Annotated in this window: 55 protein-coding genes and 1 other RNA gene (2 of these 56 running past the window's edge); 39 read left to right on the top strand and 17 right to left on the bottom strand. The window is 54.0% G+C overall.

Going from position 1 to position 57,671, the window contains the following annotated elements; translation table 11 throughout:
* From racE to NST04_RS25570, 14 genes are all read left to right on the top strand, one after another.
* Nucleotides 1-412, top strand: the 3' portion of a protein-coding gene (racE, locus tag NST04_RS25635; RefSeq protein WP_341186725.1) for a glutamate racemase. 395 nt of this gene lie to the left of the window's left edge; the window shows 412 of its 807 coding nt (coding positions 396-807); the start codon falls outside the window, past its left edge; it ends in the stop codon at nt 410-412.
* A gap of 214 nt (nt 413-626) precedes the next feature.
* The gene (locus tag NST04_RS25630) at nt 627-1,835 is read left to right on the top strand and encodes a M14 family zinc carboxypeptidase (protein WP_341186724.1); all 1,209 of its coding nucleotides are present in this window, start codon (nt 627-629) and stop codon (nt 1,833-1,835) included.
* Nucleotides 1,836-2,250: 415 nt separating this feature from the next.
* Nucleotides 2,251-3,627: an FAD-dependent oxidoreductase gene (locus NST04_RS25625; protein WP_341186723.1), complete on the top strand. Its 1,377-nt coding sequence runs from the start codon at nt 2,251-2,253 to the stop codon at nt 3,625-3,627.
* Entirely contained in the window at nt 3,624-4,562 is a 939-nt protein-coding gene (locus NST04_RS25620; RefSeq protein ID WP_036702264.1) for a carbohydrate ABC transporter permease, read from the top strand. The genes NST04_RS25625 and NST04_RS25620 overlap by 4 nt, the downstream gene beginning before the upstream one ends.
* 25 nt (nt 4,563-4,587) lie before the next feature.
* Nucleotides 4,588-5,424, top strand: a complete 837-nt coding sequence (locus tag NST04_RS25615) for a carbohydrate ABC transporter permease (RefSeq protein WP_036702263.1) — start codon at nt 4,588-4,590, stop codon at nt 5,422-5,424.
* 102 nt (nt 5,425-5,526) lie between these two features.
* The gene (locus NST04_RS25610; protein WP_341186722.1) at nt 5,527-6,906 is read left to right on the top strand and encodes an ABC transporter substrate-binding protein; all 1,380 of its coding nucleotides are present in this window, start codon (nt 5,527-5,529) and stop codon (nt 6,904-6,906) included.
* 82 nt (nt 6,907-6,988) lie between these two features.
* Entirely contained in the window at nt 6,989-8,737 is a 1,749-nt protein-coding gene (locus tag NST04_RS25605) for a sensor histidine kinase (protein WP_341186721.1), read from the top strand.
* Complete coding sequence (locus tag NST04_RS25600; RefSeq protein WP_341186842.1) at nt 8,718-10,322, top strand: helix-turn-helix domain-containing protein; 1,605 nt, start codon at nt 8,718-8,720, stop codon at nt 10,320-10,322. The genes NST04_RS25605 and NST04_RS25600 overlap by 20 nt, the downstream gene beginning before the upstream one ends.
* Before the next feature lie 154 nt (nt 10,323-10,476).
* Nucleotides 10,477-11,829, top strand: a complete 1,353-nt coding sequence (locus tag NST04_RS25595) for an FAD-dependent oxidoreductase (protein WP_341186720.1) — start codon at nt 10,477-10,479, stop codon at nt 11,827-11,829.
* Nucleotides 11,830-11,923: 94 nt separating this feature from the next.
* Nucleotides 11,924-14,065 carry a family 16 glycoside hydrolase gene (locus NST04_RS25590; RefSeq protein WP_341186719.1) on the top strand — a complete coding sequence of 714 codons (2,142 nt, stop codon included), beginning with the start codon at nt 11,924-11,926 and terminating at the stop codon, nt 14,063-14,065.
* A gap of 151 nt (nt 14,066-14,216) precedes the next feature.
* Nucleotides 14,217-14,468 (top strand): hypothetical protein, encoded by a 252-nt coding sequence (locus tag NST04_RS25585; RefSeq protein WP_036702253.1) that lies wholly within the window; start codon nt 14,217-14,219, stop codon nt 14,466-14,468.
* Between the two features lie 125 nt (nt 14,469-14,593).
* Complete coding sequence (locus NST04_RS25580; protein ID WP_036702251.1) at nt 14,594-14,896, top strand: HesB/IscA family protein; 303 nt, start codon at nt 14,594-14,596, stop codon at nt 14,894-14,896.
* 42 nt (nt 14,897-14,938) lie between these two features.
* Nucleotides 14,939-15,178 carry a DUF1450 domain-containing protein gene (locus tag NST04_RS25575; RefSeq protein WP_036725257.1) on the top strand — a complete coding sequence of 80 codons (240 nt, stop codon included), beginning with the start codon at nt 14,939-14,941 and terminating at the stop codon, nt 15,176-15,178.
* A 492-nt stretch (nt 15,179-15,670) separates the two neighbouring features.
* On the top strand, nt 15,671-16,801 hold the full coding sequence (locus NST04_RS25570; protein WP_341182832.1) for an IS4 family transposase: 1,131 nt from the start codon (nt 15,671-15,673) through the stop codon (nt 16,799-16,801).
* Nucleotides 16,802-17,154: 353 nt separating this feature from the next.
* Here NST04_RS25570 and NST04_RS25565 read toward each other — a convergent pair whose 3' ends face one another.
* Entirely contained in the window at nt 17,155-18,288 is a 1,134-nt protein-coding gene (locus tag NST04_RS25565; protein WP_341186718.1) for a THUMP domain-containing class I SAM-dependent RNA methyltransferase, read from the bottom strand.
* Between the two features lie 170 nt (nt 18,289-18,458).
* Between NST04_RS25565 and NST04_RS25560 the strand changes: the two genes are divergently transcribed.
* Complete coding sequence (locus NST04_RS25560; protein WP_341186717.1) at nt 18,459-19,088, top strand: O-methyltransferase; 630 nt, start codon at nt 18,459-18,461, stop codon at nt 19,086-19,088.
* 42 nt (nt 19,089-19,130) lie between these two features.
* Here NST04_RS25560 and NST04_RS25555 read toward each other — a convergent pair whose 3' ends face one another.
* The gene (locus tag NST04_RS25555; protein ID WP_341186716.1) at nt 19,131-20,351 is read right to left on the bottom strand and encodes an MFS transporter; all 1,221 of its coding nucleotides are present in this window, start codon (nt 20,349-20,351) and stop codon (nt 19,131-19,133) included.
* Between the two features lie 228 nt (nt 20,352-20,579).
* Here NST04_RS25555 and hemE point away from each other — a divergent pair, with 228 nt between their 5' ends.
* The 11 genes from hemE (at nt 20,580) to NST04_RS25500 (ending at nt 31,403) form a co-directional block, all read left to right on the top strand.
* On the top strand, nt 20,580-21,647 hold the full coding sequence (gene hemE / locus NST04_RS25550) for a uroporphyrinogen decarboxylase (protein WP_341186715.1): 1,068 nt from the start codon (nt 20,580-20,582) through the stop codon (nt 21,645-21,647).
* Nucleotides 21,648-21,734: 87 nt separating this feature from the next.
* Entirely contained in the window at nt 21,735-22,679 is a 945-nt protein-coding gene (gene hemH, locus NST04_RS25545; RefSeq protein ID WP_341186714.1) for a ferrochelatase, read from the top strand.
* Nucleotides 22,676-24,136 carry a protoporphyrinogen oxidase gene (gene hemG / locus NST04_RS25540; protein WP_341186713.1) on the top strand — a complete coding sequence of 487 codons (1,461 nt, stop codon included), beginning with the start codon at nt 22,676-22,678 and terminating at the stop codon, nt 24,134-24,136. The genes hemH and hemG overlap by 4 nt, the downstream gene beginning before the upstream one ends.
* A 197-nt stretch (nt 24,137-24,333) precedes the next feature.
* Nucleotides 24,334-25,749, top strand: coding sequence for a CapA family protein (locus NST04_RS25535; RefSeq protein ID WP_341186712.1), 1,416 nt, complete (start codon nt 24,334-24,336; stop codon nt 25,747-25,749).
* Nucleotides 25,750-25,767: 18 nt separating this feature from the next.
* A complete protein-coding gene (locus NST04_RS25530) occupies nt 25,768-26,499 on the top strand; it encodes a glycerophosphodiester phosphodiesterase (RefSeq protein WP_341186841.1) in 732 nt (243 codons plus the stop codon).
* 51 nt (nt 26,500-26,550) lie between these two features.
* A complete protein-coding gene (locus NST04_RS25525; RefSeq protein WP_341186711.1) occupies nt 26,551-27,174 on the top strand; it encodes a fumarylacetoacetate hydrolase family protein in 624 nt (207 codons plus the stop codon).
* A 25-nt stretch (nt 27,175-27,199) separates the two neighbouring features.
* On the top strand, nt 27,200-28,012 hold the full coding sequence (locus tag NST04_RS25520) for a DUF92 domain-containing protein (protein ID WP_341186840.1): 813 nt from the start codon (nt 27,200-27,202) through the stop codon (nt 28,010-28,012).
* Nucleotides 28,013-28,088: 76 nt separating this feature from the next.
* Nucleotides 28,089-28,700 (top strand): TetR/AcrR family transcriptional regulator, encoded by a 612-nt coding sequence (locus NST04_RS25515; protein WP_341186710.1) that lies wholly within the window; start codon nt 28,089-28,091, stop codon nt 28,698-28,700.
* Between the two features lie 52 nt (nt 28,701-28,752).
* Nucleotides 28,753-30,705, top strand: coding sequence for an ABC-F family ATP-binding cassette domain-containing protein (locus tag NST04_RS25510; RefSeq protein WP_341186709.1), 1,953 nt, complete (start codon nt 28,753-28,755; stop codon nt 30,703-30,705).
* Between the two features lie 58 nt (nt 30,706-30,763).
* Nucleotides 30,764-30,886, top strand: coding sequence for a hypothetical protein (locus NST04_RS25505; RefSeq protein WP_341186708.1), 123 nt, complete (start codon nt 30,764-30,766; stop codon nt 30,884-30,886).
* Between the two features lie 28 nt (nt 30,887-30,914).
* Entirely contained in the window at nt 30,915-31,403 is a 489-nt protein-coding gene (locus NST04_RS25500; RefSeq protein WP_341186707.1) for a tetratricopeptide repeat protein, read from the top strand.
* Between the two features lie 471 nt (nt 31,404-31,874).
* Here the strand turns inward: NST04_RS25500 and NST04_RS25495 are convergent, their stop codons facing one another.
* The 6 genes from NST04_RS25495 to NST04_RS25470 all read right to left on the bottom strand — a co-directional run bounded on the left by NST04_RS25495 (nt 31,875) and on the right by NST04_RS25470 (nt 36,554).
* Complete coding sequence (locus NST04_RS25495; RefSeq protein ID WP_341186706.1) at nt 31,875-32,678, bottom strand: hypothetical protein; 804 nt, start codon at nt 32,676-32,678, stop codon at nt 31,875-31,877.
* Nucleotides 32,662-33,705, bottom strand: a complete 1,044-nt coding sequence (locus NST04_RS25490; protein ID WP_341186705.1) for a M42 family metallopeptidase — start codon at nt 33,703-33,705, stop codon at nt 32,662-32,664. Before NST04_RS25490 ends, NST04_RS25495 begins: the two co-directional genes overlap by 17 nt.
* 27 nt (nt 33,706-33,732) lie before the next feature.
* Nucleotides 33,733-34,056: a LapA family protein gene (locus NST04_RS25485; protein ID WP_051494120.1), complete on the bottom strand. Its 324-nt coding sequence runs from the start codon at nt 34,054-34,056 to the stop codon at nt 33,733-33,735.
* Nucleotides 34,057-34,140: 84 nt separating this feature from the next.
* The gene (gene pepF / locus NST04_RS25480; RefSeq protein WP_341186704.1) at nt 34,141-35,931 is read right to left on the bottom strand and encodes an oligoendopeptidase F; all 1,791 of its coding nucleotides are present in this window, start codon (nt 35,929-35,931) and stop codon (nt 34,141-34,143) included.
* 212 nt (nt 35,932-36,143) lie between these two features.
* Nucleotides 36,144-36,314 carry a hypothetical protein gene (locus NST04_RS25475; protein WP_341186703.1) on the bottom strand — a complete coding sequence of 57 codons (171 nt, stop codon included), beginning with the start codon at nt 36,312-36,314 and terminating at the stop codon, nt 36,144-36,146.
* Nucleotides 36,315-36,320: 6 nt separating this feature from the next.
* Nucleotides 36,321-36,554 carry a hypothetical protein gene (locus NST04_RS25470; RefSeq protein WP_036702226.1) on the bottom strand — a complete coding sequence of 78 codons (234 nt, stop codon included), beginning with the start codon at nt 36,552-36,554 and terminating at the stop codon, nt 36,321-36,323.
* Between the two features lie 172 nt (nt 36,555-36,726).
* Here NST04_RS25470 and NST04_RS25465 point away from each other — a divergent pair, with 172 nt between their 5' ends.
* Nucleotides 36,727-36,924 carry a cold shock domain-containing protein gene (locus NST04_RS25465; RefSeq protein ID WP_036725228.1) on the top strand — a complete coding sequence of 66 codons (198 nt, stop codon included), beginning with the start codon at nt 36,727-36,729 and terminating at the stop codon, nt 36,922-36,924.
* A gap of 293 nt (nt 36,925-37,217) precedes the next feature.
* On the opposite strand, the gene NST04_RS25460 is transcribed toward NST04_RS25465, so the two are convergent.
* The gene (locus NST04_RS25460) at nt 37,218-38,462 is read right to left on the bottom strand and encodes an MFS transporter (protein ID WP_341186702.1); all 1,245 of its coding nucleotides are present in this window, start codon (nt 38,460-38,462) and stop codon (nt 37,218-37,220) included.
* Between the two features lie 193 nt (nt 38,463-38,655).
* Between NST04_RS25460 and NST04_RS25455 the strand changes: the two genes are divergently transcribed.
* The 4 genes from NST04_RS25455 (at nt 38,656) to NST04_RS25440 (ending at nt 43,688) form a co-directional block, all read left to right on the top strand.
* Nucleotides 38,656-39,738: a tetraprenyl-beta-curcumene synthase family protein gene (locus tag NST04_RS25455; protein WP_341186701.1), complete on the top strand. Its 1,083-nt coding sequence runs from the start codon at nt 38,656-38,658 to the stop codon at nt 39,736-39,738.
* A gap of 64 nt (nt 39,739-39,802) precedes the next feature.
* A complete protein-coding gene (gene pfkA, locus NST04_RS25450; RefSeq protein ID WP_036702222.1) occupies nt 39,803-40,774 on the top strand; it encodes a 6-phosphofructokinase in 972 nt (323 codons plus the stop codon).
* Nucleotides 40,775-40,924: 150 nt separating this feature from the next.
* Entirely contained in the window at nt 40,925-43,411 is a 2,487-nt protein-coding gene (locus tag NST04_RS25445; RefSeq protein WP_341186700.1) for a CoA-disulfide reductase, read from the top strand.
* Between the two features lie 16 nt (nt 43,412-43,427).
* On the top strand, nt 43,428-43,688 hold the full coding sequence (locus NST04_RS25440) for a metal-sensitive transcriptional regulator (RefSeq protein WP_341186699.1): 261 nt from the start codon (nt 43,428-43,430) through the stop codon (nt 43,686-43,688).
* A 93-nt stretch (nt 43,689-43,781) separates the two neighbouring features.
* Here the strand turns inward: NST04_RS25440 and NST04_RS25435 are convergent, their stop codons facing one another.
* The 4 genes from NST04_RS25435 to NST04_RS25420 all read right to left on the bottom strand — a co-directional run bounded on the left by NST04_RS25435 (nt 43,782) and on the right by NST04_RS25420 (nt 47,915).
* Nucleotides 43,782-45,137: an MATE family efflux transporter gene (locus NST04_RS25435; RefSeq protein WP_341186698.1), complete on the bottom strand. Its 1,356-nt coding sequence runs from the start codon at nt 45,135-45,137 to the stop codon at nt 43,782-43,784.
* Between the two features lie 118 nt (nt 45,138-45,255).
* Nucleotides 45,256-46,482: a putative glycoside hydrolase gene (locus tag NST04_RS25430; protein ID WP_341186697.1), complete on the bottom strand. Its 1,227-nt coding sequence runs from the start codon at nt 46,480-46,482 to the stop codon at nt 45,256-45,258.
* A 241-nt stretch (nt 46,483-46,723) separates the two neighbouring features.
* Nucleotides 46,724-46,912 carry a hypothetical protein gene (locus tag NST04_RS25425; RefSeq protein ID WP_171718441.1) on the bottom strand — a complete coding sequence of 63 codons (189 nt, stop codon included), beginning with the start codon at nt 46,910-46,912 and terminating at the stop codon, nt 46,724-46,726.
* A 175-nt stretch (nt 46,913-47,087) separates the two neighbouring features.
* Nucleotides 47,088-47,915, bottom strand: a complete 828-nt coding sequence (locus tag NST04_RS25420) for a YitT family protein (protein ID WP_341186696.1) — start codon at nt 47,913-47,915, stop codon at nt 47,088-47,090.
* A gap of 326 nt (nt 47,916-48,241) precedes the next feature.
* Here NST04_RS25420 and NST04_RS25415 point away from each other — a divergent pair, with 326 nt between their 5' ends.
* Entirely contained in the window at nt 48,242-49,909 is a 1,668-nt protein-coding gene (locus NST04_RS25415) for a DEAD/DEAH box helicase (protein WP_341186695.1), read from the top strand.
* A gap of 74 nt (nt 49,910-49,983) precedes the next feature.
* Here the strand turns inward: NST04_RS25415 and NST04_RS25410 are convergent, their stop codons facing one another.
* Nucleotides 49,984-50,079 (bottom strand): hypothetical protein, encoded by a 96-nt coding sequence (locus NST04_RS25410; protein ID WP_036702210.1) that lies wholly within the window; start codon nt 50,077-50,079, stop codon nt 49,984-49,986.
* 179 nt (nt 50,080-50,258) lie between these two features.
* On the opposite strand from NST04_RS25410, the gene NST04_RS25405 reads away from it, so the two are divergent.
* The 3 genes from NST04_RS25405 to NST04_RS25395 all read left to right on the top strand — a co-directional run bounded on the left by NST04_RS25405 (nt 50,259) and on the right by NST04_RS25395 (nt 51,947).
* Nucleotides 50,259-51,113, top strand: coding sequence for a YesL family protein (locus NST04_RS25405; protein WP_341186694.1), 855 nt, complete (start codon nt 50,259-50,261; stop codon nt 51,111-51,113).
* A gap of 104 nt (nt 51,114-51,217) precedes the next feature.
* Nucleotides 51,218-51,409: non-coding RNA, 6S RNA (ssrS, locus tag NST04_RS25400), on the top strand.
* 148 nt (nt 51,410-51,557) lie between these two features.
* Nucleotides 51,558-51,947, top strand: a complete 390-nt coding sequence (locus tag NST04_RS25395) for a DUF1499 domain-containing protein (RefSeq protein WP_036725209.1) — start codon at nt 51,558-51,560, stop codon at nt 51,945-51,947.
* Nucleotides 51,948-52,144: 197 nt separating this feature from the next.
* On the opposite strand, the gene tpx is transcribed toward NST04_RS25395, so the two are convergent.
* Nucleotides 52,145-52,663, bottom strand: a complete 519-nt coding sequence (tpx, locus tag NST04_RS25390) for a thiol peroxidase (protein WP_341186693.1) — start codon at nt 52,661-52,663, stop codon at nt 52,145-52,147.
* 113 nt (nt 52,664-52,776) lie between these two features.
* Between tpx and NST04_RS25385 the strand changes: the two genes are divergently transcribed.
* Together NST04_RS25385 and NST04_RS25380 are read left to right on the top strand one after the other, a co-directional pair.
* Nucleotides 52,777-53,403, top strand: a complete 627-nt coding sequence (locus NST04_RS25385; protein WP_341186692.1) for a rhomboid family intramembrane serine protease — start codon at nt 52,777-52,779, stop codon at nt 53,401-53,403.
* A 14-nt stretch (nt 53,404-53,417) separates the two neighbouring features.
* Nucleotides 53,418-54,335, top strand: a complete 918-nt coding sequence (locus NST04_RS25380; RefSeq protein WP_341186691.1) for a LysR family transcriptional regulator — start codon at nt 53,418-53,420, stop codon at nt 54,333-54,335.
* 35 nt (nt 54,336-54,370) lie between these two features.
* On the opposite strand, the gene NST04_RS25375 is transcribed toward NST04_RS25380, so the two are convergent.
* Together NST04_RS25375 and NST04_RS25370 are read right to left on the bottom strand one after the other, a co-directional pair.
* Nucleotides 54,371-55,048 (bottom strand): zinc metallopeptidase, encoded by a 678-nt coding sequence (locus tag NST04_RS25375; RefSeq protein ID WP_445667944.1) that lies wholly within the window; start codon nt 55,046-55,048, stop codon nt 54,371-54,373.
* A 34-nt stretch (nt 55,049-55,082) separates the two neighbouring features.
* Complete coding sequence (locus tag NST04_RS25370) at nt 55,083-55,514, bottom strand: MerR family transcriptional regulator (RefSeq protein WP_036702199.1); 432 nt, start codon at nt 55,512-55,514, stop codon at nt 55,083-55,085.
* Nucleotides 55,515-56,073: 559 nt separating this feature from the next.
* Here NST04_RS25370 and NST04_RS25365 point away from each other — a divergent pair.
* Nucleotides 56,074-57,468 (top strand): ammonium transporter, encoded by a 1,395-nt coding sequence (locus NST04_RS25365; RefSeq protein WP_076078435.1) that lies wholly within the window; start codon nt 56,074-56,076, stop codon nt 57,466-57,468.
* Nucleotides 57,469-57,507: 39 nt separating this feature from the next.
* Nucleotides 57,508-57,671, top strand: the 5' end (the start) of a protein-coding gene (locus NST04_RS25360; protein WP_341186839.1) for a DUF294 nucleotidyltransferase-like domain-containing protein. Its footprint extends 910 nt past the window's final position; the window shows 164 of its 1,074 coding nt (coding positions 1-164); its start codon is at nt 57,508-57,510; its stop codon lies off the right edge, out of view.

Genomic DNA, 57,671 nt, shown 5'->3' with positions numbered 1-57,671 from the left:
GTCTCCCTTTGTTCAGGTGGTCAGCCAGGCTTGCCCGGCGCTTGTGCCCTTCGTGGAGCAGGGGTTATTCCGCTCGGAGGAGAGCCATCTGGCGGTGGCTGAATCACTGAACGGCATCAAATACGAGCCGATTGACACACTGATTCTAGGCTGCACTCATTATCCTTTCCTGGTCGAGCCGATCGGCAAGGTGATGGGACCCGGCGTCAAGCTGATCAGCTCGGCGGATGAGACGGCGCGGGAAATCAGCACTATCCTTTACGATAAAGGCCAGCTGGCACGCGGGGATGAGAGTCCGATTCACCAGTTCTTCTGCAGCGGAGATGCGGAGATCTTCCAGCGGATCGCCCGGGACTGGCTGGGCGAGCAGATCAGCCGGACGCCCGTTGTATGGCAAGTATCCACTCTGTAGGATGAGAGCATTACAGCGGCGAACTGAATAGGGACAAACCCCTTGCAGGGAATGTCCGGAAGATGAGACCGGGAGGGCTTCCCGGTCTTTTGCTGTTACATTTCCACATGACCCGCTGCTGCTGCTCATATACTAGGCGTGAGGGCCGGGTCTCGTATATCTTCACTGAGGATGTAAAGGACGCCGGCACAAGAGGGCCGGGAGGATGAGACCTATGCAGCAATACATTGCCCGCAGGGGAGACACCGTAAGCCGTATCGCCGCAAGACACGGATTGACACCGGAGCATGTCATTCAAGGAAATCCATGGGCTGGAAGCCAGCCCTACTTATATCCGGGCCAGGTGCTGTTTCTGCCGTCTGCACCGCGCAAGCGGTATGCGGTGCAGACGGGGGACGATGCGCAGAGCATCGCGTCCTTGTTCGGGGTGGGCGCAGATGAGCTGGAGATGCTGAATCCCGGGGTAAGCTCGGGACGTATCTGTCTGCCGGGTAAGGTGCTGGTGATTCCGGCGCTCACACGGGGGACGGAGGTCTATCTGCGCGGAGAATACGGACCGGCTGAGATAGAAGCGGATGCTGCAAGGCTTGCGGTCCGCTATTCTTGTGTCAGCAGCGAAGTTATAGGCCACAGTGTACTCGGCAAGCCGCTCCGCCTGCTGCGGATCGGCAGCGGCCCGCGCCACCTGCATGTGAATGCCGCGCTGCATGCCAACGAATGGCTGACGGCCCCATGTCTGATGCGCTTCATAGAAGAATATGCTGCCGCATATGAATCAGGCAAGGACTGGCACGGACGTCAGCCTGCGGACTGGCACCGGGACTGGACGCTCTGGGCCGTGCCGATGGCAAATCCCGACGGCGTCGAACTGGTGCAGGAAGGGGCGATGCCGGACCATCCTCATTATGCGCAGCTGATGAGGTGGAACTGCGGCAGGCGCAGCTTCCGGCACTGGAAGGCGAACATCCGCGGCGTCGATCTGGGGGACCAATTCCCCGCACACTGGGAGGAGGAACGTGCCCGGCGGCAGGTGCCCGGCCCGGCTCCGCGCGATTACAGTGGCCTTGCACCGCTTAGTGAGCCGGAGGCGGCGGCGCTGGCGGCGCTGGCTGAGCGTGTTCCGGGCGATGCGGCCGTCTCGCTGCACAGCCAGGGGGCTGAGATCTACTGGAACTACCGGGGCTATGAGCCGCCGGAGAGTAAGGATTGGTCAGTTAAGCTGGCAGCGGCCAGCGGCTACCGGGCGGTGGAATTGACCGGCAGCGACGCCGGATACAAGGACTGGTTCATCGAGCGCTTCCGCAAGCCGGGCTTCACCGTCGAGCTGGGAGTGGGGAAGAATCCGCTGCCCCTGGCTGATTTTGAGGATATGGCGCTGGACACAGGCCTAATTCTCAGTGCGATTCTGTCAAATTTGAAATAAAAATGAAACAATCTCTGCAAATTTGCGTAAGATAACAGCAAAGGGCACGGCCGCAATCCTGACCAACTGATGCTTTGCGGCTGTATCCTTTTTTTGCGTGGGAATAAAGAGCACAAATGCTCCTGATTTCAGCAAAAGTGGGCTAGGTAAGCAAATGAAGTGTATAAATCCCTTTGAATTCCTCAAAAGTGAGCTAGGCGAGCAAATGAAGTGTATAAATCCCTCTGAATCGGCTGATCATCCAACCCAGCCCCATCAGCCCGCCCACATCACACCCAAAGAGTCAAAATAATACACATCAACCCGTATGAAAGCTATACCGTACTCACAAAAGTCTCTTGCTAAAATTAGTACATAGAAGAGTGGCAGACGGCTTCAGCACAAGAGGGATGTCTGCCGGGAAAGTGAGGGCCTTATGGAGAACGGAACATATACACTTAAAAGTAAACCCATCCCGCTGAATACCGCCTACGACGTCATTGTTGTCGGAGGCGGTCCGGCGGGCTGTACCGCCGCAGCGGCGGCGGCAAGAGAAGGGGCGCGGACCCTGCTGGTTGAAGCGACCGGCAGCCTGGGCGGAATGGGAACCTCAGGCCTGGTACCGGCCTGGTGCCCCTTCTCAGATAAAGAGAAGATGGTCTACCGGGGTCTGGCGGCCAAGGTGTTCAATAATCTGAAAGCACAAATGCCGCACGTGCCGGAGGAAGCGATGGACTGGGTGCCGATCGAGCCGGAGAAGCTCAAGCGGGTCTATGACGATCTCGTAACGGAGTCCGGTGCGCATATCCTGTTCCTGACCACCCTTGCGGATGTGGACAGAGACGACAACGGCAACATCACCACCCTCCTCCTCCTGAACAAAGGAGGTCTGCAGGCCTTCCGTGCGGCTGTCTATGTCGATTGCACGGGGGACGGTGATGTCGCCGCATGGGCCGGAGCCGAGTACCAGATGGGGGACGAAGCGACCGGCGAGCTTCAGCCGGCGACCCACTGCTTCATCCTTGGCAACGTGGATGATTACGCTTATCAGAATGGGCCGAAGCTGCATGCGGAGAACCCGCACAGCCCGATCCATGAGGCTGTCCGGTCGGGGGAATATCCGGCAATTCCGGACACCCATTTGTGCAACAACCTGGTTGCTCCGCGTGCCGTAGGCTTCAATGCCGGGCATCTCTGGGGAGTCGATAATACGAATCCCTTCTCCGTATCCGGGGCACTGGTAGAGGGGCGTAAGCTGGCAGCTGCCTACCGGGATATGCTGGCCGCTGTGCACCCCGCAGCCTTCAGCAATGCGGTTGTCATGAGCACGGGTACACTGATCGGAACACGGGAATCCCGGCGGATTACTGGCGATTACGTTCTGACGGCGGAGGATTACATCTCCCGCCGGAGCTTTGAAGATGAGATCTGCCGTAACAGCTACTTCATCGATGTGCACGGCACACAGAAGGAGCAGCAGAGCGGCGTCGGGTCGAGCCAAGCCATTACGCTCTACGGGCCCGGAGAATCACACGGCATACCGTACCGTTGCCTTACGCCGCGCGGGCTGCGCAATGTGCTGGTCGCCGGCCGCTCGATCTCCTGCGACCGCAGGGTGCTCGGCAGCGTCCGGGTGATGCCAGTCTGTCTGGCGATGGGCGAAGCTGCCGGACTCGCTGCAGCCCTGGCTGCCGCTCATGGCGGCGGCGATGTGCATGCCGTGGATGTCTCCCGGCTGCGCAGCCGTCTGAGGGAAGAGGGCGGCTATCTGCCGGATATGGAAGCAGAAACTGCAGGGGAGAGAATACGATGAGTGAATCTGCGGTTACGCGAAAAACGGCCAAGCCCGCAGCCGGCACGTATTGGACGCGCAAGAGACGGGAGCAGCTCGCCGGATGGCTGTTCATTGCGCCGGAGGTCATCGGGATGCTGGTCATCGCGGTGTTCCCGCTGCTGTTCAGCCTGTTCCTCAGTCTGACGGAGTGGAATCTGGTCGGCGGGTTGTCGGCAATCAACTTTGTGGGCCTCGATAACTTTATCGAGCTGTTCAGAGACAACCGCTTCCTGCTGGCCCTGAAGAATAACGTACTGTTTACCGTGGGCACCGTGCCGGTCACGATGCTGTTGGGTGTAGTGCTCTCAGCGCTGATTCATAAGAAGCTGTATGCCAAGACGTTTTTCAAGGTCGCTTTTTTTGTACCATATATCTGTTCCACGGTAGCCATCGCCGCAGTCTGGCAGGCACTCTACCATCCGTCCAAAGGGCCGGTCAATCAGATTCTGATGCAGCTTGGGGTCTCCGAACCGCCGCGCTGGCTGGTCGATACCAGCTTCTCGCTGATTGCTATTATGATTATCTATGTCTGGCAGCTGCTGGGCTATCAGATGATTATTTTCCTGGCGGGAATGACGAATATTCCCGAGGAACTGTATGAGGCGGCGACAATTGACGGGGCCAGCGGGATCGGACAGTTCCGGCGGATTACGCTGCCGCTGCTGGGGCCGACTACCTTTTTCCTGGCGATCACGAGCACGATCTCTTCCTTCAAAATCTTCGATATGATCAAGTTCCTGACCAGCGGCGGTCCCAACTATTCCAGTACTGTTATCGTGTACCAGATCTATGAGGAAGGCTTCGAGCGCTTCAAAATGGGCTACGCCTCGGCGATGTCCTGGGTGCTGTTCCTGATCATTATGCTGGTGACCTCCATTACCTGGATGACCCAGAACCGTAAAGTCCATTACTAGCCCAAGGCGAAAGGAACGAAAGGCAATGACAATGAAAAAACTTAAGCCCGGCAATCTGATCTTCACGGTCCTGTTCGCTCTGTGCTCGGTATTCTTCCTGATGCCGCTGGTGTGGATGCTGTCGGCCGCCTCGAAGACGGAGAAGGAGGTCTGGACCTTCCCGATTCAGTGGATTCCTACGGACTGGAATCTAATCGCCAACTTCAAGGCAGTCTGGATGGGTGATGTGGCATTTGGATTATTCTATATGAACTCGCTCAAAATCGCCCTGATCTCCACCCTGGCGACCATCGTCATCTCGGCTATGGCCGGTTATGCGCTCGCTAAGCTGGATTTCAAAGGCCGGGCGCTGATCTTCACCCTGATGCTGGCATTCATGATGATTCCCGAGCAGGCCACGCTTGTTCCGCGCTATATTATGATTAAGGAGCTCGGCCTCTACGACTCTCATGCCGCGCTGATTCTGATGGGGATGTTCTCCAGCTACTTCACCTTCCTGCTGCGCCAGTTCATGATCGGCATTCATAATGATATGCTGGAAGCGGCCGAGCTGGACGGCGCCGGGTTCTTGCGCATCTTCTGGAGTGTCGTGCTGCCGCTGAGCCGCCCGATTCTGGCGACCGTAGGGATCATTAAGTTCATCTGGACCTGGAATGATTACCAGGGGCCGCTGATCATGCTGAATTCGACCAAGCTGTATACGATTCCGCTGGGGATGCAATTTTTCAAGGAGGAATTCGGCACGCAGATCTCCGTCATGATGATGGCCTCCGTGGCTGCAATTCTGCCGCTGCTGGTCCTGTTCCTGATCCTCCAGAAGCAGGTCATTAACGGGATTGCCATCGGCGGGGTCAAAGGATAAAGGTCAAAAAAGTGTACGCGCACACCGCATAGCTGTACACGGTGTGCGCGGGGCTTCAATTGTATAATGAGCTTGCAAAACATAAAACTAGGGGGAATTGCTGTGAAGAAACTATCAATCATGCTCGCCAGTGTGATGCTTATGCTCTCGGTCACTGCGTGCGGCGGAAATGGCGGGAACGGGGCGGGCAGCTCAGCGGCCACCGATGCGCCGGGGTCTGCGTCAGCTGAACCGGGTACTGGAAGCAACGGCACAGACGGGACGGCTGGCAAAGCCAAGATCAAATTCTACACCTTCAAAGCCGATAAGCCGGAGGAGCCCATCTACCAGGCCGTTCAGGCCTATAACAAAGCTCAGGATAAAGTGGAAGTGGAATATGAATCCCTGGTCCAGAACAGCGACAGCACGGATTTCATGAAGAAGCTGGATATTCTGGTCGCAGGCGGTGAAGTGGTCGATGTGTTCATGACCGGGAACGAGGATGAGCTGCTGGAGCGTGCTTCGCGGGGAGTTGTGGAACCGCTTAACTCCTTTTTTGAACAGGAGAGTATTAAACCCGAGGATGAATATTCCAAGCTGCTGAAGCTGGAGGATAAGGTCTACGGCATTCTGCCCAGCTCCACGCAGTGGCTGACGGTCTTCAACAAGGATCACCTGGAAGCCGCAGGGCTGACCCTGCCTGAGATGGGCTGGACCTGGGATGATTTCCGCGACTATGCCAAGAAGCTGACCACTCCGGAGCATTACGGAACGTACTTCCACACTTGGGGCGAATATCCGAACATTATCGCATACACCGAGAAGCCGCATCCGCAGCTTAGCGCCGACTTGAAGCCGATTTTTGACGATCCGTCCTTCGAATACTTCTTCAACCTCCGCCGCACGATGGAGAAGGAAGATAAGAGCGCGGAGCCGTATGCCGATGTACTGGCCTCGAACTATCATGTGCTGCAGCAATTTTTTGCCGGTAATGCCAGTATGCTTGCGGTGCCAAGCTATGCTGTCCGGGCGGCGCTGAACCTGGAGAAATTCCCGCATGAGTTCCAGAGCATGTACGCCCCGCTGCCGCGTTCGGTGGACAGTAAGGAGCTGGGCATGACGAATATTTCCGGCGGAGGCCTGGCCATGGGCGCGAAATCAGCGAACAAGGAAGCCTCGTACGACTTCATCCGCTGGATGTCGAAGGAATCCTACAAGTTCACCAAGGAGATTCCTTCGTTCAAGGGAGTGGACGGAGCGGAGCTGATCAACAGCTTTTTCGGGGAAAATACAGACCTGATCGATACCGCCTCCCTCTCCAAGACGCTGTTCGATCCGAATATTAAAATGCCTGACTCCTTCAGCGTGCCGTACGGCAGCGAACTGAAAGCGATTGTGGAGAACGGCTTCGCCAGCTTCATTCTGGATAACCGCAGCTTCGATGAGGTCAAGAATGAGATGACAGCGGAAGTCGAGAAGGTAGTTTCTGCCAATCAGAAATAACGGATGAAGTGCAAGGGCAGCAGTGATTTTGGATTATAATAGGGACGTTGAAGCTTTCATTACAGTGCGGGGTGGAATTCTTATGAAATGGTTAAGCCGTTTTTCCTTCCATCGCAGACTGCAATACACGTTCCTGATCCTGATCCTGCTGCCTTTTGTTGTCGTTACGTTCTGGTCCTATACCTCTGTGCGGGAGAATGTGAGCGAGAAGATCACGCGTTCCAATGAGGAGACCCTGAAGGTCATCGGCAGTCAAATGGAAAAAACGGTGGACAGCATCTCGTTTGTCTCGGTGTATTTCTCTGAGGCATATGATCCGGCCGTGCTGGAGAGTCTGCGTTATCTCAAAAATACCGGGAACTTCGGAAATTACGGAGTGTATACCCATTACAACAAGCTTAAGACCACGGCCAATATCCTGTCGGTGCAGTCGCTGGATGCCGATCTGCAGATCATGCTGGTCAACCGGGAGAACCGGATACTGATCGGCAATCAGAATATTCCGGTGTTCTCTGTGCTGATGGAGACTCTTCTTCAGGAGAGCAGCAGGCTGGATGAGCGGGAAAAAGTGTCGCTGCAATGGTTCCCCTACGGCGGCACCCCCGCTGCACCGGATTATTATTATGCTGTACGCTTCATTACCGACCCGCTGAATCAGGACAAGCTGGCCACGCTGTACGTGGGCATTCCGAGCCATTACTTCCGCAGCCTGCTGGACACGGGCAATGCGGTGAGCAGGCTCACGCTGATTGATCAGAAGGGGCGGAGCATTGCTGTCACCGGAGAAGCGGCTAATGCGGATGAAGGCCCGCTGCTGGTCAGTGAGGTCCGTATTCCCAAGGTCGGCTGGCTGCTGACCAGCAAGACGCCCCGCAGCTCCATCGACAGCCATATCAACCGGGAGTTCCTGGTGTCAATCTCGCTGATTGGACTGTTCTTCCTGGCGTTTCTGGTCCTGTCAATGCTGTGGGCCGGATATATGAACAAGCCGATCAGCCTGCTGCGGGCCAGCGTCAAGCAGTATGTCGGCGGCAACCGCGCGGTGCGGATACCCGTCAAGGGCAAGGATGAGGTGGCGGTGCTGTCGGCAGCCTTCAATCAGATGCTGGAGGATATGAACGGGCTGCTGCAGCAGGTCGAGAGTGAGCAGGAGGAGAAAAGGCGGCTGGAGCTTCAGGCGCTGGCGGCGCAGATCCGGCCTCATTTTCTGCTGAATACGCTCAATTCGATCAAGGTGGATCTGCTCTTAAGCGGTGATCCTGGGCACGGGGCCATGATCGATGCGCTGATGAAGCTGCTGCGGGTGTATGTGCATGTGGATAAGCCGTTGGAGCTGGCGGAGGAATGCAGGGTGCTGGGCAGCTATGTCCAGGTGATGCAGATCCGCAACCGTCTGGATATCGCTTGGGAATGCGAGGTGGGCGAGGAGGAAGGTGCGGTGATGCTGCCCCGGCTGCTGCTCCAGCCCATTGTTGAGAATGCGATCAGCCACGGCTTCTCCGCCCGTCCGGACCATCCGGCGATCCGGCTCGAAGCAGCGTTCGAGTCAGATCTGCTGCGGATCAGCATCAGCGATAACGGCCGCGGAATGCCGGAGGACAAGCTCCAGCGCCTGAACCGGCGTCTGCAAGGAAGTGAAGACCTTGCGCTCTGGCCGGAAAAAGGAGTCGGGCTGGTCAACACAGCACGCCGTCTACAGGTGTTGTACGGATATCGCGCACGGCTGAGCGCACAGGCAAGAGAAGACGAAGATGGCATGACGTTCACCCTATATATCCCCGTGACCCGGGAGAAGGAGGCGGTTCCCCTTGATGACCCTGATGCTGATTGACGATGATGTCCCGATGCTGGAATATGTGGAATATCTGCTCGGGTCCTTGGGGCTGGATCTGAAGCTGGTGGCTTCGGCGTTTAGCAGTGAAGACGCGCTGGAGCAGTTCCATACAGCACTGCCGGATATAGTGATTGTGGATATCGGCCTGCCGGGGATGGACGGGCTGGAGCTGGCGGATGCCTTCAGGATCACGAAGCCGGAGGTGCGCCTGATTTTCCTGACCTGCTATGAGGATTTCCATTACTCGAAGCGGGCAATCCAATTGGAGGCCGATGATTATCTGATCAAGGATGAGCTGTCGCCTGAGCAGCTTAAGAGCAGTCTCGCCAAAGCGATGAGCCGCTTCAAGAGCCGGGAGGAACTGCTGGAGCGCTACTCTTTCCGTCAGACGATTGAGCGCAACAAGGAAGTGCTGAAGCAGAGCTTCCTGAAACAACTGTTGTCGGGTGCAGCGGGCCAGGAGAACACGCTGGAGTTCGGCGAACGGTTGGGTATCTCCTGGAAGCACCCCTTTCTGCGTCATGGATTCCTTCATATGGATGCCGCATCTGTCACCGAGCGTTACCGGTACAAGGATATCCCGCTGATCCATTCAGCCGTGAACAATATTGCACTGGAGCTGTCTGCTGCTGCTGAGGCTTCCATTACACCGATTATGAGCCGGAACGCCGATATTTATCTGGTCTGGAATGTGGCGGACCCCCGCCTTACAGAGAACAAGCTGGCTGAATTCATGCAGGCGGTACAGGATAAGGTGGAGCAGTATCTGAAGATTACCCTGCTGGGGTTCTATTCGGAGTCCTGCGCACCGGTCCGCAGCTTCGATGTGTTATACAAGACACTGACGGATTGCCGTGAAAATAACTTCTATCAGTCAGTGACGCCTGTATCTCTGCTTGAGGAGCATGCGGATTTCGGGCAGACATTAGAACGGCGCGGGGAAAAGGAACGCGGCATGCTGTCCTTGGCACTTCTTGATCAACAGGCCGCCTGGATTGATCTGGCCGTGAATCAGTGGACACAGCAGGCTATGGCGGAGCGGCTGCTGCCGCGGCTGGTGAAGGAGACCTGCGGGGATCTGGTGCGCCAGCTGGCCTTCGAAGCCGGAGGGCTGGCCGAGGAGGACTTCTTCACGCAGCTGGAGCAGACGGTGCATATCGGGGAGGCTGCCAGCTTGACCAAGCGGGAGCTGCGGAGTCTGTGGCGGCAGCATACTCTGGCCCCCGCAGCTGCTGAGGAGAAGGATGTCCGGCTTCAGGCGGTGGATAAGTATCTGGAGGAGCATGTGGACCGGATGGTCACCTCTACCGATATGGCAGAGCATCTGCATCTGAATGCCAGCTACTTCTCCCGCTATTTCAAGAAGCTGTCCGGCGTGAACTTCACCGATTACGTGAACCAGTACAAAATGAATATGGCCATCACCATGCTGGCCCGCCCGCACGAGACCGTCGAGAATGTCGCCTACACCCTCGGCTTCTCGGACCGGGCTTATTTCTCCAAGGTGTTCAAGAAATACAGCGGCCGGAATCCCAGCGAGTATAAGGCCGGGCCGGTGGAGGAGGACGGCAGAGAGCCGTAATCGAACGAAACTTCATACATGATCTAATAGAACGGCACGAAGCCCTATAAGTCAAAACTGTCCACCGTAACAGGCAATCAGTCTGCACGCTGTTGCAGCCTCCGTCTCACTATAATGGTGAGGAGTCTAAGTATAGCTTCAAGGAGGAACAACGATGAATAGAACTGTATTTACCTTGCCTGCGGAGGAGATCACGGTATCCCGTGAGGTGGATGTGCTGGTTGCGGGCGGCGGGCCTGCGGGCGTCGCAGCGGCAATAGCAGCTGCCCGCAGCGGGGCACGGACGCTGCTGATTGAGCAGCGCGGCTTCCTGGGCGGCATGGGCACGGTTGCCCTTGTCCCCGCCTTCTGCCCTTACAGCGACGGGGAGAAGGCCGTGGTACGCGGCATCGGCCTGGAGCTGCTTGACCGGATGAAGGCCGGATGTGAGCCGGAGTTCCGCGAGCGCTTCGGGGCGGAGCTGGACTGGGTGCCGATCGACCCGGAGGTGTTGAAGCGTGTCTACGATGAGGCGGCTCTGGAGAGCGGGGCGGAAGTATTGCTCCATACCGTGGCAAGCCAGACGGTGATGGATGAGACCGGCCGAAGCATTGAGGGCGTGGTGATCGTCAACAAGTCAGGCCGGAGTCTGGTCCGCGCCCGAACGGTTATTGATACGACTGGCGACGCCGATCTGGCCGCCCTGGCGGGTGCACCGTTCCATAAGGGCGGAGAATCCGGCGAGCTTCAGGCCGCGACCATGTGCTACCTGCTGGCGAATGTGGACCGGCAGCGTTTTGAAGAATACCGGAATGAAAGCGGTGACACCGATCAGATTCACCAAGCGGTCCAGCAGGCGCAGGCGGACGGGAAGCTGCCGCAGGGCCGGGACTCCGTCTCGGGCCTCGCTTGGATTGCCGATTATCTGGTCGGTGTGAATTTCGGCCACGTGTTCGGCATTGACGGCTCCCGCGCAGAGGATCTGACCCGGGGCGCCATAGAGGGACGCCAGCTGGTTCACCGCCAGCTGGAATTCTTCAAGGCTTACGTGCCCGGATTCGAACAGGCCCATCTGGTATCCACCGGCGAACAGATCGGTATCCGCGAGACGCGCCGGATTGTCGGCGATTACGTGCTGACCCAGGAGGACTTCATGAATATGGCTTCCTTCCCGGATGATATTGCCCGTAACAGCTACTTCATCGATATCCATATGGCCCGCAGCAGCGGGGCGATGCATATCCACCATCTTCCGCCCGGGAAGTCGCACGGTGTCCCTTACCGCTGTATGCTGCCGGTGGGCCTGGACAATGTGTGGGTGGCGGGGCGCGCCGCCTCCTCGGACCGTGTCGTGCAAGGCTCCCTGCGGGTGATGCCCAACTGCTTCGCCATGGGGCAGGCAGCGGGTATGGCGGCGGCGATGGCAGCTGGAGCGGAGGGGCAGAGCCGGAGCGTGGATCTTGCTAAGCTGCAGAAGGAGCTGGTGCAGGAGGGAGCCTGGCTTGGCGAGGCGCTAGCTGCTTTATAGCTATAATAAATTGAACTTGAACATACAAAGAGTGGGAAAAGTGACGGAAGGGAATTTTCAAGTACAATTTATATTCTGCGGGAGCGTGATCCGAATGACAACAAGAGGGTATCGCAGTGGAGCTATGAATCCGGCACAAGGCAAGCCGCGCAGGTGGCTATACCGTTTCTGTATGCCGGGGCTAATTGGCTTGCTGCTGTTCAGTTTGCTTGCAGGCATGTCAGCTCCGGTGGCTGACGCGGCTGGAACCACCTATTACGTCGATGCTGCCCAGGGCAGCGACACCAACCCGGGCACTGGAGAAACGGCAGCCTGGAAGACGCTGGGCAAGGTGAACAGCGTGACCTTCAGTCCGGGGGACCGGATTCTTTTAAAGGCAGGCAGCGTATGGAATGATCAGTATCTGGACCTGCATGGCTCCGGGACGGAGGGGAATCCGATAACCGTGGACCGCTATGGTAGCGGGGACAAGCCGTTGATCAACTTCGGCAACACAGCGGTGGGCGGGGAGGGCTTCGGTGTCCGGCTGCGCAATGTCTCCTATTGGGAGATTAATAATCTGGAGATCACGAGCGGGCAGCATGCCACAGATATGCGCAGAAGTGGAGTGCTGGTGGTCGGTGAAGGCTCAGGAGCCGGGGATTTCCGGCATATCACCATCCGCAATCTCGATATTCATGATATTTTCGGCACGGACCGCCGTACAGGGGGCATTAACTTTCATGCGCGCGGGGCGGGTTCCGCACCAGAGAGTACCTGGGATGGCATCCTGATCGAGAATAACACTATTACGAATGTGGCGGATACGGGGATACAGACGATGACGGATGCTTTTCTGAATAGTGCCTGGACCCATAAGTTCGACGCCTTCCGGGGTGTGGTCATCCGGGGGAATACCGTGGAGCGAATCCACCGGGACGGCATCTTGGTGAGAGCCGGGGTGTCGCCGCTGATCGAATACAACAAAACGAAGTCCATCGGCGAAGCCTGTGATATTGACACGGCTGTGGTGAACTATCTGGACAATATCGCTGTCGTGGCGGCGCAGTGGGCCTATTATACAACCGGTGCGGTCTTCCAGTACAATGAGGCCTCAGATACCCGGATGCTGGAGGGGGACGGTCAGCCCTGGGACTTCGACGTTGAAGTGCATGACAGCATCTACCAGTACAATTACAGCTATAATAATCAGGGCGGCACGCTGCTCGTTATGAATAACACGAACAATAATATTTTCCGCTATAACATCAGTCAGGATGATCTGGACGGCAACGGGGCGTTCCATCTGGTGAGCGGCGGGGGCAACCTGCAAATCTACAACAATATCATCTACCGTTCCGGTACGCAGAACCGGGCGCTGACTCATGCAAGCAATACGGGAATGGTCAATTACACGAATAATATTTTCTATAATGCTGCCAGCGGACAATATACGAACAGCCCAAGAATGACGTATAGCCATAACAGCTTCTACGGCGCGAATGCCAATGTCCCAAGCGATCCCTACAAAATCACCGGCAACCCCGGGCTCGTCAGCCCCGGCACCGCAACCGGACGCGATTCGGCAGACGGGTATAAGCTGCTCCCGTCCTCTCCGCTGATCCATGCAGGTATAGCTGTGCCGGACAATGGGGGTCTCGACTACTTCGGGAATCCGCTCTATAACGGTGCGCCGGATGTCGGGGTGTTCGAATTCCAGGGTACGGTTACACCGCCTGCGGTGCTGTTCCAGGAGGATTTCGAGGATAATGATTACGCCGGCTGGACTACCTCCGGGGGAGCATGGAGCGTGACCCAAGACGGAACAATGGCGTTGTCACAGAACTCCGGGACAGGTGAAGCACTTGCCTACACAGGCGATGCTTCCTGGAGAAATTACACCTATTCGGCCAGAGTCAAGCTGCTGAATGCTTTTGGCAACGTGGGCTTGCTGTTCCGTTATGCGGACGCTTCCAATTACTATATGTTCCGGCTGAATGATTCAGGCGACAAGGCGGAGCTGTTTAAAAAAACTGCCGGCACGCTCACCATGGTCAGCAGCACGACTACTTCCGTTACGCCCGGCCAGTGGACGGAGCTGAAGGTAACGGTCAGCGGCAGCACGGTTACCGCCTACGCTGGAGGTGTCCAGCTGCTTCAGTGGACGGATACGGCGGCACAGCCGGCCGGAGGGAAGATCGGTCTACGGATGCATTCCAGCACCGCACGGATCGACGATATTAAGGTGACGGAGTAAACATAGGGTATGGTTCGGGAGGATTCGATTAAATTTTACTTAAAAGTGAAACGAATCCTGCGCATTCGCGTAAGATAACAGCAAAGGGCACAGCCGCAATCCTTTTACAGGTGATTAGCGGCGGTGCCCTTTTCTAAAGGAGGCATAACTCATGAAATTCAGAAAACTGTTGTCGCTCAAACAATGGTCTCATATATTCCGCAGCTCCTGGCATTATATCGTTTCGCCTAATGTGGCTATGGCTGACAAGCTGCTGTTCACTATTCCGGCATTGCTGTACTGGGTACTGCCCGATTTCATGCCGTTTGTACCAATTGACGATATTGGCGTAACGATGCTGCTGATGGGCTGGTTCGTCTCGCGGATGGACCGTAAATACGCGGCGCTGCACAGCGGAAGATGACATTTTAGCGACGATTGCACCTTTAACTGTGGATGTCCATCTCCTAATGGTTGCTTTATCCTCCCATATTCCTTAAAATGAATTATTGAGTATTTAAAATATAGAGGCCTGGGAGATGGAATCGAATGAACGTCAAAATTACCCGCAACGCGGCTAAAGTGATAAAGAAGACCATGGAACTTGAAGGCAACAGCGAGCTTAAACTTCGTGTAGCGATTACACATGCCCATGGCGACCATGCCCACTACGGACTGGATCTGGACACGCCTAAGGAGAACGATGTAGTAGTTTCCACTGACAAGGATATCGATGTGATTCTTGATCCGAACCAGCCGCTGCTGGACGGTGTGAAGATTGATTATCTCTACCTGCCGGAAGAAGGCTTTGTGATTACTAATCCGTCTAAAGGAAATCATGGCGATCACTAATTGATCCGCCCGTATTTTACGGACATAAAGAAGGGTTGCTTCATGGCTAACGATATAAGATTATGTGACGAGTGCAATCATATCAAAATGAAAAGCATCGTGCCCAAGCTGCTGAAGATGGCACCGGATGCCGAGATCAAGACAGGCTGCATCTCCTACTGCGGACCGTGCGGAAAACGCCCGTTCGTCTACATTAACGGCCGCTACATCAGCGGCCCGACGGAAGACGAGGTGCTGGCCAAAGCGGAAGCCTTCGTCAAACGGCCGGTGGAAAAGAAGTAATTCAGATCTGCTGCGCCTGCAGCATCGTGCAGCCCCCGCGTGATTTGCGGGGGTTGTTTATTTTTTTTTGAAGGCCCCGGACACCCGGAGGATGATTCTGAGAAAGAAGGATGTTAGAGTACATGGGATTGTTAGAGTAGCTGACGATGGTTAGAGTAGCTGACGATGGTTAGAGTAATAGGTGGATTTTGTCCAATTGCTTACCAGCGATGCGCTGTCGTGTCGTGATATGCTCCCGCCAAACTCCGCTCATCAACTTCGCTTACCATCCCATGCGATCATCTACACTTGGGCCTTCGGGTACCTCTACGGCTTCCAGGCACCGGCGTTGTCGAACCTTCCGCTATTATGCTGCTGTCCGTCACCTGCCCCGGCTCGCTGTATTCCTGCATTATCTGTAAGCGTGTTGATTTCCCATAAAAAGGGACAAAAAAGGCCGCCATTTCGGGTAATGGTAAGTACGACCAAACCAAACCGAAATGAGGCGACCTCATGAATAAATATACCCCATTCTTGGCCGTGTTCAAACAAGTATTAACTTCGGAAGAAGTCCAAAAGGTAAGCGGGCAAACCAAGGACTACGAGGATACGGGAACCAAAATGACCGTCGGTGTGTTGTTCGACTACTTTGTCCAAGCCTGCTACCACCAATGGGATGGCTTTCGTCAAAGTGCTCGGGTGGGCTCGAACTACGGTTTGCCCAAGGTTCATTACTCCACCCTTTCGGGCAAAGCCGGTGAAGTGCCTTACGATATCTTCAAGCGTTTGTTTCAAATGCTCGTCCAGAAATGTAACCGGCAAACCCGGCGGCACCTGAATCTGCCTAAAGATCTGCTGCTGATTGACTCTACGACGGTTACGGCAGCCAACTCCCGCATGTCTTGGGCTCCGTATAAAAAATTTAGAGGTGGCATTAAACTGCACGTTGCTTTTTCGCAGGGACAGCATTCACCCGTGAAGGTGGTCGAATCGATTGCCCGGCGTAATGACGCTCCATTTGGAGAAGTCTTGGCCGATAAGGACTACCTTTTAGTTCAGGATCGGGCGTATGGCAAAATCGGTCGATTGGATCAATATGTGCAGCAAGGTCAGTCCTTTGTGATTCGTCTGAAAGACAACCTCCATTTGGTGATGCCGCGAAAGCTTCGGCGACCGGCGGAGGGAGACACCCAAATCGTACGCGATATCACCTGTTATATTGGTCAAGGGAAACACCAATCCGCCCAGCGCCACCGCGTCGTTGAATTTGAAAATGACCGGGGTGAAGTCGTACGTGTCGTGACCGATTTGAGAAAAGAGTCCGCTCAGGTGATTGCTGAAATTTACAAAGCACGATGGGAGATTGAAGTCTTTTTCCGCTGGGTGAAACAGCATTTGAATGTCCCATGTCTATTTGGAACCACCGAAAATGCAGTATATAGCCAATTGTTTGTGGCCCTTACCGCGTATGTGCTTCTGAAATACATTTTTGATGAAATTCATCCGAAGGTACCGGTCTTTGCTAGGCTGACTCTTTGGGAATTTATGCAGTACTGGCGTATATTTAATCTTCCATTGGAGTGGCAGATTCAGTTGAGTCTGCTCAGGCGTAAAGATCATATAGGTGTTTTTGAAATCCCATAATATAGGTAATCAACACGCCTGCATAATATGCAACAATTGTACTCTTCAAAGAAGCTTTTAGCTGAAATCCTGTCTAAAATGCAACATTCCAAGTTACTGCGGCGTCATTTCGGCAAAAATTCTGCAAAATATGCAACAATCGGTCTCACCGCTACCTCTTTAACTGGGGGATTATGCATTTTGTGCAACAATCCGCAATCCTGCACCCAACCCAAACAAGCCTTAAGTCCGCAGTATAATCGTCTGCGGGACTTAAGGCTTGTTGAGGGTAAGTTAGTTTTAAACTTTGCTCCAGCAGGCAGATGCAATCGGAAATCTCAACCTACGTTGCTATTCCAATACCTCCGCTCCTCCTATTTCCGTGGAGGCAGCGGCCCCAGGTATTGATAGTATTGGCATTCGATCCGGCCGTTGTAGAGCTTGCGGCGCTTGTCCGCCTTGCGGCCGTAGTATTGCTCGAACTCCTTGTACGGGCTGATGGCGAAGAAGGACCAGGTAGGCAGATAGAGCATCATCTCGCCGAACTGGCGGGTCAGCTTCTCCACTTCCTTGTCATTACTGATCCGCTCGCCGTAAGGCGGGTTGGTGATGATGCAGCCGTATTCGCCTTCCGGACGGGCCTTCGCAGCCGCCATATGCTTGAACGTGATCTCACCGGAGAGTCCGGCGCTCTTCGCCGCCGCTTCGGCGATCTCAATCGCTGCCGGATCGATATCTGTTCCGGTCAGCTGCAGCGGGTAATCGTCACGCACCGCATCGAAGGCTTCTTCGCGGGCTTCTTCCCACAGGCGCTGAGGAATCTCCGGCCAGTGCTCGGACGGGAAGGAGCGGCGCAGGCCCGGCGCGATATTCCAGGCGATCATCGCCGCCTCGATCAGAATCGTGCCTGATCCGCAGCAAGGATCATAGAGCGGACGATGGCCGTTCCAGCGGCTGAGCTGGATCAGAGCCGCAGCCATGGTCTCCTTCAGCGGCGCTTCCGTAGCCTGGCGGCGGTAGCCGCGCTTGTGCAGGGCCGGGCCGGTAGTATCCAGGGTGATCAGCGCGATATCATTCAGCAGAATCACTTCTACCACATACCGGGGCCCGTTCTCCGGGAACCATTCCGTGCGGTACGACAGCTTCAGCTTCTCGACAATGGCCTTCTTGACGATCCCTTGGCAGGCAGGTACACTGGTCAGCTGAGATTTATGCGAGCGGCCCTCTACCGGGAATTCGCCGTTCTCGGGAATCCAGTCCTCCCAATTTATCGCTTTCACTCCTTCGAACAGCTCATCGAAGGTCCGGGCCGGGAACTGGCCCATCTTCACCAGTACACGGTCTGAGGTACGCAGCCACAGATTGCAGCGGCAGATGTCGATGTAATCCCCGCTGAACAGGACCCGTCCGTTCTCGATCGTGGTCTCATAACCCAGCTCGTTTAATTCGCGTGCTACTACAGCCTCCAGCCCCATGGGGGCGGTGGCGATCAATTGTAATTTGCCCAAGTGCGCTCAACTCCGTTTAACTTGTGGATAAATACGTATAGCCAGTACAATAAGAGTAACTGGTTTGTCATCTGAACCTGCAGAACGTTCAGCTTACAGTATAGGGTAAGGAAGAGTTCTGCACAATGCCTGTCCGCAGGCACACACACCCATCCAAGAGGAGAATACATATGCAGAATCAGGAAGAGTACAGCGAACAGCTATATACAGAAGATGAATTATTGCTCCAAGTCAAAGCAGCCATCGCTGCGGCGGGCATGCCGGAGGTGTCCATTGCCCCGGGCTACGGCAGATTGCTGACGATGCTGGTGACCCTCTCCCGCTCGGCGAACCTGCTGGAGATCGGAGCGCTTGGCGGCTACAGCGGAATCTGTCTGTGCCGGGGACTCACGCAGGAAGGCCGTCTGACGTCTCTGGAGCTTAAGGCTGAATATGCAGAGCTGGCACAGAGCCATCTGCAGCAGGCGGGCTTCGGGGACCGGGTGGAATACCGGATCGGCCCTGCGCTGGACAGCCTCAAGCTGCTCGAAGCACAGGGGAACAGGTATGATTTCTTCTTCATCGATGCCGATAAGGAGAATTATCCGAATTATCTGGAATATGCGATCCGGCTTGCTTCGCCGGGGGCGATTATTGCCGGGGACAATATTTTCCTGCGCGGCCGCACACTCAATACGGAGAAGAACGGACCGGCAGTCCAGGCCATGCGCCGCTTCAATGAGATGATTGCGGGCGATCCCCGCCTGACCAGCACGCTGCTGCCTGCCTATGACGGCCTGGCACTGGCGATGGTGAAATAGCTTTTGCCACACCAGCCATATCGCTCATAAGGGAATATTCCGTTAACGGAATAGCCGGGGCTCCGTCTTCTTGTACAGCTTAATCCGCACCCAGACCGTATTGATCAGCAGGAACGCACCGGAGACAATGAATAGGCCCTCAATCCCGATATAACCGGATAAAAATCCGCCGATCACCGCACCCAGCATATTGCCGAGCGCGAGTGTACTGCTGTTGAAGCCAAACGCCCGGCTCTCCTTGCCGTCAGGCGTATAGGAGCGAATCAGGGCATTGACGCTCGGCAGCAGGCCGCCCATGAAGACGCCCATCAGGAAGCGGACGAGAATCAGCTGCCAGACACTGGTCACGAACGCCTGCGGAATCAGGAACAGAGCAGCGCCGATCAGCGCAAAGGTCAGTATGCGGTGCGCCCCCACCCTGTCGCTGAGCTTGCCGAGCAGCGGCGAAGCGAGCATATTCGAGATACCGGTCACTGCGCTGACCATTCCTGCCCAGAAGGCTAGGTCAACGGTGGTGCCGTGCAGCTTCTCAACATAAAGCGGCAGCAGCGACATTGGGCTGACCATGGCGAACTGCAGCAGGAAGGTCACGCCGAACAGGGCGGGAAGCTGCGGCACCTTCGCCAGTTCCTTTAAGCCTTCCAGCACGGATACTTGAGGAACTTGTGCTGCTTCTACGCGGTCGAATTTCTCTTTGACCAGGAATAAGGCCAGCAGTGAAGCAACGAACAGAAGCGCACCGACCACATAGAAAATCGGGCGGAACCCTATCCAGTCCGCCAGTAAGCCGCCCATCAGCGGCCCGAGAATCGTCCCGGCTACCGCGCCGGACTGCATCAGGCCCATCGCGAAGCCCATCTTTGGTTTCGGTGTGGTGCCTGAGACCAGTGCGACAGAGGCGGGATTGAAGCCGGAGATGGTTCCGTTCAGCAGCCGGAGCAGCAGCAGCTGCATCGGGGACTGGGCGAAGCCCATCAGGACAATAACAATCGCCATGCCGAAGCTGGAGCGCAGGAGCATAATTTTGCGTCCGTATTTGTCGGCAAGCTTGCCCCAGAGCGGCTGAAAGATGAACGAGGTCAGGAAGTTGGCGGCAAAAATAAGCCCGGCCCACATCCCGATCGCCCGGTCACCGGTCACCCCCAAATCTTTGGCGAGATAAAGCGATAAAAACGGGGTAATCATAGTCATCCCGGCATTTACCAGGAATTGGCCAAACCAAAGCACCATGAGGTTGATTTTCCAGGTCTCCCAATTCTTCAAAGTGCTTTCACTTCCTTTCTGAAATTTCTTGCAACAACGATCACGAAAAGACGACATTATATCAGTATATCACATTTTTTCAGCAGGTTAATGCAACACTCGTCATAGTTATGTCATTGGATTGTCATTCCCGGCTGCGCCCGGGAGTTGTTAGCCGCTTACAAAAGGGGCATAATAATGATATGTGTTTAATCACAGTATTCTATCAAATCTAATGGAGATCTTATCATGACCTACAACGACACTTTTATCCGTGCCTGCAGACAGCAGACCACGGAGTACACCCCGGTATGGTACATGCGGCAGGCTGGCCGGTATGATCCCGACTACCGTACAATCAAGGAGAAATATTCGCTGCTTGAGATCTGCAGGCAGCCCGAGCTTGCGGCTGAGGTAACCCTGATGCCTGTGCGTAAGCTGGGCGTGGACGCAGCGATTCTGTATTCTGACATCATGAATCCGGTGGCCTCCCTCGGTGTGGATTTTGACATTGTGAAGAACATCGGGCCGGTTATCGAGCATCCGATCCGCTCTGCAAGCGATGTGGACAGGCTGAAGCCGATTGATGTGGAAGGCGATCTGGGCCATATTCTGGAGACCATCGCCATACTGGACAAGGAGCTGGACGTTCCGCTGATTACCTTTGCCGGAGCTCCGTTCACCATCGCCAGTTATCTGATCGAAGGCAGACCGTCCAAGACCTATCACCGCACCAAGGAGCTGATGTTCAGCCAGCCTCAGGTATGGGAGAAGCTGATGGAGAAGCTGGGCGATATGGTTATCGCCTATCTGCGCGCCCATGTCGCCAGTGGCGGGAAGGCGTTCCAGCTGTTCGACAGCTGGGTCGGGGCGCTGGCTCCGCGTGATTTCGGGCAGTATGTGCTGCCTACGATCACCCGGATTTTTGCCGAGTTGTCCGATCTGGAGGTTCCGAAGATTTACTTCCCCGGTGTCAGCTCAGGGGAGCTGCTCCCCAGCTTGACCAAGCTGCAGGCCGATGTGATCGGACTGGACTGGCGGGTAAGCATCACCGAAGGACGGCGCAGACTGGGCGGAGGCTATGCGGTTCAAGGCAATCTTGATCCATACCTGCTGACCGCGCCGTTGGATATGCTCAAAGCCCGGGCCAAGGACCTGATCGATGAAGGCATCATGCAGCCGGGGTATATTTTTAATCTGGGACATGGATTATTCCCTGAAGCTTCACTCGATACGCTCAAGGAATTAACGGATTATGTGCATGAGTATTCAGCAGCGGCAATGAAACAGAAACAGGCGGCACCGCCGCTGGCATAGTTGAAGAAATAGCATCTGATGGCAGCAGCCTTTGCTGCTCTCTTTGCTGTATAGGACGTTAATTATTCGTAAAAGGGGATGGAATTCGTGGCCAACAAAATTGGAGTACTTGTGATGTCGTACGGCACGCCTGAGAGTCTTGAGGATGTAGAGGCTTATTATACGCATATCCGCCGGGGGAACGCTCCTTCTGCTGAGCAGCTCAAAGAATTGACCGACCGCTATAAGGCGATTGTCGGCGGGGTTTTTCCGCTTAGAGAGAATACCGACCGTCAGGTGGAAGCCTTGCAGGCCAAGCTGAACAGCGGGCAGATCCAGTATGTCTGCTACCAGGGGCTCAAGCATGCCAGACCGTTCATCGAGGATGGTGTCGAGGCCATGGTCCGGGACGGAATTACCCAGGCGATAGGCATCGTGCTGGCTCCGCATTACTCTGTAATGAGTGTAGGGACCTATATTAAGCGCGCCAAGGAAAAAGCCGAAGCCTGCGGTATTCAAATGGAGTTCGTTGAGAGCTACCATATGCACCCCGAGCTGATCGATGTGCTAAGCCGGAGAGTGACTGCCAAGCTGGATGAGTTCGAAGAAACGGGCGCGTCGCGCGAGGAAGTGCGCGTGCTGTTCAGTGCACATAGTCTTCCAGAACGCATTCTGGCGATGGGTGATCCTTACCGTGACCAGCTGCTGGAGACTTCTAAGGCGATTGCCGCACAGGCAGGGGTAGAATCCTGGCAGTTCACTTGGCAGAGTGCGGGCCGGACAGCGGAGCCTTGGCTGGGACCGGATATTCTCGATACGCTGCGTGAGCTGGCCGAGAGCCAGGTGAAGTACGTGCTGTCAGCCCCGATCGGCTTCGTCTCCGACCATCTGGAGGTGCTGTACGATCTGGATATTGAAGCGCAGCAGCTTGCCTCAGAGCTGGATATGCGTCTTTTGCGGATTGACTCGCTGAACAGTGATCCGGCCTATATGTCGGTGCTCAGTGATGTGGTACGTACGAAGGCGAACCAGTTGAAGGTGAATCTGTCATGACAGATTCACCTCGCAAGGTGGTCATCATCGGCGGAGGGCTCAGCGGCCTCAGCGCCGCGTTCTATATCCGCAAGTTCTACCGTGAGGCCGGAACCCGGCTGGAGATTACATTAATTGAGAAGGACAAGGTCCTCGGCGGCAAAATCGAAACGCTGCACCGTGACGGCTTCGTAATTGAGAAGGGCCCGGATTCCTTCCTCGCCCGTAAGACGGCGATGGTCGATCTGGCCAGGGAGCTGGAGCTGGACCATGAGCTGGTAAGCACGAATCCGAACGCCAAGAAGACCTACATTCTGCAGCGGGGCAAGCTTCATCCGATGCCTGCCGGTCTTGTGCTGGGCATTCCGACAGAGCTGAAGCCCTTCCTGAAGAGCGGACTGGTCTCCTTCGGCGGCAAAATGCGGGCGATGATGGATTTCGTACTCCCGCCTCGCCGCAGCGCTGAGGATGAGTCGCTTGGCGATCTGATTGAGCGCCGTCTGGGTACAGAGGTACTGGAGAATATGACGGAGCCGCTGCTGGCAGGAATCTATGCAGGGGATATGCGCAAGATCAGCCTTCAGGCGACCTTTCCGCAGTTCGGTGAGGTCGAGCGCCAGTACGGCAGCCTGATCCGTGGAATGACGACCGGCAGGAAGCCGGTGGAGACTCATACCGGGACGAAGAAAAGTGCCTTCCTCACCTTCCGGCAAGGATTGCAAAGTCTTGTGCATGCGCTCATCCATGATCTGCAGGATGTCCGGCAAATCACGGGGAAAGGAGCGAAGTCCATCCGGGTGCTGGGAGACGCCGGTTCTTCCGGCGCTGCCCGTTATGAGGTGGAGCTCGAGACCGGTGAACTGCTGGAAGCAGACGACATCTATGTTACGGTGCAGAACTTCGCAGCCGCAGAGCTGCTGCGTCCACATGTGGATGTCTCGGCGCTGGATGCAGTGAACTATGTGTCAGTAGCTAATGTTGTTCTGGCGTTCAGCCGGCAAGACATTGTTACCGAATACGACGGATCGGGCTTCCTTGTTCCGCGTAAGGAAGGGCGGAACATCACCGCCTGCACCTGGACCTCTACCAAATGGCTGCATACCAGCCCTGACGATAAGGTATTGCTGCGCTGTTATGTGGGGCGGTCGGGGGATGAACAGAATGTGGAGCTGCCGGATGATGCGCTGGCGGAGCTGGTACGCAAGGATCTGAAGGAGATTATGGGAATCACCGCAGCGCCGCTGTTCACAGAGATCACCCGGCTGAGGTCGTCCATGCCGCAGTATCCGGTCGGCCATCCCGGCCGGGTTGCCGGCCTGCGCAGTGAGCTGGCGCAGAAGCTGCCCGGCATCTACGCCTTTGGCGCAGGCTATGACGGTATCGGGATGCCGGACTGTATCAAGCAGGCGAAGCTTACGGCTGAGACTGCCGCAGCCAGCCTCCCGAAGCTGCCGGAACCGGCGGGAGCTACAATCTAAAAGAAGCGGTGGAGCGGAGCAGTGGCGCTCCACCTTTTTTAGATATGGGCCCCCGCAAAGTACCTGAGTCATCACCCGAAGCTAAAGCCCCACTTTGCGGGGTTATTTATGAAAGGCTCCGTTCCCGGCTTGGAGCGGCAGCTGATAGATATGCTATAATAGAAACACTTTAAGGGTAAAGGAGATTACTTGCACTCATGTATCCGCCGAGATCAGGCAATAGACAAGGCAAGCGACAACATAGCAGGCGGCGGCGCAGAAGGGTATGGGCGTGGGTCAATGTGGCGTTGCTGCTGCTGATTACCGCTGCGCTCGCTTATTCATTCATGGACGACAAGGACCAGCAGGGCTCTGCTGCTCCGCCGGCGGCGCTCGTTACCTCGCCTTCGCCGGAAGCTGCTGCAACGGCGGCAGTTCCTACGGAAGCCGTCTCTACAGAAGAAGCTCCAGGGTCAGAGGCTACAGCCACTGCTGAGCCTGCTCCGGAGGAGACACCGGAGGCTTCACCAATGCCTGCGGCAACAGCTGTACCTACGGCAACCACTGCACCTTCTCCAGCACCGGCAGATCAGGCGGAAGCTACGGATGCACCGCAGGCCACACCTTCCGCAGCGGGCAACACCGGCGGACTGGTCTCCGGCTTACCGGAGAACACCACCGGCAAGATGGTGAAGCTGAGCTTTGCCGGAGATATCATCTTCAGCGGAAAAGCAGGCGCGCTGCTGGAGCAGAAGGGCTACGATTATTCCTACAGCGCGCTGGATGGAATGTTCAAGAAGGATGACCTGACGGTAGTCAATCTGGAAACTCCGATTACTACACGCGGGGTTGGGGCCAAGAACAAGCAGTTTGTGTTCAAGGGTCCGCCGAAAGCACTCGATGCGCTCAAAGCCGCCGGTGTGGATGCTGTCAATCTGGCTAACAACCACACGCTGGATCAGGGGGAGGAAGGTCTGCTCGACACCCTGAAGCATTTGGGCGAACGCGGAATCCCTCATGTAGGGGCAGGGCGGAACAGCCAGGAGGCGTATTCGGCGCAGTATTTTGAACGTAATGGAATTAAGATTGCCCTGCTGGGCTTCACACGGGTGATGCCGGTGATTGAATGGAAGGCAGAAGCGGGCAAGCCTGGCCTTGCTTCAGTGTATGACAGTGCGGAAGCGCTCAAGGTGATTGCCGCAGCCAAGCAAAAGGCCGATGTTGTCGTCGTCGTCGTCCACTGGGGGCGCGAGCGGATGGAGCAGTATGATAAGACCCAGCAGGCGCTAGGGCATAGCTTCATCGATGCCGGAGCGGATCTTGTGATGGGCGGTCATCCGCATGTGCTGCAGGGCATTGAGCCGTACAAAGGCAAGTGGATCGCCTACAGCACAGGCAACTTTATTTTCACACGCGGTTCCATCCCGGCTACTTGGGAGACGGCGGTATTCCAGGCGGAATGCAGCAAGCAGGGGCAATGCTCGCTTAAGCTGAAGCCGATGGATGCCGAGCTGGCGCAGCCGGTGCCGATGAATGATGCCGACGGGCAGCTGCTGCTGCACAGAATACAGTCTATTTCTTCCGGCCTGATCAAGGTCCGCAATGACGGCACTGTGATCCAAGCGGTGAAATAGCCGGAGGTGCGTACAATGATGAATAATATGTGTGTAGCCCACCGCGGTTTTTCCGGCAAAGCACCTGAGAATACACTGGCTGCCGTGCGGATGGCGATTGCGCTGCCTTTTGTACGCTGGATAGAGATTGATGTGCAGCTGACGAAGGACGGGGTGCCTGTAGTCATCCATGATTATTCCCTGGACCGCACGACCAACGGACACGGCAAGGTGAAGAATATGGAGTATGAACACATTCGGCGGCTGGATGCGGGGAGCTGGAGGGGGCGTGCTTTTCGCGGAGAGCGGGTGCCCTCCCTGGAAGAGGTGCTCGCACTGGCGTCAGGCAGGCTGCGGCTGAACATTGAACTGAAGACGGTGGGGGAGATGTATCCCGGCCTGGAGCAGAAGGTCATTGACCTGGTGAATGCCAGGGGAATGCGCGAGGAAGTGGTGCTGACCTCGTTCGATGCCGGTGTATTGCGGCGGATCAAGGAGCTGGACGCGCGGTTCCATACGGGGCTCATCTATGACTCCAGGTCCGGCAATCCGGCAGGCAAGATGAATGAGCTGGGCTGCTCCTTCCTGTCCATCAGCTTCGACCGGCTGAGCCCGGTGCTGGCGCAATCCCTGATTGAACGGGGGGTTCGGATTATGGCCTGGACTGTGAACAAAGGCAAGGACATGCGCCGCCTGTCAGAGATGCATTCCGATATTATGATCTGTACCAACCGTCCGGATATTTGGGGCGAACTCTTTTTGAAGGCTTGAACAGGCTGCTGTAAGCACACAAATTTATAGAGGAAGAGAGCTGAAGGAACAATGAGCAGTTCGGTCAATAATGTATACTGTGTAGGACGCAACTATCAATTACATGCGGAGGAGCTGGGCAACAAGGTGCCTGCCGAGCCGCTGATTTTCCTGAAGCCGTCTCATGCTGCCGTGGCCCTGGATAAAGCGATCATCCACCTGCCCAAGGACGCCGGACTGATTCATTACGAGGGGGAACTGGTGCTGCGCATTGCGCGTGATTACGTGCCGGGGATGAGTGTGCAGGAGCTGGTGGATGTGATGGCGCTGGGCCTCGACTTCACGCTCCGTGATGTGCACAATGATCTGCAGAAGAAGGGGCTGCCGTGGACAGCCGCCAAGGGCTTCAAGAACGCGGCTCCGCTGACCCCGTACATGGCATTGCCTGAAGAAGAGGAACTGGAGGCCACCGACTTCACCGTCCGCAAGAACGGAATTGAGGTTCAACGCGGGAACGTGAAGAACATGATTTTCTCCCTGCAAAAAATCGTTGAATTCATTGCCGCCCGCTACGGGCTGGGCAAGGACGATATTATTTTCACTGGAACCCCCGCCGGGGTAGGTCCGGTAGTGACGGGCGATTCGTTCGAGCTGTTCTGGGGCGAACGCCTCATGGGCACTTGCCTGATCGGTTAAGGCGATGCTCTCAGGACTTGAAGTGCTGCAATGGCTGATCGGAGCCTGCGGTGCGCTGCTGGTCGCCGGGGCCGCTTACTGGAAGCAGTCGCTTAGCTTCTCAGGGATGGTGGCGGCGGTGGTCATGGGGACGATCTACTTTGGGGCGGGGAATCTGTTCTGGTTCGGTATCCTGCTGGTGTTCTTCATCTCCTCGACGGTGCTGTCGAAGCTGCATCATGAGAATAAGGCAGAGCTGGAAGCCACGTATGATAAAACCGGACGCCGCGATGCGGGCCAGGTCTTCGCCAACGGCGGTCTCGGGATGCTGGCTGTTCTGCTGAACGCGATCTATCCGCTGGAGCTCTGGGGCTTCCTGTTCATCGGGGTGATGGCTACCGTGACCTCGGATACATGGGCGACAGAGATCGGCACGCTGGCCCGGAAGCCTCCCCGGTCGGTGTTGACCGGGAAAGTGCTCCAGGCAGGCACCTCCGGCGGTGTATCCCTGCCCGGGACGCTGGCCGCAGCGGCAGGAGGGGCGCTCATCGGCGCGGCCTCCTGGGTGCTGCGGGCGGCCTCCGGCATGACGCCCCATGCCTTCTGGCTGCTGGTGCTGGCCGGACTGCTGGGCGGGCTTGCGGGAGCTTTTGCCGACTCGGTCTTGGGTGCTACCGTGCAACGGATGAACCGCTGTACGGTCTGCGGCCGCGAGGTCGAAGCCTCTACGCACTGCAGTAAGCCTACGGAATACGCCAGGGGCTGGCGCTGGATGGACAATGATACTGTAAATGCTGTAAGTTCTATAATAGGCGGTGCTGTTGCGCTGCTGGTCAGTTATATCAGTTACATAGGATAAGGACGGGCCTGAGAATTAAGCTGGCCGTTGCACTATCCGGTAACATGCTGGATTCTATGGGTTGGGAGGTGAACCGTTGAGCAGTGCATCCGTAGACAAACATGCAGCTATTCTGGATGCCGCTTATGAGCTTTTCGGTTCAGGCGGCTTTTATGAGACGAAGATGTCGGAAGTGGCCGAACGTGCGGGGATTGCCAAGGGAACGGTCTATTTATATTTTAAAAGCAAAGAGGAGCTCTTCATGGCGGTTACCCGCCGCGATTGTGAAGGCTTCCTTGAACAGCTTGAGAGCAAGCTGAGGAACCGCTCTACATTGACAGACAAGCTCTCCGTTATTGCAGAGCATCATCTGTTCTATTACTATGAGCGCAAGCAACATACGAAGCTGTTCTTCCGTGCGCCTAACAATAATCCTGAGCTGGTGGCTTATATGGCACAGTTCATGGAAGCCTATATGCAGGCTGTAGTGAAGGTGCTGCTGGAAGGCGGGGCTACCGAGCCGGAGCTGATGGCGCAGTCGTATATCGGGATTCTGGACCGTCTCAAGATGGATATCCTGTTCGACCCTGAGTTTGCCGAGGCAGATGCGGATAAGCGGGCGAAGTTTGCGGCCAGGCTCTTTATCACAGGGGCACTGGGCAGCCTGGATTCGGCGCCAGGGGATTTCCCTGCCGAAGCTGAATCTTAAGGGAGTACAGCTAAGTTCCGGTTTCAAAATATAAGGCAAGCGAGGACAACTGATGAATATTATGACAGTGGAACACCTCTCCAAGAGCTACGGGGAGAAAACCCTGTTCCGTGATGCCTCCTTCGGCATGGACGACAGGGATAAGATAGGCGTAATTGGCGTCAACGGCACGGGAAAATCAACCTTTTTGAAGATTATCGCCGGGCTTGATACAGCAGATGAAGGGCAGATTAGTATCGGCAATGATGTGCGGGTGCAGTTTCTGGCCCAGAATCCGCCTTACGAGCCTGGAAATACAGTCCTGCAGCAGGTATTTGCCGGAGAGGACCCGGAGCTTGCGACCATGCGGGAATATATGGAGGTTATGTCTCTTCTGGAGCAGAATCCGGGAGATTCAGGGCTGGAGAGCAGGCTTGTCCGGATTGGGCAGGCCATCGACGCCGCCGGCACCTGGCAGCTGGAGAGTGAGGCCAAGACTGTCCTCACGAAGCTGGGGATTACCCGGTTCGATGCCCGGATGGAGAGCCTCTCCGGTGGACAGCGCAAGCGCGTAGCGCTGGCAGCGGCACTGATTACACCGTCGGAGCTGCTGATTCTGGATGAGCCTACCAACCATATTGACACGGATTCCGTAGCCTGGCTGGAGCAGTATCTGCAGAAGCGGCGCGGGGCGCTCCTGATGGTAACGCATGACCGTTATTTCCTGGAACGCGTAGCCAGTGTAATGCTTGAGCTGGACGGCGGGAATCTGTACCGGTATGAAGCGAACTATTCGCGGTTCCTGGAGCTGAAGGCAGACCGTGAAGAACGGGAGGCTTCGGCCGAGCAGAAGCGCAAGAATCTGCTGCGCACCGAGCTGGCCTGGATTCGCCGCGGGGCTAAGGCCCGTTCCACGAAGCAGAAGGCGCGGATCGACCGCTTCGAGAAGCTCAAGGAGAGCACGGGAGGCGCATCGGCGTCATCTATGGATATCTCTGTGGCCTCCACAAGACTGGGCCGCAAAATCATTGAGATTCAGGATCTCACCAAATCGCTGGACGGCCGAACCTTAATCAAGGATCTGAATTATATTGCTGTGCCGCAGGACCGCGTGGGGATTGTCGGCAAGAACGGCAGCGGTAAATCTACGCTGCTTAACCTGATTGCCGGTAAGCTTACACCGGACAGCGGCGAGGTACAGCTCGGTACGACCGTGAAGCTGGGTTATTTCACCCAGGAGCATCAGGACATGGATCTCAGCCTGCGGGCGATCGAGTATGTGAAGGAAGAAGCAGAGATCATCAAGACCGCAGACGGCAGTGTCATCACCGCCGGGCAAATGCTGGAGCGCTTCCTGTTCCCGCCCGCGATGCAGTGGACGCCAATCTCCAAGCTGTCCGGAGGCGAGAAAAGACGACTGTATCTGCTGCGTGTCCTCATGGGAGCGCCGAACGTGCTGCTGCTCGATGAGCCGACGAATGATCTGGATATCGGCACACTCGCTGTACTGGAGGATTACCTCGATGAATTCCCCGGCGTAGTCTTCACCGTATCGCATGACCGCTACTTCCTGGATCGTACCGTGGATAAGCTGATTGCCTTCGAGGATGGGGGCATCCGCCTGCATGTCGGGGACTATAGCGAATATGAAGAGTGGCTGGCGAAGAATGTCCCGTCCGGCAGCGGGAACTCCGGCAAGGCAGAAGGCGGCTCCGGCCGCAGCGCCAGCGGGGCTAATTCTGCGGCTGCTGAGCAGGGCGGGAATGCACAGGCCGGGTCAGCGCCGCGCGAGAAGCTGAAATTCACCTTCAAGGAGCAGCGCGAGTACGAGGGTATCGACGAGGCCATTGAACAGGCGGAGCAGCATCTGACAGACATCTCGGCACAGATGGAAGCGGCCTTTGCCGACTCCGGCAGACTCCAGGAGCTGGTGGAGAAGCAGCGTCAGGCCGAGGCAGAGCTGGAGCGCCTGATGGAGCGCTGGACCTATCTCAATGAGCTGGCGGAGAAGATTGCCGGTAAGTAACCGTGCAGAAGGAGGGACAGTGCTGTAACCCATCCGATGGAGCGCTGGACATATCTTAATGAGCTGGCGGAGAAAATTGCCGGTAAGTAACCGTGCAGAAGGAGGGGGCAGTGCTGTAACCCATCCGATGGAGCGCTGGACCTATCTTAATGAGCTGAGGGAGAAGATGGCGGGTAAGTAACAACGTGTAGAAGGAGGGAACGGTTACTGTGACTCATACAATAGAAGCTGCTGTACAGCTCCGTTCCTCTGGCCGGGCTGAACAAGCAAGAACCATGCTGCTAGAGCTATTGTCAGCAGACGATAGCAACGCCGAGCTGCTTTATCAGCTGGCATGGACGCATGATGTGCTGGGCTTGGAGCGCGAGGCGGTATCCTATTACGAGCAGAGTCTTGCCCTGGGGCTTCCAGATGCGGAGCAGAAGGCAGGCGCGATGCTGGGCCTGGGCAGCACGTACCGGACGCTGGGGCAGTATACAGAGTCCCGTGCGCTGCTGGAGCAGGGTGCGCTTGAATTCCCGCAGCGTGCTGAGTTCAAGGCTTTTCTGGCCATGACGCTGCATAATCTCGGTGCTCACACCGAAGCCATGGAGCTGCTGCTTACGATGCTTGCGGATACATCCGCTGATCCCGGTATCCAGGATTACCGCAAGGCTATTAAGTACTATGCGGACAAGCTGGAGCAGGTATGGCCTTAACCGGGTAATCCTGGAAGGAAGAAGGAGCTGGGCGGAGAAAATCGCGGGTAAGTAACACCACGCAGAATCAGCTGCAAAGTCAGAGGGTTATGCAGAAATCCTGCCCAAAATGCAATTTCTCACTCGTCATCGCAGCCCTAATCCGCTATTGTTGTACAAAAAGCAGCATTACCCGATTCCAGAGCGGATTGGCAGGATAATTGTTGTATTTCATGCAGGAATCTACTCTAATGTGCAAGTGTTCGGACGGCAGGGTTGCAATAATTGCAACATTTCGGCCTGGTCAAGTAATTTTTGACTCATTTTATCACCATGATCAACTAAAAAGGCAGCACCAGTTATCTAAACGAGCTGGTGCTGCCTTTTTGGTACTCTGTATCTCGCTGTTATGAGAATAAGTGAGTGACTGTCCCCGTCCAACTTCAGCGATTCACTCCAGCGGCTACTGCTGTAGAGCATGACCCGCCATGGCTATTTGCCGCCCGCCACGGCAATCATCTGCACGACTGGCCGTGAATCGCCGGTCAGTACCGCCTCGTCTGCATTCATCTGCGATGAGCCGTCTCCGTCGAGGAAGATCCCTTCCCGCCCCTCGCCCGGGACGGTCACCTGCACGGCGGCGCGGAATTCCGCCGCCGTGCAGAGCGAATTCGTGACGAGCAGCCAGAGCTTCCCCGACTGGTCATAGACCAGCCCGGAGCGCAGGCGCCGCTCACCCTCATAGGGCAAATGCTCTGCGTTCGCAGCCGCCTCCCACAGCTCTTCATGCTGCAGGTTCATGCTGATCCCGCCCTGCGCCCAGTAATTGCTGCGGTCGCTCACGGCCAGGTCGCCGCCAGAGGCGGCAACCTGTACGCTGAGCACTCCCGCAGCACCGTCCCAGACCAGCGTTCCACGCGCATACTTCGCGTTGAACCAGCCAGAACCGTAGCTGCGGGCTTCGCTGTTCACGGGCTGGTCGTTCATGATGGCGATGGACAACAGGTCATCGCCGTAAAAGAAGCCGCCATTGATCCCATAGGCGGCAATCTGACGCAGCGGCAAGCCTGCGCGCCGTAGTATTACATCCTCCGGGTTCAGCGACAGCATATGCAGCTGAACCCCGCCTGGACCTTCGGCTTCCCGATAGGTATAGTTATGCGGGAGGCCAGAGAAGACCTCCCGCTTGCTTGTACCTGTAAGCGGGAACACAGCAAAGAGGAGCGCGCTTACCATCAGCAGCGCTCCTATAGCCAGAATCCTTAACTGCGACGCCCTATCAATTCGCCCCAACATAAGCCGCCAGCAGCTTAGCCGTATTAAGCACAGCTTGCTTGTGGGTACGTTCCATGGAGTGGGAGGCGTGTACGCCCGGTCCGATCAGTGCGGCCCGGATGTTGTTCCCGCCGCGCAGGGCAGCAGAGGCGTCGGAGCCGTATTGCGGATAGATATCGACCGCGAATGGAATCGCCAGACCGTTCGCCAGCTCGATCATGCGGCTGGTCATGGCGTAATCATACGGGCCGGAGGAGTCCTTGGCACAGATGGAGACATCCGTCTCCTTGCAGCTGAGGTCATCGCCCATCGCGCCCATGTCCACAGCGATCATCTCATTGATCTCACCCGGAATCCAGGCAGCGCCGTGACCAACTTCTTCATAGTTGGAGATGAGCAGGGACAGGTTGTGCAGCGGCTTCCAGCCTTCGCGCCGGATGCTCTCCAGCAGTCCGAATAAGGCAGCAACGCTGGCTTTGTCGTCCAGATGACGGGATTTGATATATCCGCTGGGGGTAAGCACTGCCCTTGCATCGAACGAAATATAGTCACCGACCGAAATCCCCAGCTTCAGCACATCATCCTTGGTGGAGACCAGCTCATCAATCCGGATCTCCATATTCTCTTCCGAACGCTTGAAATCACGGGCATCGGCATACACATGCACAGAAGGATGACTGGTCAGGATCGTACCGGTATAAGTTAATCCGCTGCGGGTATGGATGATACAATATTCATTCTCAATGCTGTTCATGCTGAATCCGCCTACAGAGGTTAAGCGGAGGGTACCGTTTGACTTAATGGAGCGGACCATGGCACCGAGTGTATCCACATGGGCACTGATGCCGATCGTACGCGAAGGATCGAGTCCGGGTACGCCCAGCATCGCGCCGCCTTTTTCATTCCAGGTAAGCGGAATACCCAGCGCTGCCGCTTCTTCGGCCACCAGAGCCATAACCTGGGTGGTGAAGCCGCTGGGGCTTGGGGTGTCGAGCAGTTTTTTGAGCAGATTCAGGATATATTCTTCATTGGGCTGGATGTTAAGCAAGGATAGTTCCTCCTATTCGTCTATGAATTACAGCTGGGATGATCCTTCTGGAGTAAAAGGGGCACTCTCAGCAGGGATAGGCTCCATATTAATACTTCCCGCGTCACGCAGCTTGGCAAGCTCGGCATTCAGGCTCTTGATCTGCTTCTGCAGCTTATACTGGCGGAAAATCCCGTACGAACCCACCACCACACCGCCAATCAGCGCACAGCCAAGGATGACGAGAATTAGCGGGATGCTGACCACGTCAAAGCCGAAATTCACCGGAACCGTATCGACATTCATTACTGCGAATACAGCTGTCAGCAGTGCAAAAAATAAACCTAATATAAGTGACCATTGAAATTTCATATATTTTCCTCCTCAGGATCAATGACAATACAAATCCCCTGCCCGCAGAGGGCAAGGGATTACTGTAATACTAAGCTTTCTGCCTCATTTGGTCAACTGCTCCATCTGCTCAATGACGCTCTCAAATACGCTCATGGCTTCACGGATCGGTTCAGGAGACGACATATCCACCCCGGCCTTGCTCAGAATGTTAATGGAATAATCGCTGCCGCCGCTCTTCAGGAAGCCGAGGTAACGGTCAACCGCCGGTTTTCCTTCCTCTAGGATCTGCTTGGCGAAGCTCGTCGCCGCCGAGAAGCCGGTAGCATATTTATAGACATAGAAGCTGTTATAGAAATGCGGAATCCGTGCCCACTCCATCTCAATATCCTGATCGATCACCATATCCTTGCCGTAATACTTGACATTCAGATCATAGTAGATGGAAGAGAGATCCTGCGGTGTGAGCGATTCGCCTTCTTCGGCGCGCTGGTGAATGATTTTCTCGAATTCAGCGAACATCGTCTGCCGGAATACGGTAGTGCGGAACTGGTCGGCATAATAGGTAAGCAGGTACATTTTTTCCTTCGGGTCTGTGGATTTGTTCAGCAGGTAATCCATCAGCAGCGCCTCATTGGTAGTAGAAGCAACCTCCGCCAGGAAAATAGTGTACTGCGCGTCCCGGTATTTCAGCGCCGTGTCCGAATAGTAGGAATGCAGGGCGTGACCCATTTCATGCGCCAGTGTGAACATGCTGTTCAGATTATCGTTATGGTTCAGCAGCACGAAAGGATGGGTGCCGTAAGCCCCCCAGCTGTATGCGCCGGAGCGTTTGTTCTCGTTTTCGTAGACATCGATCCAGCCTTTGTCATAGCCTTCCTGCAGAACACTCAGGTAGTCCTCGCCAAGCGGCTTCAGGCCTTCCTTGGTAATCTTCTTAGCCTCGTCAAAAGTAATATCCAGCTTATATTCGTCCACGAGCGGAGCGAACAAGTCATACATATGTAGCTCATCTACCCCGAGCAGCTTCTGGCGCAGCTTCATATAACGGTGCATCAGCGGCAGACTCTCGTGAATCGTATCGATCAGATTCGTGTAGACTTCCTTCGGAATATTGTCGCCGTAGAGCGACATTTCCAGCACGGAAGGGTATTTGCGCACACGGGAGTAAAAGACATTCTTATTCACATTCGCGCTCAGCGTGGCGGCAATCGTGTTCTTTTGCTTGCTGTAAGTTTCGTAGACCGCTTTGAAGGCGTTCTTGCGGACCTCACGGTCCGGGCTTTCGAGGAATTGAATATAGCTTCCGTGCGTCAGCTCGACTTCCTTGCCTTCTTCGTTCTTAATCTTCGGGAACTTCAGATCCGCATTATTCAGCATGCTGAATACAGTCTGCGGGGCCTGGGCGATCGTGCTGACCTGAGCCAGCAGGGCCTCTTCCGCTTTGGACAGGACATGGGCCTTCTCACGTTTCATCTCAGTCAAGGTGAAGGTGTAGTCGGAGAGCGAAGGGTCGGCGATGAACTGGTCCAGCGTTGCGTCAGGCAGGGCCAGAATCTCAGGTGTGACAAAAGAAAGAGCTTCACCCGCTTCAACGCCAAGCTTCTTGGCCTTAGAGGAGAGAGCCTGGTACTTCGGAGCCGCTGTATCCTCATCCTGGCGCATATGCGCATAGACATAGAGACGTTCAGTCAGCAGGGACAGCTTGTCGTCCAGCTCAAAGCATTTCTTCAGGGCATCGGGAGAATCCAGCTTCCCTTGGAAGGAGGCAGCGCTTGTAATGAGCGCCTTCACTTCCTTATATTCGGCATCCCACTGCTCCTCTGAAGCAAACATATCTTCAAGCTTCCAGCGGTTCTCGGCGGGCACTTCACTTCTCTTAGGTAATTGTTCCATAGAAATCCTCCTCGGTAGATGGGATGCGGCTGGGCTGCTCACCGCCTGCGGGAGCGCTGAGGACAGAGTTCCTTGCAGCAGGCTGAGCGCAAGCAGGAGCGGGAGAGATTTGGCGGTAACGGACATGACGGCAGCCTCCTGATTCTCAAAGTCTGCTTAGTATGCCCTGCCAATTCATGTTTATTAAATCATAAGTGTGCTTACAGATGAAGTTATGTGAGCAGGCTATAAATAATGAAGACAAAAGCCAGCGCAATCATAATCACTGCGGTCAATGCCATCCCGCGGTTCATGCGCGGGGGCATTTTGTCCTTGCTCATAATCAGTACGGCACCCAGACACAGGACTACTATTACATAGATGACCAGACTCTCGTTATCCATGCCCGACTACACCTGTTTGAAGGCGGCGATGATATTCTTGTACTCTTCTTCATTATCCTTGTAGGATTCTTTATTGAAGCGGTTGTTCACCCACTGCATCATAGCCGGACGGCTCATGAAGGTATGCGTTTCTTCCCCCCATTGGTCGGAGATTTCACGAAGGATAATATAGCGTCCCTGAACCTCCACCGTCATCATGTTCCATTTGTCTGTTTTGTATATTTCATGTTTTTTGATCATTATCATTACCACCCTGGCGATTTTTGGCTTTTGGGTCAATGATAACGCACCGGAGAAGAGAAAAGCAAATTAAATCATGAAATCAGGGAAAAGATGGATTGCTTTACAAGTATAGAAAGAGTATAATGTAAGCATACGCCATATATGGCGGTATTTTTAGGAGGTTGTTCATTTGAAAGGTACAGTAAAATGGTTTAACGCAGAAAAAGGTTATGGTTTCCTTCAAGTTGAAGGCGGCGAAGATGTATTCGTTCACTTCTCAGCAATTCAAGGCGACGGATTCAAGACTTTGGACGAAGGCCAAGCGGTAGAGTTCGATGTTACTGACGGTAACCGTGGTCCACAGGCAGCGAACGTAGTTAAATTATAAAATACGGCCAAGGCAGAGCTTCTGTCAGCCGCAATATATATATTTGATCTAGCACGCACTGGCATAAGTAGCATCAGGCAGCTTGAGCAGCACAGTTCCTTCGGGGGCTGTGTTTTTTTATTATATTAGGAAACTATAGTTTCCTGCAGCTGAGGTGTGAGTAAATTGCTTTAAACCGAATACAATCTGCTGGTACAGCGGCACACGGCCTGAATGTATGCGAAAAACAGCATACATTGTGCTCGCGCGAAGGTAATCTTATCCGTTTTTTTAGATCTCCCGCCCGTAATCACTCAGAGCGGGGTCCTACTTTTGTTTCTTAGCGGGCGGTCTGCGCCGCCCCCGAGGTCCATCAGATGCTTGGACAGGAAGCCGATGAAGGCCAGAACCGAGAAGCCGGCAGCGACCAGATAGAATACAATCCGGCCCGCATCCTGGTAGATCAGCCCTCCGAAGGTGCCGCTGAGCAGACCTGCGCCGCTGGACCATACGACGGTGAAGAGGGCCATTCCGGTTGCCCGCAGATGATCAGGGATGATCCGTGTGATGTAGCGGACGGCGGTTACATAATAGATGCCGAACGAAATACTGTGCATGGCTTGAATCGCAACCACGGTACCCGGCTCCTGCGCCAGCGACATAAACAGAAAGCGCAGCGTGAACATCAGGCTGGCAAAAGCGAGCAGCGGCAGCTCCTTGAACTTGTCGCCATATCTGCTGAGCAGGAAGAAGATTGGGATCTCACTGAGCGCAGAAGCCAGCAGTGCCCAGCCCACGATTTCATCCCCTGCATTCATGCCCTTGAGGCTGATCGTCAGAAAGGCCTCGTTCATCCGGTAGCCGATGGCAAGCAGGAAGACAGAGCCGAAGAACCACAGCACTTCCTTTTGCAGCAGAATCTCCCGGAGTCCGGAGCCCTTCAGCGGTTTGTCCGTAGATTCCTTGTCTACAGAGAGCGGTGCCGCTTCGGTTCGCTTCACATCCTTCAGCCCAATCGTAATCAGCAGCGCGGTTACGACAATGACAATACAAATCGCTACGCTGTACTGAGGTCCCAGCGTTCTGAGTACATAGCCGATTGTAAGGGCGAAGAAGGAGTATCCGAGTGAGCCGAATACACGGATGGCGATGAAATTCCGACCGTGGCGCTGGGCTATTTTGATAGCCATCGTATCTGCCAGCGGAAAGACAGGGTAATAGAAGAAATAGAAAAAGGACAAAATAAGCATGACACTAGAAAAATCGTTGGCTCTGGCCAGAATAATGGCGGTAATCAGCTGGCCTCCAAGCAGGAGGGCCATAATCTTACGGACGGTACCCAGCCGGTCACTCATCATACTCCAGAACAGGTTAGAGAGAATTGAGATTAACGGGCCTACAGAGTAGAGCAGACCCATTTGCGGACTGCTGAAGCCCAGGTGGGCATAAAATAACGGGAAATAAGAAACAACCAGCACACTGGTGCCGTACAGCGTAAACATAAAGGATCGCAGCCAGTTTTGATCACTGTATTGGCCGCCGCTCCGCCTCGCATTCATGATTGTGCACTCCTTCGGGATATAGAAAAGTATAGTATAGCATAAAGCGGAGAAGCCGGGGGTTCCGTAAAATATCGATTTTCTGAATCTTTCAAGAGTTTGCGAAAGTGATTTTGTTGTTTGTACAAATCCGCTCTGCATATTATAATAATCATGATTTGGATAAGGAGACAACAATGTGGAGGCACTGTCATTGAATGAATTTGAGCAAGGCCGTAACCGTAGTCCGCGCGGTCCTATTGGACTCATGAAGAGGGTCTATAAGTACGTGCTGCCGGAAGTGCGATCATGTCTCGATTTCTGGCGCAAGGATGCAGAAGGAATTCCCGATCCCGAGCTCCGCAAGCAAGCGCTTGCCAGCATTGAAACGAAGCAGTTTCATTGCGAAGGCGGCGGAATCTATGCCGCCGGCAATTTGTCGATGAGACATATACTGATTCCGCTAATTGTTGCCTATCAGACGATCAGTGATTATTTGGACAACCTGTGTGACCGCAGTACTTCGCTTGACCCGGCTGATTTCCGGCTGCTGCATAAGTCTATGCTGGATGCGGTTACCCCCGGCGCAGAGCCTGTGAACTATTACGCGCTGCGCACGGAACAGAATGACGGCGGATACCTGCACAGACTGGTCCGCAAATGCCAGGAGATGACCTCCCGGCTACCCGGATACGGTGCTGCTGCTGAAGAGGTCTATAATCTGGCCGTATTGTATACCGATCTTCAGGTCTATAAGCACATTCACCCGGAGCTTAGAGAAGCTGCCCTCAAGGAATGGTGGGAGAAGGAGGGGCACCGGGCGCCTCATCTCCAGTGGAATGAATTTGCGGCCGCAACCGGTTCAACCCTAGGCGTATTTATGCTTTTTCTGGCATCCTGTGATCCTAAGCTAAGTACAGTGGCATCCTCATCCATTCGTGCTGCTTATTTTCCGAATGTGTGCGGTCTGCATATCATGCTGGATTATCTGATTGACCAGGATGAAGACCGGGCCGGCGGTGATCTCAATTTCTGCAATTATTATGAGAATACGGATATGATGCTGAACCGGATCGCTTCCATTGTGGAGTGGGCCCGCAAGGATGTCCGTAGTCTTCCCGAGAACTCCATGCACCGTATGATCATCGAAGGACTGCTGGCCCTCTATTTATCCGATCCCAAGGTTAGTGAGCAGCGGGAGGTCCGCTCGGTATCCCGTAGGCTGATGAAGAATAGTCCGCTGACCAGGCTCTTCTTCTTCGTCAACAGCCGCTGGATACGCAAACACATGTATTAGATGCTGCTGTGTTTTCTTCAGGTAAGGGGAGAGACCGGCACAAATTTAAGGAGGAACTAACAGAATGTCAAACGTAAAAAAAATCGCAGTATTAACCAGCGGTGGAGACTCCCAAGGGATGAACGCCGCAGTGCGTGCGGTTGTCCGCAGCGCGATCTACTTCGGAATTGAGGTATTCGGCATTCAGCGTGGATATCAGGGCCTGCTGAACCGCGACATTTTCCCGATGGATCTGCGCAGTGTCGGAGATATCATCCAGCGCGGAGGAACCGTTCTGCAGTCTGCACGCTGTCTGGAGTTCATGAAGCCGGAAGGCCAGCAGAAGGGTGCTGACATTCTGAATGAGCTCGGCATCGACGGTCTGGTTGTTATCGGCGGAGACGGTTCTTATCATGGCGCCAACAAGCTCAGCAAGCTGGGAATCAAGACGATGGCTCTTCCGGGAACCATAGATAATGATATCTCTTTCACGGATTACACAATTGGATTCGATACGGCCGTAGGCGTGGTCGTGGATGCGATCAATAAACTGCGCGACACTATGTCTTCCCATGAACGTTCATCCATTGTGGAGGTTATGGGCCGTCACTGCGGGGACATCGCTCTGCATGCGGGTCTTGCTTCCGGGGCGGAGACGATTCTGGTGCCGGAAATGCCTTATGATCTGAATGAGGTAGCGGACCGGATGAAGGATAACTTCGCACGCGGCAAACGTCACAGTATTGTCATTGTAGCTGAAGGCGTCGGCAAAGGTGAGGATGTGGCTCAGGCGCTCAAAGACCGCCATGCTTCCCTGGATGCCCGTGTTACGGTTCTGGGACATATTCAGCGGGGGGGTACTCCAACTCCGGGAGACCGTAACCTTGCCAGCCGTCTGGCTGATTTCGCGGTCCGCAAGCTGATCGAAGGCGAATCAGACAAGGCATGCGGGATTATTAAAGGGGAACTGGTTCTTACTGATATCGACAAGGTAGTGAACACGAAGAAAGATTTCAATATCGAGCTGTATGAATTGGCTTCCCGTCTATCCCAGTAACAACTACAAGAATTCATCCAATCTCCAATCCTTAGCGGAGCAGTCATCCTTCCATTACCGGAAGAGTCTGCTCCGTTTTTTGGCTTGACTATATACCCCTACCCGTATATTATAATACCCATAGGGGTATACAAATAGGAGGGGAACAATATGAGCAGAACTATAGTCATTATCGGCGGAGTTGCCGGAGGGGCATCCGCTGCAGCACGATTAAGAAGATTGAACGAAGAAGATAACATTATAATTATAGAGCGGGGAGAGCATGTTTCTTTTGCCAACTGCGGCTTGCCTTATTATATTGGGGAGACTATTGATTCAAGAGATAAGCTGTTCCTGCAGACACCGGCTGGTATACAGGCGCGCTTTAATATCGATGTGAGAATCTTCACCGAGGCAACGGCGATTGACCGTGAACGCAAGCAGGTACATTGCCGCAATGTTACGACAGGTGAAACGCTGCACATTCCGTATGATATTGTAGTGCTCTCTCCAGGCGCGAAGCCTATCGTTCCGCCGTTTCCCGGAATCGCTGAGGCGGATAACCTGTTTACACTAAGGAATATTCCGGATACAGACCGTATCAAGGCATATGTGGACAACCGTCACCCCCGGCATGCCACTGTAATTGGAGCAGGTTTTATCGGCCTTGAAATGGCTGAGAATCTCCGGGAGCGGGGACTTGACGTAACCGTAATTGACCGGGGGAAGCAGATTCTGAACCCGCTTGACCTGGAGATGGTTCGTCCGCTGGAGGAGCATATGCGTCTGCATGGGGTAGAGCTGCGGCTGAATGAGGGCGTAGAGGCTTTTGAACAACAAGGCCGTCTGGTTCGTCTCTCCTCAGGCGGGGAGCTCAGCACGGATATGGTTATTCTGGCGATCGGGGTCAGTCCTGAGAATGACCTGGCACGAAGCTGCGGGCTTGAGCTGGGCATCCGCGGGGCGGTTAAGGTGAATGCTTCGCTGCAGACAAGTGATCCGGCTATCTATGCTGTTGGAGATGTCATTGAAGTGAAGGACCGTGTTCAGGGGTTCGATACCATGGTGTCCCTTGCCTGGGGTGCGAACCGTCAGGGGCGTCTGGCCGCTGATCATATCAATGGCCGGAAAGCCTCGTATACAGGAGCATTAGGTACTGCGATTATCAAGCTCTTCGATATGACAGCTGCGCTGACCGGAAACAATGAGAAGACGCTTCGTTCACTGGGCGTTCCCTTTGAAGCTGTGCATATCCATCCGAATTCCCACGCCGGCTACTACCCCGGTGCTGCACCGATAGCGCTCAAGCTGCTGTTCAACCCGCAGACAGGTGAGATTTATGGAGCGCAAGCAGCCGGAAGTGCCGGTGTCGACAAAAGAATAGATGTCATTGCCACCGCTATCCGCAGCAAGCTTAAGGCTGATAAGCTGGCGGATCTGGAGCTGGCCTATGCGCCGCCGTATTCCTCGGCCAAAGATCCGGTCAATATGGCGGGCTATGTGGCCTCCAATCTGATGGAGGGACTCGTCCGTAATCTGCAATGGCATGAAGTGGACGAATTCGCCCGCAATGGCGGTTTTATTATTGATGTCCGAGATGAAGCAGAGCGGTTAGCCGGTTATATCCCGGGTTCCATCAATATTCCTCTGGCTGAGCTGAGAGAGCGGCTTACAGCGATTCCGGGGGATAAGGAGATCGCTGTATCCTGTCAGGTAGGGCTGCGCGGCTACATTGCTGCCCGGATGTTAACCCAATACGGATATGCAGTACGAAACGTTGACGGAGGCTACAAAACATACGCAGCAATGGCAAGAGGGAATAGCACTGGAGATTCCGGGAAGTCAGGGGCACTGGTTTTGAAAAAAGATGCCCCGTCTCCCGCCAGTATCGTTCATATCCAGGAACAGCTTAGCAGTAAGCCTCAGCTCTTACTGGATGCTTGCGGATTACAGTGCCCCGGCCCTATACTCAAAGTATATGAGACAATAAATTCTATGGAGGAAGGACAGCGGGTAGAGATCACTGCAACGGATTTCGGGTTTGCCGCTGACATCAGGCAGTGGTGCAGCAAGACGGGGAATACGCTGGAAGCTGTGGATGTATCCGGAGGCAAGGTTCAGGCACTGGTGCGCAAGGGACAAGACCCGGCAGACAGAACCGGGGGAGCGGCGGAACAGGCAGCAGTCTCAGAAGGGACAACAATGATTGTATTCAGCGGAGATCTGGACAAAACGATCGCTTCCTTCATTATTGCAACAGGCGCTGCAGCGATGGGCAAGCAGGTCACCATGTTCTTTACCTTCTGGGGGCTTAATGTTCTGCGCCGGGGGCAGTCACCGCAGGTGAAGAAGAATACACTCGACCGGATATTTGGCCTGATGATGCCGAAGGGAACGCGGAAGCTTCCTTTATCCAGAATGAACATGGGCGGGCTTGGCGCCAAAATGATCCGTTATACGATGCGCCGCAAGAATGTGGAGTCCCTGGAGAATCTGATGCAGGGCGCTCTGAATGCGGGAGTTAAGTTGATGGCCTGCACAATGAGTATGGATATCATGGGCATCAAGCAGGAGGAATTAATTGAAGGTGTAGACTTCGGCGGTGTTGCCAGCTATCTCGGAGCTGCCGAGGACTCAGGCGTGAACCTATTCATCTAGAGGGGGCTGATTGAGAGTGGAATATGATAAAGCTATTACCAACCGTTTGAAACGTATTGAAGGTCAGGTAAGAGGCGTGTTAGGGATGCTGGAGGAAGGCAAGGACTGCCGTGAGATTGTGACTCAGCTGACTGCGATCCGAACAGCGGTAGACCGCTCTATCGGTGCAGTGATCGGAGATAACCTGGAACATTGTATCCAGGAAGAGCTGACGAAGGGGAATTCCCCTGAGCAAGTGATTAAGGAAGCGGTGGATCTGCTGGTAAAAAGCCGGTGATGAAAAACAGCCACAGACGAAGGGGAGCTCCCGAATGTCTGTGGCTGTTTTTGGTTCTGCATCGAAGCTATAGCTGCACTTTGTGGCGTTAATTCACGCCTTCTCCGGGGCGAATCTGCGCTGCACCCTGACGAGCCGGGCCAGGAGCAGAATTGCGCCGATTCCAAGTCCCGTAATGAGGCCAATCCAGTAGCCGTAGGCCCCAAGCTCAGTATAGGTGGCGAGCAGGTATCCGACAGGCAGGCCGATCACCCAATAGGCAATGAAGCAGATGACGAACGCAGGATTAACATCCTTATATCCGCGCAGCACACCTTGTGTCGGGGTTGCGATAGCATCGGAGATCTGGAAGAAGATTGCGTAGATCAGGAAATGCTGGATCAGCGAGATCACCTCATGGTCATCCGAATACAGCCCGGCCACATGATTCCCGGCGAAGAGCAGCACCAGTGCTGTGAGCAGGGAGAGAACAGCCGCCGTACCAATGCCCATAATGCCATACTGGCGTGCGTCCTTCAGCCGGCCGGAGCCGCTCTCGAAGCCGACGAGAATCGTCAGACTCATGCAGATGCTCAGCGGAATCATATAGAGGGTGGAAGCGAAGTTAATGGCCGCCTGATGGGCAGCGATTGTAATGGTATCGAAGCGGCTCATCAGCAGGGTTACAGCCGAGAACACCGCCGTCTCGAAAAAGATCGAAAAGCCGATAGGCACACCAATCTTCAGCAGCTCCTTGAGGCTTACCAGGGACATCGCGTGAAATTTACGGAAAATCTGCAGGCTCCGGAAAGGCTCGGCCTGGTAGACGAAGATTAGGGCAATCAGGAAGATGACCCAATACGTGATCGCAGAGGCAACGCCTGCGCCCACTCCGCCAAGGCGGGGGAAGCCGAAGTTGCCGAAGATCAGCAGATAGTTAAGCCCCACATTGACCGGCAAGGCAATCAGGGTGATGAACATGGAGACGCGGGTCTGGCCCAGGGCATCAATACAGCTGCGGACAACGGTATAGCCAAACAGCGGGATAACGCCGAAGGAGATGGCACCGAGGAAGCGGAAGGCAATATCGCGTACCGCAGGCTCCAGATTCATGAAATTCAGGATCGGTGTGAGAGCGAGGCTGCCAAGAATCAGCACGAGCACCGATACGATCAGGGAGAGCCAAATGCCCTGCATCACCTGGTTGGCCACCTCCTTGTCACGCTTGCTGCCGAGGAGATGAGACACAATGGGTGTGATCCCCATAAGAATACCGCTGAGGCCAGTCTGGATCGGAATCCACAGGCTTGTGCCGATGGCTACGCCGGCCAGATCATTCGTGCCGAATTTGCCGGACATATTGGTGTCGAAGAAGGTAATGGCCGACAATGCAATCTGAGTAATCAGAATCGGAAGCAATATATGCAGGAATTGCCCGGCCTTTTGCTTAATGGAAGAAGTCTGTTTCATAATCATCAATGCCCCGTTATCTTTATTTTGAATACTTATATTCCCAGTAAAAAGCCCGGCAGCTGCCGGGCTCTGGATATCGTGCGGCTATGGATACATCCGGATAATTGCAGAAAGCTTATTGGTCGTACTTCACATCGGCGGTATAGCGGTTATTGGCATTCCAGAGCAGGAATTCGTCGATATTCTGATCCTTCAAGGCACGGATCTGATCTTCAACCTGCTTCTTGCCGTATTTGACATAATGCCCGCTGCCCAGCCAGCTGGCGGTGAAATCCTGAATCCATGGGCGGATCACCGGTTTGTAGCTGCCTAGCGGATTCAGCTTCTTGTGCGTATCAACCATTGAGCCCTTAATGGTAGCATAAGGGTCTTTGTCCGGGTCCTTCACATCGAACCAGCCGGTGGAATAATGGCTCGGATAGACCATCGGGCTGATAACATCGACATTCTTGGAGATCTTCACGAAATCCTGGCCGATGCCTTCTGCGGCAGGTACCGAGGCGGCATAACCGAAGATATCTACAGAGATCCGAACTCCCAGCGGTGCCAGCTCAGCTTTGGCATACTTGACAAAGTCGGCGATGATTTCGACGCGCGGTCTGTCGCTCTTCGTGTATTTCAGAGTGTCCGCACGCTTCTCGAAGCCTTCAGGGAAGCGTACATAGTCAAACTGGATTTCCTTGAACCCGAGCTTAACGGCCTCCTTGGCAATATCTACGTTATACTTCCACACATTTTCATTATAAGGATTGACGAAGCTGTCTCCGCCTTTGTTGGCCCAGACAGAGCCGTCTTTGTTGACGAAGGATAATTCCTTGTTCTTCTTGGCGAGCACAGAATCCTTGAATACTACAATCCGCGCAATCGGGTAGACATTATGCTCCTTCAGGCGGGTCATCAGCTTGTTGATATCACCTATGAACGGCTGGGGATGTCCCATTTGCTGAAGCTCAGCATTGTCCGTCTTGTAGGTGATGTATCCGGCATCATCCTTAATGTCGATGACCATGGAGTTGAGCTCAGTCTTGTCCAGCAGGGCAAGCAGGGTCTCCATCCGTGCGCCTCCGGCGCTGTAGGCAGTCACGTATATCCCTTTAACCTTGGGAGCATCCGGCTGCGGATCAGCAATACGAGCTGTCTCCGGCGATGCGCTTGGTGAAGGTGCAGGAGAGGCAGTGCCGCCTCCGTTCGGTGATGCTGCGTCCGGATTCGTTGTGTTTTCTGCGACGATGGGGGGATTCATGGCGCCCTGCAGTACTGCTGCCACATCGGCTTCATGTCCTTGATTAGGGACACCCACGCCTCCCAGTGCCATCATCAGTAAAGCCCAGGTGATATTCATTTCTTATTCGCTCCCTTTATGTACATTCCTTATAAAGTATAAGGTAACGGATGCACCCAAAAAGAACAGACTTGTAACAATACCCGTAATTTTTTGATGTCATCTTTCCGCTCTTGTTGTTTATAAACGGGATGTACAGATTTTGAACCGCTGAATATAAAAGTAAATGCCGCCCCGGACTGGCACGAAGGCCAACGACCAGGGCGGCAACTATTACAACTTGCTCTTTAGGGCAGCTTGCTCAATGAAGATACGCAGAATTCTGATGCTCGCAAATGCTGTAATGGATGATATCCATGGCATCTGCCGGTTCCAGAATACTCAGACCGTCACGCAGTACGATTACAGAATTGAGTTCGTCCTGCTTCAGGAACGGTATCATATCCGGATACCACCTCATGACGATTGCTGACAGTTTTACCGTTTCCATTTCCACAAAAATCACCCTTTCCTTTTTCGAATCGAACTGAATCAGAATTCAGGGTCCACCCGGAAAAACGAAGTGCCTGGAAAAAAGAGGGTAAATCACAATCTTCATGAAATTGTTAAGGTCCTGCGTAGCTATAATATAACATAATTTGAACGGATAAGCATTTTCTTATAAATTACCGTTTACGGAAAGAGCCCATCACACCGACAGTCTCGACAATATTAACAAAAGCCTGCGGGTCACTTGTTTTGATAATGCGTTTCAGCTCTGCAAGCTCATACCGAGTAGTCACTGTCATTAGCATGTCCCGTTCTACATGAGAATAAGCACCTTCTGTCTTAAATTTTGTAACTCCGCGCTGAAGGCCCAGCAATTGCTGCAGCAGCTCGTCAGTCCGGTTGGTGATGATGTACACGGTAACTTTGATGTGGCTGATATGAATCAAGTCGACCACCTTACCGGTGACGTAAATGGACACCATAGATGCCAGCGCCAGATTCCAGTTGTCGTCAAAATAAGCCGCCGCAAGAATGACGAGACCGTTGAGGCCGACCAGCACACTGCCTACAGGGAAGTCCCGGTACCGTGTTATAATGGAACCCAGAATATCGAAGCCGCCCGAAGAGCCTCCTACGCGGAAGGATATACCGGCCCCCACACCTACAAGCACCCCTCCGAATACAGAAGCGAGCAGCATATCCGAGGATACCTGAACGACAGGCACGACTGTCATCAACCAGGTTGTTGCCCCTACAGAGACAATGCTCAGAATGATAAATCTCCGGCCCAGCTGGAACCATCCGGCAGCAAGCAGCGGGATGTTGAAGAGTAAATACAGTAAGCTGATGTTAAAAGGAGTGAAATAACCGGCCAGCATGGCAAGGCCGGATACGCCTCCGCTGAGCAGTCTGTGGGGGATCAGGAACAGATTAAAGCCGCTTGCGATCATCGCTGACCCGAAGAGAACGGCAAGAAAGCTCCCGAATAGTCTTAATTTAACCAAGCAAATTCACCTCTGAGTGTAGTGTGAGTGTCATGTAAGTAATGAAAGTAAGGAATACACTGGTATTCCTGATTGGGTTTGTGATATAATGTATAGGATATTCTTGAGTAGGACGTTACAATGGTATTTTTGCATTGCTTAGAATGCGAAGCTGCAATTGTCAGGTGTAAGTAGTGGCCTGATCATAGGACATTTTTTTGTCCCAATACGCGCTAAACCATGCAGGAAATACGGCATGATTGGACAGCCTATAAATGTGTTTACCGCTACTTAAGAATACAGACAAGCATGTGGAATGTCCACTGTATAGAAGGAGCATGAATAATTTGAAAACATTCGCAGAATTCGGCTTGGAGCCAAAAGTACTTCAAGCAATCACAGAGCTAGGATTTGAGGAAGCAACACCCATTCAGGAGCAGGCTATCCCGCTTGCTATGGCCGGATCGGATCTTATCGGACAGGCACAGACGGGTACAGGTAAGACCGCAGCCTTCGGGATCCCCCTCATCTCCAAGATCGCAAGAGAAGAAGAGAAGATTCTGGCACTGATAATGACGCCAACACGTGAGCTTGCCATCCAGGTTGCTGAAGAGATCGGTAAGTTGACCCGCTTCAAAGGACTTCGTTCACTGGCCATCTACGGCGGGCAGGATATCGGCCGCCAGATCCGCGGACTGAAGAGAAAACCACAGATTATCATTGGTACACCGGGACGCCTCCTGGACCATATCAACCGCAAGACCATCCGCCTGGATGATGTTCAGACGATCGTACTGGATGAAGCCGATGAAATGCTTGACATGGGCTTCATGGAGGATATCCAGACTATCCTCAAGCTCGTTCCTGAAGAACGTCAGACCATGCTCTTCTCGGCTACTATGCCTCCTAACATCCAACGCCTTGCCCAGCAGTTCCTGAAGAACCCGCAGCATGTATCCGTAATTCCTAAGCAGATTAGCGCACCGCTTATCGACCAGGCTTACATTGAAGTGCCTGAACGCCAGAAGTTCGAAGCGCTTAGCCGCTTGATTGACATGGAATCGCCTGATCTGGCGATTGTATTCGGCCGTACGAAGCGCCGGGTAGACGAGCTTGCTGAAGGCTTGCAGAAGCGCGGCTATTCCGCTGACGGCCTGCATGGCGACTTGTCGCAGAATCAGCGTGACGCTGTAATGCGCAAATTCCGCGATGGCAGCATTGATGTACTGGTAGCTACAGACGTAGCTGCACGCGGCCTGGACGTATCCGGCGTAACGCATGTAATCAACTTTGACCTTCCGCAGGACCCTGAGAGCTATGTACACCGTATCGGCCGTACTGGCCGCGCCGGCAAAGAAGGAACGGCATGGTCCTTCGTAACTCCGCGTGAGATTGACCATTTGCACCTGATCGAACGTGTTACCCGTCACCGCATTACCCGCAAACCGCTTCCTACAATGGCTGAGGCTATTGAAGGCAAGCAGCGCATTACTGCTGAACGTTTGCTGGCTATGGTTGAGACTGGTGAACTGAATGAATACAAAGGTATTGCCATTCAATTGCTGGAGCAATATGATTCTGTACAGCTGCTGTCCGCAGCGATGAAGCTTCTTACCGGCGACAACAAGGATGCGCAAATTGAATTGACTCCTGAAGATCCGATCCGTGCCAAGCGCCGCGGCGGCAAGAACGATATCCGCAGCGGGCGTAAGCCTAGCGGCGGATATGGCGGCAACCGTTCCGGTTCCGGTTCTAGCTCCGGTGGCGGCTATCGCGGTAACCGGGACAATGCAAGCGGCGGCGGATATCGCGGAAATCGTGACAATGCCAGCAGCGGCGGAAGCACCCGTGGCGGCTATAGCAGCGGCTATGGCGGCAACAGCGGAAGCGGCAGCAGCTACGGCGGCGGCTACAAAGGCAACCGTGATGGAGCGAGCCGTAACACAGACGGAAGATCATCCTCGCGTCCGAGCAGCACAAGCACCCGTCCGGCCAAGCAGGATTTTGACGCTTAAGCCATAACAGAACACCTTGAAGAAGACGAGCAACCGTTACCGGTTCCCCGTCTTCTTTTTTACTGCGGATTCGCTTAGATGAAAGTGCGGCTGATAATGACCAGCAGGATGAAGAGTACGAGAATTGTTCCAGTGGAAGTCCAGGGATTGCAGCAGCCAGGTGCGGACATGAGGTCAACCTCCTTTGAGCATGGGGGATTTGTTGTGGTTACAATGTAATATATGGACGTATTGCAGAGCTTGCTTAGACCCTTACCTAGAACTTGTAAACTTGGGCGCTGGAAAAGTCCAGTACAAACAGGTATAGTTAAGATACGCAGTATGCACAAGATAGACAGGAGGAAGGGAATTGGAGTTTAAAGGAGCAATGGGCGGTATATACCGCATCACGGAATGGATCTCACGCATCGCCTTCAGCAATATTTTATGGGCATTGTGTTCGATACCGTTCCTGTTCGCAGGAATTATGAAGATCCTCATGCTGGGTTCAGGAGCAGGCGGACCAAATGAGCAGATTATGCTGAACTGGGTACTTGGTGTATTCGCGCCATTCACTGTATTTCCGGCGACGTCGGCGTTATTTACAGTGGTGCGCAAATGGGTAATGGGCAATACCGATGTAAGTACATTCCGCACTTTTTTTCAGGGGTACAAAGAGAATTATCTGAAAAGCATGCTGGGAGGGCTTATCTACACCCTGCTGTTTGTCGTGATGTACGTTGATGTGACCGTATACATGACACAAATGCCGAATTTCAAGATCGTTGGTATCCTGATGCTGGTGCTGATGATTATTTTGTTCGTATCGATGTTTAACTTCTTCTCCATCGTGGTTCACTACCAGATGACGTTCAAGGAAGTGGTAACCAATTCGATTCTGCTCACGATCGCCCGGCCGATCCGTGTGTTCTCGACTTTGATTGGTTCAGGCGTTCTTCTCTATATAGGTCTGCGGTATCCGGTGCTCTACGTGATTTGTATTCCTACGCTGATCGCTATGCTTGCCTTCTTTAATTTCTTCGCTACATACAATAAGCTGCAGCTACAGGTGGAGAAAAAGAAGCTGGCTGAAGAACAGGCCGCACTGGAAGCGGCTGAGAATGAAGGTCTTGCTTCCGATGACGACGATGATGACGATGATGATGAAGACGAGGATGAAGACGACAGAGATAAGGACACTGGTAAGGATTTCAAGCGGACTTAACATTCCTTTGATCATCCGGGCGGTATTGTCAACGGAAAATGATCCCGGTGTTAAATAAAGCGTATACAGGTTTACTTTTTCGTCAAAACGCACTATAATGTTTATAAATCCTGCGATGTACGTTATGGTTGCTCGTTGTTTTGAACCAATGATAATGTCTTGGGAGATCTACATGAAGCGCGGCTGAACAGCCCTGTCTATATGACCTGGGGAATTCAAAAACGACTTCTGCGGTCACCCACCTGCTCTAGCAGGTTCAGAAGACACTGCAGCCGGACGGCATAGGCGGGTTTTCTAATGGAATTGACAAGGCACCCTGTTACCTGCTCACTGCGGGTAGAGGGTGCCTTTTTCAAGGTTAAAGTGAGCAATGCCCTTTTGTTCCGCGGACAAGAGTGTTACACTTAAGGTAGTGAACTTGGGATTTGAAGAGGGGGAAGAATTTTGTCGTTGAAAAGAACCTTGGTCGGTTTATTTCGCAGTCATGACGGAACAAGCGACCGTGCCAAAGATCCGGCATTGAAAACGCGTTATTACAATCTTTCAAGAGACAAGGCGTGGGATGAAGTCTCCGCAACACTGAAGAAAATTCCTGGATATAAGGTCTTGCATGAAGTGCAGTCTGTAGGGGAGATTACCCTGGAGAAAAGAACGGCGTTAGGCCGCTCGCTGGATATTACCGTATCTGTGCTAAGCACCACGCCCGTACGCTGTGCCGTAGATATATATTCAGCATCCAGAGGGTCGCTTGGCGATCTGGGTGCCAATTACCGTGTCATTCAGCGTTTGTACCAGTCTCTGGATAAGAAGCTGGGCAAATATAAGGTGGATTAAGGACAAGTATCCGGGCATGTTTTGCCGGGATTGTATGCGGTTTCCGGGGCGGCGGGACAGCCTGCTCGTGGCGCGAATATCCTTATTGATCATCATACGCAAAAAGCGGAGAAGGATGACCTTCTGCCGCTTTTTTTCAAAAATGAACATTTATAGCTATGAATGCTGTAAAACATATCAGTGCTGTCCGTTCCAGCTTACAGTAGAGCTTTAACTGCGGAAACTGCCGCTTCGTAGTCCGGATGCTCAGCCATTTCACCGAGATACTCGACATAAGCCAAAGTGTCGTTCTTGTCTACAACGAAGATGGAGCGCATGTCGAGGCGGAATTCCTTGATCAGGACGCCGTAGGCTTGTCCGAAGGAAGTCTCCTTGTGGTCGGACAGGGTGATTACACTGTCGATGCCTGCGGCACCGCACCAGCGGGCTTGGGCAAAAGGAAGGTCAGTGCTGATGGTGAGGATGACTACATCATCGCCAAGACCGGCAGCCTCGCTGTTGAAACGGCGGGTCTGCGCATCGCACACACCGGTATCCAGGGAAGGTACAACGCTGATCAGCTTGATTTTGCCAGCGTAATCTGTAAGAGTAACATCTTCCAGGAGATTCTTGCTAACCGTGAATTGCGGCGCGGGATCTCCGGCTTTCAGCTGCGGGCCTACCAGAGTGATGGGGTTGCCCTTAAATGTGGCTACGCCTGTTCTTTCTTGCGTCATGTCCTTGTTTCCTCCTTGAATTGCATTATTGGCATGTACCTGCCAGAATAAATTATAATCTTTTTAGAAGCTGGATGTCGAGCTTGGACAACATACATAAAAGGATGGGTGTTATGATTTTTATAAGGTATGAGAAGTGGAGAAGTTATCTCCGGTATTACCCTGTAACCTGTGCGCTGATTCTGACCAACGTGGTTATGTTCATCGTGCTGTCCCTGAATGGCGGCTCTACCAACCTGTACACGCTTGTGAAGTATGGGGCTACGGTCAATGTGGGCGCTGAAACGGATGAGCTGTGGCGCTGCGTGACGGCGATGTTCCTGCACAACGGCTTCGCCCATTTGTTCTTCAACAGCTTCTCGCTGCTTGTGTTCGCCCCGCCGCTGGAGCGGCTGATGGGATGGTGGCGTTATGCGCTGCTGTATCTGGGCGGCGGCTTCATTGCTAATCTGCTGTGGGTTCTTATAAGCAGCCGCGGGAATGTGGAGATCGGAATTGTCTCTGTAGGGGCCTCGGGGGCGATCTACGCCGTCTATGGCGCATTCCTCTATATTGCGGTGCTTCAGAGAGCAATGATGGATGAGGGCTCGCGCAAGACGCTCTACGGACTTCTGGTGATGGGGATTATCATGTCCTTTGCTGCTCCAAGTATCAACTATATTGCTCATATCGGCGGCCTGATCGCCGGATTCTTCATCTATGGGCTAATCATCCGTGTATTCAAACGAAACCGGCGATAAGGAAGGGTGTAATCGTGGAGCTTAGACAGCTGCAGTATTTTCTGAAGGTTGCCCAGAAGGAACATGTCACCAGAGCGGCGGAGGAGCTGCATGTCGCACAATCTGCAGTGAGCCGCCAGATTCATCAGCTGGAGCAGGAGCTGGGGGTGGATCTGTTCATGCAGAAGGGGAGAAACCTGCAGCTTACGCCTGTCGGGCAGCTCTTTTGCAAAAGAGTGGAGTCGGTTCTGAATGAACTCGACCGGTCTGTGGCGGAGGTGCATGAATTCCTTGACCCGGAACGCGGTGAGATCCGCATCGGCTTCCCGCATAGCCTCGGGACCCATCTGATTCCTTCGATTGTGGCGGCATTCCGCCGGCATTATCCCCATGTGAAATTCCGCTTCAAGCAGGGGGCCTATCCTTCCTTAATCAAGGATGTTATCTCTGGAGAAGTGGATCTGGCATTCATCTCGCCGTTCCCTGAGAATGTGGGACATGTGGCCGGAGATATCGTCATGACCGAGGAATTGTTCGCCATTCTGCCGCAGAATCATCCGCTTGCCAGCGAAGAAGTAATCCGGCTGGAGCAGCTGCGGGACGAGAAGTTCGTATTATTCAGCCAAGGCTACTCGCTGCGGCCGATTGTGTGGCAGGCCTGCCTGGCGGCAGGGTTCAAGCCGCAGATTGCTTTTGAAGGCGGGGAGACCGATACGATCCGTGGTCTGGTAGCCGCCGGGATGGGGGTAAGCCTGCTGCCGGAGATGGCGCTCTACCAGACCAACCCGATGCAGCCTGCGCAGGTCCGGGTGGTGGAGCCTACGATTACCAGAACCGTGGGGCTGATTCACCGGGCAGAAGGTAAGCTCCCGCTGGTCGCCCAGTCCTTCCGTAACTTCCTGCTTACCTATTTCAAAGACAGACACACAGACAATACCCCGGTCGGCTCATAGCCTACCGGGGTATTGTCTGTCTAGTCATATAGATCTTAATCGCGGTTGCCGAGGAACATCAGGATCAGGCGGATCAGTTCGATCAGGGATACCAGCGCTGCTGCAACATAGGTTAGCGCTGCGGCATTCAGGACCTTGGCGACGCCGCGCTCTTCATCGTTGCGGATGAAGCCCTGCTGTAACATAATCGTGCGCGCACGGCTGCTGGCGTTGAATTCGACAGGCAGTGTGACCAGCTGGAAGGCAACTGCGGCAGAGAAGAAGATTATGCCGAGTCCAATAAGATTGAACGAGCTGAAGATGAAGCCTGCAAGCAGCATGAAGGGGGCGACCCCGGAGGCAAAGTTCACGACCGGGAACATCCGGTGGCGAAGCGCCAGCATCGGATAATGCTCCTTGTGCTGAATCGCATGGCCGATCTCGTGACAAGCGACGGAGACCGCTGCGATGGAGCTTTCATAATATACAGGCTCCGACAGCCGCACAACGCGGTTAATCGGGTCATAGTGGTCTGTGAGGGTTCCTGGAACCGGTTCAATGGGAACATCGTAGAGTCCATTGGCATCCAACATACGCCGGGCTGCTTCGTAACCCGTTAAGCCGTTCATGTTCGGTACCTTGGCCCATTTCTTGAAATTGCCCTTGACCCTGAACTGGGCCCATAGCGAGAAGATAAAAGCGACAGCTAACAATACATACATTAGTGGCATCATAGGTGCTCATTCCTCCATTATAAATTACAAGCTGTTACATTGGCGGCCCCTGGGTCAGCAGAAGCCGGATCGCTTCCATACAGGCGACGCCCTGAGGAATCAGTGCGGCCAGTGCACGGTTGGCCTGGCCAGGCTTCAAACCGCTTATCACGGGCTCCAGGGCCTTGACTTCCCGTTCAAGCTGCTGCATCTGAAGCTCAAGCTGGACCAGCTTGCCGGAGACCTCAGCCTCAGGTGTGGCTGCATTCCACTTGCCCATCAGGGATTTGATTTCTTCCAATGTATATTTCTCTTGCTTAAGCTGATTAATACGTTGCAGAATGACTAAGGTTTCATGACTGTAGAGCCGGTAATTCTTCATGCTCCTGGATTCAGGTGTAATCAGTCCAAGCTTCGTATAATAATCAATGGTACGTTCACTGATACCGGCCGCCTTGGCCAGCTCTCCGATCCGGTAAAGGGTCATATCTCCAAGTTATCTCACCTCACTATATGCTGCTTAAAATAATCATATCAAATTGGAAACCGTACAGTCAAACGTGATGCTTACTTTAAAGTATATGCTGACTTTTCATAAAGATACTTGGGAGATGAATGAACCGGAAGTGCCTTGGAGTGGATGAAGTTGTGATTAACATGACACGATATGTAATATATATATTCGGATAGTCCAGCAGGAAATCATCCGTATTGCAAAAAGCAGAGAGTGGTGCAGGGAGCAATCAAGGGATAATAAAAGGCATGTTTACTAATAGACGTTAATAAAAATACAATGTGATGCCAAGGAAAAAGCTATGTTGTCTGTATGCGTTTGCATAATTGGTGCGTAAGGACGTGTGCTAATCTTGCGGGTTACCGGTAATCGCACTCGGGAGTGCTCCTTAAGTGAAGAATGGCACAGCTTCCAAAATTAAATTAAAACATTCGAAAAAATAGTCTTGTCAATTTACCTGACTTCTGATTATAATGACATTAAGAGTTTCACGCTTTGTTAGAAAATATAACATTGGGGAGTGGGGTACAATATGAAAAAAAAGATGTTGATGATGTTCCTGGGTATGATTACACTGATGATCTATCCGGTCAGCGCCTTCGCAGCTGAGGGTCCGGCAGCACCGGATCTGCAGATCGGACTAGACACTGCATTTACGTTCCTGGCATTTATCCTTGTATTCTTCATGCAATCAGGATTCGCATTACTTGAGGCCGGTTCGGTCCGGATGAAGAATGCCGGTCACGTGGCCGGTAAGACGGTACTGACACTGGCAATTGCAAGCTTGTGCTTCTGGGCACTGGGCTTTGGCCTTGGCTTCGGTAACGGCAACAGCTTCTTCGGAACTACAGGTTTCTTCTACGGCGGCGATTCAACAGCCTCTGCATTCGAATCCCTGGCCTTCTCCGATGTTACCTTAAATACGAAATTCCTGTTCCAAATGGCATTTGCAGCAGTCTCCCTGGCGATTGTATCCGGTGGTATGGCTGAACGTGCTAAGCTTAGCGTATATATTATCTTCGGAATTCTCTTCTCGGTTGTGATTTATCCGGTTGTAGCTCACTGGGTATGGGGCGGCGGCTGGTTGGCAGAGCTGAGCATGCAGGATTATGCAGGTTCTACAGTTGTCCATCTTACAGGTGCGACGGCGGCAGTAGTGGCGACCATTCTTCTCAAGCCACGTCTTGGCAAATTCAACAAAGAAGGCAAGCCGGTCATTATTCCGGGGCATAACCAGGTATTCACTGTCCTTGGTGTGATCATTCTCTGGTTCGGCTGGTTCGGCTTCAACCCAGGCAGCGCGTTGTCCCCTATGGGCGGATTCTTCGGACATGTAGCGCTGACTACTAACATTGCAGCGGCGGCAGGCGGTTTGGCAGCTCTGGCAGCTTCCTGGCTGTACTTCGGCAAATCTGATATTCCGGCAATGCTTAACGGCGTACTGGCAGCCCTGGTTGCCATCACAGGTGCCTGTGCCTTCGTAGAGCCTTGGGCAGCCATCGTTATCGGTCTCATTGCCGGTGCCTTCACCTTCATGACTTCGCAGTGGCTGGAGCGTGCAGGACTGGATGATCCGATCTATGCTTTCTCTGTACACGGTATCGCCGGTATGTGGGGTGCGTTGTCCACAGGTCTCTTCGCAGCACCAGATCTTATTGAACAAGGTGCACTTGTAGGTAAAGCAGGTCTCTTCTACGGCGGCGGCTTCCATCAGCTCGGCGTGCAGGCGCTGGGTGTAGTCGGAACCTTCGTATTCGTAGCCGTGATGTCCTTCGTCATCCTGTATGTGATGAAGATGGTTATGGGTATCCGTGTAACAGAAGAAGAAGAATTGATGGGTCTGGATATCAGTGAGCACGGTACTTACGGTTATCCTGAGCAAATGAAGCTGATCAGTGAATCAGAATCCAAAACCCTCAAACACTAATATCTATACTCAGGCAGGGAGGCGGACCGAGTGGCTTCGATGGAGGCAGCAGATTGGAACAAAGAAGAAAGTTACTTGTCCATCGTAACAGCCGGTTCGCCGGAGGAGCTCAAGAGGAGACGTACCGCTTGTCAACAAGTGCTGCTGGAGCAGCTCGGCGTGATTCCCGTTCAGGAATGGATGCACCGGGTCAATGCGATGCA

Source organism: Paenibacillus sp. FSL H7-0756 (assembly GCF_038006765.1).
Classification (GTDB): Bacteria; Bacillota; Bacilli; order Paenibacillales; family Paenibacillaceae; genus Paenibacillus_AQ.
Note: the sequence above shows the minus strand (reverse complement) of the source record. Positions and strands in the feature narration are given on the sequence as shown.

Coding starts and splice junctions, on each gene's coding strand:
- NST04_RS25630 (WP_341186724.1), top strand. CDS start 627: ATGCAGCAATACATTGCCCGCAGGGGAGACACCGTAAGCCGTATCGCC.
- tpx (WP_341186693.1), bottom strand. CDS start 52,663: ATGACGCAAGAAAGAACAGGCGTAGCCACATTTAAGGGCAACCCCATC.
- NST04_RS25505 (WP_341186708.1), top strand. CDS start 30,764: ATGAGCTGGCGGAGAAAATTGCCGGTAAGTAACCGTGCAGAAGGAGGG.
- NST04_RS25385 (WP_341186692.1), top strand. CDS start 52,777: ATGATTTTTATAAGGTATGAGAAGTGGAGAAGTTATCTCCGGTATTAC.
- pepF (WP_341186704.1), bottom strand. CDS start 35,931: ATGGAACAATTACCTAAGAGAAGTGAAGTGCCCGCCGAGAACCGCTGG.
- NST04_RS25595 (WP_341186720.1), top strand. CDS start 10,477: ATGAATAGAACTGTATTTACCTTGCCTGCGGAGGAGATCACGGTATCC.
- NST04_RS25485 (WP_051494120.1), bottom strand. CDS start 34,056: ATGAAATTTCAATGGTCACTTATATTAGGTTTATTTTTTGCACTGCTG.
- NST04_RS25580 (WP_036702251.1), top strand. CDS start 14,594: ATGAACGTCAAAATTACCCGCAACGCGGCTAAAGTGATAAAGAAGACC.
- NST04_RS25370 (WP_036702199.1), bottom strand. CDS start 55,514: ATGACCCTTTACCGGATCGGAGAGCTGGCCAAGGCGGCCGGTATCAGT.
- NST04_RS25600 (WP_341186842.1), top strand. CDS start 8,718: ATGACCCTGATGCTGATTGACGATGATGTCCCGATGCTGGAATATGTG.
- NST04_RS25570 (WP_341182832.1), top strand. CDS start 15,671: ATGAATAAATATACCCCATTCTTGGCCGTGTTCAAACAAGTATTAACT.
- NST04_RS25425 (WP_171718441.1), bottom strand. CDS start 46,912: ATGGAAACGGTAAAACTGTCAGCAATCGTCATGAGGTGGTATCCGGAT.
- NST04_RS25375 (WP_445667944.1), bottom strand. CDS start 55,048: ATGATGCCACTAATGTATGTATTGTTAGCTGTCGCTTTTATCTTCTCG.
- hemG (WP_341186713.1), top strand. CDS start 22,676: ATGACAGATTCACCTCGCAAGGTGGTCATCATCGGCGGAGGGCTCAGC.
- NST04_RS25605 (WP_341186721.1), top strand. CDS start 6,989: ATGAAATGGTTAAGCCGTTTTTCCTTCCATCGCAGACTGCAATACACG.
- NST04_RS25445 (WP_341186700.1), top strand. CDS start 40,925: ATGAGCAGAACTATAGTCATTATCGGCGGAGTTGCCGGAGGGGCATCC.
- hemE (WP_341186715.1), top strand. CDS start 20,580: ATGACCTACAACGACACTTTTATCCGTGCCTGCAGACAGCAGACCACG.
- NST04_RS25535 (WP_341186712.1), top strand. CDS start 24,334: ATGTATCCGCCGAGATCAGGCAATAGACAAGGCAAGCGACAACATAGC.
- NST04_RS25625 (WP_341186723.1), top strand. CDS start 2,251: ATGGAGAACGGAACATATACACTTAAAAGTAAACCCATCCCGCTGAAT.
- NST04_RS25365 (WP_076078435.1), top strand. CDS start 56,074: ATGAAAAAAAAGATGTTGATGATGTTCCTGGGTATGATTACACTGATG.
- NST04_RS25495 (WP_341186706.1), bottom strand. CDS start 32,678: ATGTTGGGGCGAATTGATAGGGCGTCGCAGTTAAGGATTCTGGCTATA.
- NST04_RS25475 (WP_341186703.1), bottom strand. CDS start 36,314: ATGGATAACGAGAGTCTGGTCATCTATGTAATAGTAGTCCTGTGTCTG.
- NST04_RS25460 (WP_341186702.1), bottom strand. CDS start 38,462: ATGAATGCGAGGCGGAGCGGCGGCCAATACAGTGATCAAAACTGGCTG.
- NST04_RS25615 (WP_036702263.1), top strand. CDS start 4,588: ATGACAATGAAAAAACTTAAGCCCGGCAATCTGATCTTCACGGTCCTG.
- NST04_RS25410 (WP_036702210.1), bottom strand. CDS start 50,079: ATGTCCGCACCTGGCTGCTGCAATCCCTGGACTTCCACTGGAACAATT.
- NST04_RS25560 (WP_341186717.1), top strand. CDS start 18,459: ATGCAGAATCAGGAAGAGTACAGCGAACAGCTATATACAGAAGATGAA.
- NST04_RS25510 (WP_341186709.1), top strand. CDS start 28,753: ATGAATATTATGACAGTGGAACACCTCTCCAAGAGCTACGGGGAGAAA.
- NST04_RS25430 (WP_341186697.1), bottom strand. CDS start 46,482: ATGAATATCACCTGGGCTTTACTGATGATGGCACTGGGAGGCGTGGGT.
- NST04_RS25530 (WP_341186841.1), top strand. CDS start 25,768: ATGAATAATATGTGTGTAGCCCACCGCGGTTTTTCCGGCAAAGCACCT.
- NST04_RS25525 (WP_341186711.1), top strand. CDS start 26,551: ATGAGCAGTTCGGTCAATAATGTATACTGTGTAGGACGCAACTATCAA.
- NST04_RS25435 (WP_341186698.1), bottom strand. CDS start 45,137: ATGAAACAGACTTCTTCCATTAAGCAAAAGGCCGGGCAATTCCTGCAT.
- NST04_RS25620 (WP_036702264.1), top strand. CDS start 3,624: ATGAGTGAATCTGCGGTTACGCGAAAAACGGCCAAGCCCGCAGCCGGC.
- pfkA (WP_036702222.1), top strand. CDS start 39,803: ATGTCAAACGTAAAAAAAATCGCAGTATTAACCAGCGGTGGAGACTCC.
- NST04_RS25590 (WP_341186719.1), top strand. CDS start 11,924: ATGACAACAAGAGGGTATCGCAGTGGAGCTATGAATCCGGCACAAGGC.
- NST04_RS25575 (WP_036725257.1), top strand. CDS start 14,939: ATGGCTAACGATATAAGATTATGTGACGAGTGCAATCATATCAAAATG.
- NST04_RS25585 (WP_036702253.1), top strand. CDS start 14,217: ATGAAATTCAGAAAACTGTTGTCGCTCAAACAATGGTCTCATATATTC.
- NST04_RS25470 (WP_036702226.1), bottom strand. CDS start 36,554: ATGATCAAAAAACATGAAATATACAAAACAGACAAATGGAACATGATG.